Source organism: Pseudomonas sp. LAP_36 (assembly GCF_019456785.1).
GTDB lineage: Bacteria > Pseudomonadota > Gammaproteobacteria > Pseudomonadales > Pseudomonadaceae > Aquipseudomonas > Aquipseudomonas tritici.
The window spans coordinates 112,387-169,502 of the sequence record NZ_JAHZMS010000002.1 but is presented as its reverse complement, the minus strand read 5'-3'; the positions used below and the strand labels follow the sequence as shown (position 1 = coordinate 169,502).

At 58.5% G+C, this 57,116-nt stretch carries 53 protein-coding genes and 1 pseudogene (2 of these 54 only partly in view); 23 read left to right on the top strand and 31 right to left on the bottom strand.

Annotated features, from left to right (window positions below):
- Nucleotides 1-180, bottom strand: partial view of a VRR-NUC domain-containing protein gene (locus JBO08_RS06315; RefSeq protein ID WP_220074296.1) — the beginning only. 1,467 nt of this gene lie to the left of the window's left edge; only the first 180 of its 1,647 coding nucleotides appear in the window; the start codon lies at nt 178-180; its stop codon lies off the left edge, out of view.
- 186 nt (nt 181-366) lie between these two features.
- Between JBO08_RS06315 and JBO08_RS06310 the strand changes: the two genes are divergently transcribed.
- Complete coding sequence (locus JBO08_RS06310; protein ID WP_065880490.1) at nt 367-591, top strand: YgdI/YgdR family lipoprotein; 225 nt, start codon at nt 367-369, stop codon at nt 589-591.
- A 157-nt stretch (nt 592-748) separates the two neighbouring features.
- Here JBO08_RS06310 and JBO08_RS06305 read toward each other — a convergent pair whose 3' ends face one another.
- The 7 genes from JBO08_RS06305 to JBO08_RS06275 form a co-directional block, all read right to left on the bottom strand.
- Complete coding sequence (locus JBO08_RS06305; protein WP_065873139.1) at nt 749-2,083, bottom strand: TolC family outer membrane protein; 1,335 nt, start codon at nt 2,081-2,083, stop codon at nt 749-751.
- 2 nt (nt 2,084-2,085) lie between these two features.
- Nucleotides 2,086-3,399, bottom strand: coding sequence for an HlyD family type I secretion periplasmic adaptor subunit (locus tag JBO08_RS06300; RefSeq protein WP_065891002.1), 1,314 nt, complete (start codon nt 3,397-3,399; stop codon nt 2,086-2,088).
- The gene (locus JBO08_RS06295; RefSeq protein ID WP_065873141.1) at nt 3,396-5,147 is read right to left on the bottom strand and encodes a type I secretion system permease/ATPase; all 1,752 of its coding nucleotides are present in this window, start codon (nt 5,145-5,147) and stop codon (nt 3,396-3,398) included. The genes JBO08_RS06300 and JBO08_RS06295 overlap by 4 nt, the downstream gene beginning before the upstream one ends.
- A gap of 103 nt (nt 5,148-5,250) precedes the next feature.
- A complete protein-coding gene (locus JBO08_RS06290) occupies nt 5,251-5,619 on the bottom strand; it encodes an AprI/Inh family metalloprotease inhibitor (RefSeq protein ID WP_065873142.1) in 369 nt (122 codons plus the stop codon).
- A 49-nt stretch (nt 5,620-5,668) separates the two neighbouring features.
- Nucleotides 5,669-7,102, bottom strand: coding sequence for a serralysin family metalloprotease (locus JBO08_RS06285; protein ID WP_065873143.1), 1,434 nt, complete (start codon nt 7,100-7,102; stop codon nt 5,669-5,671).
- A gap of 366 nt (nt 7,103-7,468) precedes the next feature.
- Nucleotides 7,469-8,572 (bottom strand): P1 family peptidase, encoded by a 1,104-nt coding sequence (locus JBO08_RS06280; protein ID WP_065873144.1) that lies wholly within the window; start codon nt 8,570-8,572, stop codon nt 7,469-7,471.
- A gap of 9 nt (nt 8,573-8,581) precedes the next feature.
- Entirely contained in the window at nt 8,582-9,946 is a 1,365-nt protein-coding gene (locus JBO08_RS06275; protein ID WP_065873145.1) for an APC family permease, read from the bottom strand.
- Nucleotides 9,947-10,145: 199 nt separating this feature from the next.
- On the opposite strand from JBO08_RS06275, the gene JBO08_RS06270 reads away from it, so the two are divergent.
- Entirely contained in the window at nt 10,146-10,931 is a 786-nt protein-coding gene (locus tag JBO08_RS06270) for a helix-turn-helix transcriptional regulator (RefSeq protein ID WP_065873146.1), read from the top strand.
- Nucleotides 10,932-11,046: 115 nt separating this feature from the next.
- Here the strand turns inward: JBO08_RS06270 and JBO08_RS06265 are convergent, their stop codons facing one another.
- From JBO08_RS06265 to JBO08_RS06245, 5 genes are all read right to left on the bottom strand, one after another.
- Complete coding sequence (locus JBO08_RS06265; protein WP_065873147.1) at nt 11,047-11,505, bottom strand: REP-associated tyrosine transposase; 459 nt, start codon at nt 11,503-11,505, stop codon at nt 11,047-11,049.
- Nucleotides 11,506-11,595: 90 nt separating this feature from the next.
- On the bottom strand, nt 11,596-12,675 hold the full coding sequence (locus tag JBO08_RS06260; RefSeq protein WP_065873148.1) for a polyamine ABC transporter substrate-binding protein: 1,080 nt from the start codon (nt 12,673-12,675) through the stop codon (nt 11,596-11,598).
- A gap of 60 nt (nt 12,676-12,735) precedes the next feature.
- Entirely contained in the window at nt 12,736-13,077 is a 342-nt protein-coding gene (locus JBO08_RS06255; RefSeq protein ID WP_065873149.1) for a cupin domain-containing protein, read from the bottom strand.
- Between the two features lie 26 nt (nt 13,078-13,103).
- Complete coding sequence (locus JBO08_RS06250) at nt 13,104-14,510, bottom strand: FAD-binding oxidoreductase (RefSeq protein ID WP_065880482.1); 1,407 nt, start codon at nt 14,508-14,510, stop codon at nt 13,104-13,106.
- Between the two features lie 49 nt (nt 14,511-14,559).
- Nucleotides 14,560-15,369 carry an AraC family transcriptional regulator gene (locus JBO08_RS06245; RefSeq protein WP_065873151.1) on the bottom strand — a complete coding sequence of 270 codons (810 nt, stop codon included), beginning with the start codon at nt 15,367-15,369 and terminating at the stop codon, nt 14,560-14,562.
- Nucleotides 15,370-15,626: 257 nt separating this feature from the next.
- Between JBO08_RS06245 and JBO08_RS06240 the strand changes: the two genes are divergently transcribed.
- Nucleotides 15,627-15,899: a DUF1652 domain-containing protein gene (locus JBO08_RS06240; protein WP_049708382.1), complete on the top strand. Its 273-nt coding sequence runs from the start codon at nt 15,627-15,629 to the stop codon at nt 15,897-15,899.
- Nucleotides 15,900-15,968: 69 nt separating this feature from the next.
- On the opposite strand, the gene JBO08_RS06235 is transcribed toward JBO08_RS06240, so the two are convergent.
- Nucleotides 15,969-18,416, bottom strand: coding sequence for a UvrD-helicase domain-containing protein (locus JBO08_RS06235; protein ID WP_220074297.1), 2,448 nt, complete (start codon nt 18,414-18,416; stop codon nt 15,969-15,971).
- Nucleotides 18,417-18,635: 219 nt separating this feature from the next.
- Here JBO08_RS06235 and JBO08_RS06230 point away from each other — a divergent pair, with 219 nt between their 5' ends.
- Complete coding sequence (locus JBO08_RS06230) at nt 18,636-19,331, top strand: pirin family protein (RefSeq protein WP_065945984.1); 696 nt, start codon at nt 18,636-18,638, stop codon at nt 19,329-19,331.
- Nucleotides 19,332-19,440: 109 nt separating this feature from the next.
- On the opposite strand, the gene pgm is transcribed toward JBO08_RS06230, so the two are convergent.
- The 4 genes from pgm to JBO08_RS06210 all read right to left on the bottom strand — a co-directional run bounded on the left by pgm (nt 19,441) and on the right by JBO08_RS06210 (nt 25,745).
- Nucleotides 19,441-21,084, bottom strand: a complete 1,644-nt coding sequence (gene pgm, locus JBO08_RS06225; protein WP_065880479.1) for a phosphoglucomutase (alpha-D-glucose-1,6-bisphosphate-dependent) — start codon at nt 21,082-21,084, stop codon at nt 19,441-19,443.
- A gap of 105 nt (nt 21,085-21,189) precedes the next feature.
- On the bottom strand, nt 21,190-22,596 hold the full coding sequence (locus JBO08_RS06220) for a PLP-dependent aminotransferase family protein (RefSeq protein WP_065891010.1): 1,407 nt from the start codon (nt 22,594-22,596) through the stop codon (nt 21,190-21,192).
- On the bottom strand, nt 22,593-24,017 hold the full coding sequence (locus JBO08_RS06215) for a hypothetical protein (protein ID WP_220074298.1): 1,425 nt from the start codon (nt 24,015-24,017) through the stop codon (nt 22,593-22,595). Before JBO08_RS06215 ends, JBO08_RS06220 begins: the two co-directional genes overlap by 4 nt.
- 705 nt (nt 24,018-24,722) lie before the next feature.
- Complete coding sequence (locus JBO08_RS06210) at nt 24,723-25,745, bottom strand: zinc-dependent alcohol dehydrogenase family protein (protein WP_049708388.1); 1,023 nt, start codon at nt 25,743-25,745, stop codon at nt 24,723-24,725.
- Between the two features lie 247 nt (nt 25,746-25,992).
- Here JBO08_RS06210 and JBO08_RS06205 point away from each other — a divergent pair, with 247 nt between their 5' ends.
- From JBO08_RS06205 to JBO08_RS06165, 9 genes are all read left to right on the top strand, one after another.
- On the top strand, nt 25,993-26,907 hold the full coding sequence (locus JBO08_RS06205) for a LysR family transcriptional regulator (protein WP_065873157.1): 915 nt from the start codon (nt 25,993-25,995) through the stop codon (nt 26,905-26,907).
- A gap of 356 nt (nt 26,908-27,263) precedes the next feature.
- On the top strand, nt 27,264-27,563 hold the full coding sequence (gene hxsD / locus JBO08_RS06200; protein WP_154905878.1) for a His-Xaa-Ser system protein HxsD: 300 nt from the start codon (nt 27,264-27,266) through the stop codon (nt 27,561-27,563).
- A complete protein-coding gene (hxsB, locus tag JBO08_RS06195; protein WP_220074299.1) occupies nt 27,560-29,047 on the top strand; it encodes a His-Xaa-Ser system radical SAM maturase HxsB in 1,488 nt (495 codons plus the stop codon). Before hxsD ends, hxsB begins: the two co-directional genes overlap by 4 nt.
- Nucleotides 29,047-30,282 carry a His-Xaa-Ser system radical SAM maturase HxsC gene (hxsC, locus tag JBO08_RS06190; RefSeq protein WP_220074300.1) on the top strand — a complete coding sequence of 412 codons (1,236 nt, stop codon included), beginning with the start codon at nt 29,047-29,049 and terminating at the stop codon, nt 30,280-30,282. Before hxsB ends, hxsC begins: the two co-directional genes overlap by 1 nt.
- On the top strand, nt 30,279-30,887 hold the full coding sequence (gene hxsA / locus JBO08_RS06185) for a His-Xaa-Ser repeat protein HxsA (protein WP_220074301.1): 609 nt from the start codon (nt 30,279-30,281) through the stop codon (nt 30,885-30,887). The genes hxsC and hxsA overlap by 4 nt, the downstream gene beginning before the upstream one ends.
- Nucleotides 30,888-30,937: 50 nt before the next feature.
- A complete protein-coding gene (locus JBO08_RS06180; protein WP_220074302.1) occupies nt 30,938-31,351 on the top strand; it encodes a hypothetical protein in 414 nt (137 codons plus the stop codon).
- A gap of 216 nt (nt 31,352-31,567) precedes the next feature.
- Nucleotides 31,568-32,305, top strand: coding sequence for a thioesterase II family protein (locus JBO08_RS06175; RefSeq protein WP_220074303.1), 738 nt, complete (start codon nt 31,568-31,570; stop codon nt 32,303-32,305).
- Entirely contained in the window at nt 32,280-32,462 is a 183-nt protein-coding gene (locus JBO08_RS06170; protein ID WP_065880476.1) for a hypothetical protein, read from the top strand. The genes JBO08_RS06175 and JBO08_RS06170 overlap by 26 nt, the downstream gene beginning before the upstream one ends.
- A 33-nt stretch (nt 32,463-32,495) precedes the next feature.
- Complete coding sequence (locus JBO08_RS06165; RefSeq protein ID WP_220074304.1) at nt 32,496-32,948, top strand: hypothetical protein; 453 nt, start codon at nt 32,496-32,498, stop codon at nt 32,946-32,948.
- On the opposite strand, the gene JBO08_RS06160 is transcribed toward JBO08_RS06165, so the two are convergent.
- A complete protein-coding gene (locus JBO08_RS06160) occupies nt 32,938-34,026 on the bottom strand; it encodes a hypothetical protein (protein ID WP_065880475.1) in 1,089 nt (362 codons plus the stop codon). The genes JBO08_RS06165 and JBO08_RS06160 overlap by 11 nt on opposite strands.
- 191 nt (nt 34,027-34,217) lie before the next feature.
- Here JBO08_RS06160 and JBO08_RS06155 point away from each other — a divergent pair, with 191 nt between their 5' ends.
- Nucleotides 34,218-34,424, top strand: a complete 207-nt coding sequence (locus tag JBO08_RS06155) for a sigma-70 region 4 domain-containing protein (RefSeq protein ID WP_057010985.1) — start codon at nt 34,218-34,220, stop codon at nt 34,422-34,424.
- Nucleotides 34,425-34,509: 85 nt separating this feature from the next.
- Here JBO08_RS06155 and JBO08_RS06150 read toward each other — a convergent pair whose 3' ends face one another.
- The 3 genes from JBO08_RS06150 to JBO08_RS06140 are packed head-to-tail and all read right to left on the bottom strand — an operon-like array spanning nt 34,510 to nt 41,700.
- Nucleotides 34,510-35,532, bottom strand: a complete 1,023-nt coding sequence (locus tag JBO08_RS06150; protein WP_139114572.1) for a hypothetical protein — start codon at nt 35,530-35,532, stop codon at nt 34,510-34,512.
- On the bottom strand, nt 35,529-36,551 hold the full coding sequence (locus tag JBO08_RS06145; RefSeq protein ID WP_065873162.1) for a hypothetical protein: 1,023 nt from the start codon (nt 36,549-36,551) through the stop codon (nt 35,529-35,531). The genes JBO08_RS06150 and JBO08_RS06145 overlap by 4 nt, the downstream gene beginning before the upstream one ends.
- Complete coding sequence (locus JBO08_RS06140) at nt 36,544-41,700, bottom strand: AAA domain-containing protein (RefSeq protein WP_083213990.1); 5,157 nt, start codon at nt 41,698-41,700, stop codon at nt 36,544-36,546. Before JBO08_RS06140 ends, JBO08_RS06145 begins: the two co-directional genes overlap by 8 nt.
- 233 nt (nt 41,701-41,933) lie before the next feature.
- Here JBO08_RS06140 and JBO08_RS06135 point away from each other — a divergent pair, with 233 nt between their 5' ends.
- Nucleotides 41,934-42,251 (top strand): hypothetical protein, encoded by a 318-nt coding sequence (locus JBO08_RS06135; RefSeq protein WP_057010989.1) that lies wholly within the window; start codon nt 41,934-41,936, stop codon nt 42,249-42,251.
- Between the two features lie 9 nt (nt 42,252-42,260).
- Here JBO08_RS06135 and JBO08_RS06130 read toward each other — a convergent pair.
- Nucleotides 42,261-42,419: pseudogene (locus JBO08_RS06130) on the bottom strand (hypothetical protein); the annotation flags it as partial.
- Between the two features lie 146 nt (nt 42,420-42,565).
- Complete coding sequence (locus JBO08_RS06125) at nt 42,566-43,549, bottom strand: 5'-nucleotidase (RefSeq protein ID WP_065873165.1); 984 nt, start codon at nt 43,547-43,549, stop codon at nt 42,566-42,568.
- 302 nt (nt 43,550-43,851) lie between these two features.
- On the opposite strand from JBO08_RS06125, the gene JBO08_RS06120 reads away from it, so the two are divergent.
- The 4 genes from JBO08_RS06120 (at nt 43,852) to JBO08_RS06105 (ending at nt 46,979) form a co-directional block, all read left to right on the top strand.
- Nucleotides 43,852-44,142, top strand: coding sequence for a type II toxin-antitoxin system ParD family antitoxin (locus JBO08_RS06120; RefSeq protein ID WP_057010991.1), 291 nt, complete (start codon nt 43,852-43,854; stop codon nt 44,140-44,142).
- Nucleotides 44,143-44,144: 2 nt separating this feature from the next.
- Nucleotides 44,145-44,501 (top strand): type II toxin-antitoxin system RelE/ParE family toxin, encoded by a 357-nt coding sequence (locus tag JBO08_RS06115; protein WP_065873166.1) that lies wholly within the window; start codon nt 44,145-44,147, stop codon nt 44,499-44,501.
- Between the two features lie 676 nt (nt 44,502-45,177).
- On the top strand, nt 45,178-46,011 hold the full coding sequence (locus JBO08_RS06110) for an oxidoreductase (protein WP_065873167.1): 834 nt from the start codon (nt 45,178-45,180) through the stop codon (nt 46,009-46,011).
- A 26-nt stretch (nt 46,012-46,037) separates the two neighbouring features.
- Nucleotides 46,038-46,979: an AraC family transcriptional regulator gene (locus JBO08_RS06105; protein ID WP_220074305.1), complete on the top strand. Its 942-nt coding sequence runs from the start codon at nt 46,038-46,040 to the stop codon at nt 46,977-46,979.
- A 154-nt stretch (nt 46,980-47,133) separates the two neighbouring features.
- Here JBO08_RS06105 and JBO08_RS06100 read toward each other — a convergent pair whose 3' ends face one another.
- The 4 genes from JBO08_RS06100 to JBO08_RS06085 all read right to left on the bottom strand — a co-directional run bounded on the left by JBO08_RS06100 (nt 47,134) and on the right by JBO08_RS06085 (nt 50,547).
- On the bottom strand, nt 47,134-47,526 hold the full coding sequence (locus tag JBO08_RS06100; protein WP_056860328.1) for a RidA family protein: 393 nt from the start codon (nt 47,524-47,526) through the stop codon (nt 47,134-47,136).
- A 951-nt stretch (nt 47,527-48,477) separates the two neighbouring features.
- Nucleotides 48,478-49,248 (bottom strand): molybdopterin-dependent oxidoreductase, encoded by a 771-nt coding sequence (locus JBO08_RS06095; RefSeq protein ID WP_056859946.1) that lies wholly within the window; start codon nt 49,246-49,248, stop codon nt 48,478-48,480.
- Entirely contained in the window at nt 49,241-49,864 is a 624-nt protein-coding gene (locus JBO08_RS06090; protein ID WP_220074306.1) for a cytochrome b/b6 domain-containing protein, read from the bottom strand. Before JBO08_RS06090 ends, JBO08_RS06095 begins: the two co-directional genes overlap by 8 nt.
- A gap of 71 nt (nt 49,865-49,935) precedes the next feature.
- A complete protein-coding gene (locus tag JBO08_RS06085; protein WP_056859944.1) occupies nt 49,936-50,547 on the bottom strand; it encodes a hypothetical protein in 612 nt (203 codons plus the stop codon).
- 215 nt (nt 50,548-50,762) lie between these two features.
- Between JBO08_RS06085 and JBO08_RS06080 the strand changes: the two genes are divergently transcribed.
- Nucleotides 50,763-51,458 carry a heavy metal response regulator transcription factor gene (locus JBO08_RS06080; RefSeq protein WP_056859943.1) on the top strand — a complete coding sequence of 232 codons (696 nt, stop codon included), beginning with the start codon at nt 50,763-50,765 and terminating at the stop codon, nt 51,456-51,458.
- Complete coding sequence (locus JBO08_RS06075) at nt 51,431-52,825, top strand: heavy metal sensor histidine kinase (RefSeq protein WP_065873171.1); 1,395 nt, start codon at nt 51,431-51,433, stop codon at nt 52,823-52,825. Before JBO08_RS06080 ends, JBO08_RS06075 begins: the two co-directional genes overlap by 28 nt.
- A gap of 60 nt (nt 52,826-52,885) precedes the next feature.
- Here JBO08_RS06075 and JBO08_RS06070 read toward each other — a convergent pair whose 3' ends face one another.
- Together JBO08_RS06070 and JBO08_RS06065 are read right to left on the bottom strand one after the other, a co-directional pair.
- Nucleotides 52,886-53,392, bottom strand: a complete 507-nt coding sequence (locus JBO08_RS06070; protein WP_083207141.1) for a nuclear transport factor 2 family protein — start codon at nt 53,390-53,392, stop codon at nt 52,886-52,888.
- Between the two features lie 79 nt (nt 53,393-53,471).
- Nucleotides 53,472-54,230, bottom strand: a complete 759-nt coding sequence (locus tag JBO08_RS06065) for an SDR family oxidoreductase (RefSeq protein WP_056860326.1) — start codon at nt 54,228-54,230, stop codon at nt 53,472-53,474.
- Nucleotides 54,231-54,452: 222 nt separating this feature from the next.
- On the opposite strand from JBO08_RS06065, the gene JBO08_RS06060 reads away from it, so the two are divergent.
- The gene (locus tag JBO08_RS06060) at nt 54,453-55,910 is read left to right on the top strand and encodes an MFS transporter (protein ID WP_065873172.1); all 1,458 of its coding nucleotides are present in this window, start codon (nt 54,453-54,455) and stop codon (nt 55,908-55,910) included.
- Between the two features lies 1 nt (nt 55,911).
- Here the strand turns inward: JBO08_RS06060 and JBO08_RS06055 are convergent, their stop codons facing one another.
- Nucleotides 55,912-56,772, bottom strand: a complete 861-nt coding sequence (locus JBO08_RS06055; RefSeq protein WP_065873173.1) for a LysR family transcriptional regulator — start codon at nt 56,770-56,772, stop codon at nt 55,912-55,914.
- 119 nt (nt 56,773-56,891) lie between these two features.
- Between JBO08_RS06055 and JBO08_RS28085 the strand changes: the two genes are divergently transcribed.
- Nucleotides 56,892-57,116, top strand: partial view of an NAD(P)-binding domain-containing protein gene (locus tag JBO08_RS28085; RefSeq protein ID WP_256530503.1) — the start only. Its footprint extends 1,638 nt past the window's final position; only the first 225 of its 1,863 coding nucleotides appear in the window; its start codon is at nt 56,892-56,894; its stop codon lies beyond the right edge, outside the window.

Here is a 57,116-nt window from a genome sequence, read left to right as displayed (position 1 = left end):
ACCCTTGCGCATCACCATGCGCACCAACAACGCTTGGGAAGCCTGCGGCAACCTGTCAAATTGCTGAATGAAATGCTGTTCGTCCGCATCGAGCAGATCTGCATAGCGTTGCCCCAGCCAATGCAGGACCTGGCGGAAGTTATGCAGGTAATAGAGCGGGTCTTCGAGGGGATTGGCCATGGCGCACAGCGATCAAGTACTGGTTATGCATACAGAGTGCCGTCGCAGATGCCAGGTTGCAATCGGTAATAGATAAATGGCGCCTGCAACTTTTTGCATAAAAGTGATCAGATGGGTGAGTCGATGGCGTAACATTTGTCGCCCGCGGCCTCTGGCGTGGGACTTTTCAGGGTTAAGGTAAGGGTTATGAACATGAAGAATTTGAGTCTGCCACTGGTTGCACTCACTTTTCTGGTATTGGCCGGTTGCGCGACGCAAACCGTGGTGACGCTGCAAAATGGCACACAGTATTTGACCAGGGACACCCCAAAAACCAAGACTGCCGACGGCTTCTACGAATTCACCGACATCGCCGGCAAACGCATCCGTGTCAAAGCCGACGACGTAGCCACCGTGCGCAAAGAAGACTAGGCAACGCAGGTCAAATGTGGGAGCTGGCTTGCCTGCGATAGCGGTATCTCAGATACATAGCCGCTGCATGACACTCCGCCATCGCGGGCAAGCCCGCTCCCACAGTGGATTGCATTCCAGCTCCGGCTGATTTCCATCTCCCCCGACAAACCCCCAGCTACAACCGCGGCCCAAACGCCTCATCCACCTTCGCCAAATCCGTATCCCGCAGATTCCCCGCGTAATAATGCAACTTGGTCCAAGCCATCAAATAGTCATACCGCGCCTGCGCCAGGTCACGCCGAGTGCTGTACAGCTGCTGCTCAGCGTTTAGCGCATCCAGGTTGACTCGCTCCCCCCCAAGGATGCTCTGCTTGGTCGACACCACCAGCGCTTCGGCTGACACCAGCGCCTTCTGATACGCCCGCAACTTGCTCACCCCCGACAGGCACGCACTGAACTGGCGACGCAGCTCGATCAGGGTTTCGCGGGTCTTGCCCTCCAGTTCGTACTCGGCCTGCTCCATGGCGCGGCTGGCCTGGCGGGTGGACGCCGAGATACCGCCACCGGCATACAGCGGCAGGCTGACTTCGACGCCGATGGTGTTGGTGTCATAGCGTTGGTTGTAGGTATTGCCGCTGTCGGACTCCTGCTGGCGCGAACTGGCATACGCCGTGACCTTGGGCAAATGCCCGGCGCGGTTGCGCTCCACGTCGTAACGGGCCACTTCCAGGGCCTGGCGCTGGGACGCCAGTGTGGGGTTGTTGCTGATCGCCAGTTCATGCCAGGTGTCATAGTTGGCCGGGGTCAAGGTGAACGCGGCAAAGCCCTGGTTCAAAGGGGCCAGGTCATTGATGTTGACGCTTTGCACGCCGATCAATGCACCCAGCTCCCGCAAGGACGCGTCCTGTTCATCCATCGCCTGGATTTCTTCGGCGGTGGCCAGTTCGTAGCGCGACTCGGCTTCCAGAATATCCGTGCGAGTGCCCTCGCCCTGCTGGAACAGGTGCTGGTTTTGCTGGAACTGCTGCTCAAAGGCCTTCTTCTTGGCGCGGGCGATGTCGATCTGGTCCTGGGCAAACAGCGCCTCGGTGTAATACGTCAGCACCCGCACCAGCAGCGCCTGGCTCTTGTCGCGAAAACTTTCATCGGCAAACAGCGCCTGGGCCACGCCTTTGCGGTAGTTGGCGTAGGCCTCGTAGTCGAAAAGCGGCTGTTGCAGGCTGAAGGTAGAACCGTAGCTGTTGTAGTTGCGGTCGTCGTGATAATTGCCGCCGCGCCCGTCCGGCAAGGTGGCCTGGGAATTATTGCGACCCTTGTTGTAGTTGTACGACAGCTTGGGCAACAAGCCCGCACGGCCGATGGCGCGATTTTCCAGGCCAGCGTCACGCTCCTTGATAGCGCCGAGGAACACCGGGTCGTTACGCAAGGCCTGCTCGTACACATCGAACGGGCCCATCGCGGCCTGGGCATTGGCGCAGGTCAACAGCAAGGCGATAAACACAGCTTTCATGTCTATTCCTCGGTCAAGGCGGAGCCGGCGCGGTCGAGCAGCGGCTTGAACAGGTAATTGAGCAACGAGCGCTCGCCGGTACGCACGAACATCTCGGCGGGCATGCCTGGCTTGATCACCAACCCATGGAGTTTTTCCAGTGCCGCTTCGCTGACCGTGGTGCGCAGCACGTAATACGGCGCGCCGGTTTTTTCATCGAGCATCTGGTCGGCGGAGATCAGGCTCACCTCTCCCGGCACACGCGGTGTGCGGCTCTGGTTGAAAGCGGTGAACAGGATATCGACCGGCAGGTGCGTCCCCACTTTGTCCACCAGGTGCACCGGCAAGTGCCCTTCCACTTCCAGGCGGGTGTCCTGAGGCACGATCTCCAACAGGGTCTCGCCGGCGCGCACCACGGCACCGATGGTGTGCACGCTGAGGTTGACCGCGATGCCATCCGCCGGGGCGTTGATTTCGCTGTGTTGCAGGTCGAACCCGGCTGAGGTGAGTTGCTGTTCCAGGGTCAGGCTGCGCAGTTGTGCGTCGGCCAATTGGCTGCGCACTTCCTTCTGGTATTCCTCGCTGTGCTGCTGCAATTTCAGGCGCGATTCGAGGATGCCCTGCTCCACGCGGCCACTTTCGCCGGTGTTCTGCGCCAAGTCCTGTTGCACCTGGGACAACTGGCGCTGGTACTCCATCAGGCGGTTGCGCGGGATGTAACCGTTGTCGGCCAACGGTTGCAGGTTGCCGAGTTGGTCGCGCAGGGATTGGGCCTGCGCCGTCAGGTCGCTGCGGGCACGGCGCATGCCGTTCAGTTGCGCAGTGGCGCCTTCAATATTGGCGCGGATGCCGGCCTGTTCGCGGGCAAACGCTTCGCGACGGCTGCTGAACAATTGACGCTGGCCTTCCAGTACCAGCGCCAGGGCGGGGTCGGGATTGGCGCCCAGCTCGGCAGGAAAAGTAATGCGGGTTTGGTTGTCACGCTCGCTCTGCCAACGCGCCACGCTGGCCCAGGCCATGCGGTATTGGGCTTGCAGGGACTGCACGTCGGCCTGGTGCTGGGTCTGGTCGAGACGAAACAGTGGCTGGCCTTGTTTAACCGTTTCACCCTCCTTCACCAGAATCCGGCTGACTACACCAGGGCTGAGGGTTTGCACCGCTTTGCGCTTGCCGGATACCACCACCGTGCCCTGTACCGGAATGCCCTGGTCCAACGGGGCCAGGCTGGCCCACAGAAAAAATCCGCCCGCGCCGACTACCGTCAGCAACCAGCCCATCCGGGCGAAGAACCCGGCGTCGCGCTCTTTGAAACGCGGTTCAAAAGTGATGCTGCTCATGCGCCTGGATTCCTTCCGGCCTGGTACTGACGACTGAAACTGACGCCGGTTTTTTCCTTCGGTGCTTCCTGCTGACCCGACAACGCCCGCAGCACCTCCTGGCTCGGCCCGAACGCCTGCAAATGCCCTTCACTGAGCACCAGCAGTTTATCGGCCTGGGCCAGCGCCGAAGAGCGATGGGTCACCAGCACCACGCTGCTGCCCTGGGCTTTCATCTGCACGATGGCGCTGGCCAGGGCGGCTTCGCCGACGGTGTCGAGGTTGGAGTTGGGCTCATCCAGCACGATCAGACGCGGCCCGCCATATAGCGCGCGGGCCAGCGCCACCCGTTGTTTCTGGCCGCCGGACAGGCCGCCGCCGTTGTCGCCCAAAAGGGTGTCGTAGCCCTGGGGCAACCGCAGGATCAGTTCATGCACGCCCGCCTGCTGCGCGGCGCGCACCACTGATTCGGGATCAGCTTCGCGAAAGCGCGCGATGTTGTCGGCGATGCTGCCACTGAACAGTTCGATGTCCTGGGGCAAGTAGCCGATGTGCGGCCCCAGGTCGTCGCGGTCCCAGCGATGAATATCCGCGCCGTCCAGGCGCACGGTGCCGGCCAGCGTCGGCCATACCCCCACCAACACACGCGCCAGGGTGGATTTGCCAGAGCCCGACGCGCCGAGCACACCGAGCACTTCACCGGCGCCCAGGTTGAAACTGACCTGCTGCAAGGTCGCCACACGCTTTCCGGGCGGGCCCGCACTGACCTGTTCGAAACTGATTTGGCCGAGCGGCACCGGCAATTTCATCTGCTCGACTTCCGGAGGAAACTCGCGCAGCAACTCATCCAGCCGCTGGTAGGCCAGCTTGGCCGAACTCCATTGCTTCCACACCGCAATCAACTGGTCGATGGGGCTGAGTACCCGGCCCATCAGGATCGAACCGGCAATCATCATCCCGGCGGTCATATCCCCCCTGATCACCAGCAACGCGCCGAGCCCCAGCACCAGCGATTGCAGGCACAGGCGCAGGGATTTGCTCAACGACGTGACCACCGAACCGGTATCACTGGCCTTGTTCTGCAGGCCAAGGAACTGCGAATGCACCGCAAACCAGCGTTTGCGCAGCGCGCCGAGCATGCCCATGGCCTGAATGGTCTCGGTATTGTGCAAGTGGCTGGTGGCCAGTTGCGTGGATTGCTGGGAGTAACCGCTGGCCTCCCCCAACGGTTTTTTGGTGAGGTATTCATTCAGGCACGCCAAGCCTATCAGCAGCACGGCACCGGCGGTGGCCAACACGCCAAGCCACACATTGAACAGGAAGATCACGAACAGGTAGATGGGAAACCACGGCGCATCGAAAAATGCGAACAACGCAGGCCCCGTGATGAACTGACGAATATGGGTCAAATCGCCCAAGGATTGCCCGGCATGCCCCTGGCCGCGTTGCAGGTTGCGTTCAAACGCGGCCTTGTAGACGCGCAAGTTGAAACGCCGCTCCAGCTGGCTGCCGATGCGGATCACGATAAAACTACGGATCACTTCAAGCAGGCCAATAAACGCAAAGAAACCCACGACCATCAGCGTCAACATCACCAGGGTGGTTTCATTCTGGGAGGACAGCACGCGGTCATACACTTGCAGCATGTAAATCGACGGCACCAGCATCAACAGGTTAATCAATGCAGTGAAACAGCCAACACTGATCAAAATGCTCTTGTATTCACCCAGCGCCTTGAATAACGGCGCGACGGCATGGGACTTAGCCATGATTTCTGATCTTCCCTGAACCCAATTGCGCGCAAAAGTTGCCCTTGCCCCGACGCACAGGGTGGCCAACTAATAAAATCAAGTTATAAACTTATAACAACAACTAAGGTGTGCGTTGCAATACAACTTCCAGCCCGGTGGGCGTGCGACCTTTATATTCACCTTCTTTCTGGCGGTTCAGGTGGGTAATCCCGCTGCCCTCGGCGTTCATCAGCCAAATTCCGTCCGGTGTCGGCGACCAGCTCAGGGGCTTGTCGCCCAGCCATTGCTCGACACACGCCACGTCGCCACCCAAGGCATTGGCCTGCTCCAGCAGGTCCAGCGCGCACACCCGATCCTGCTGGTGCAACTGCCAATGGCCGGCCAACTGGGCGGTGGTAGGTAATACAAGACTGCTCGCCATTGCGTGGGCTCCTGCCGACACGAACATCACCTGCAACACGCAGGCGATCAATTTGAAAAAACGCTGCATCGCTGTGCTCCATCCGTAAAGCGCGACGCCGAGGCGCCGCGCCCGTGCATCACGCTACGATGTCGCTGACCGCTGCCTGGCCGACGGTGGTGACGAGGAAGTCCGCCACGCCGTGCCCGGAGAAGTCCACGGCCAAGGTGCCCAGGTTGGTGCCTGCGGCGTAGGTCAGCACAGCATCGCCGGCATGCCCGGTGAAGGCATTGACGAAGGTCAGGCCTGCACCCTTGGTGATGCCGGAGAGGTCGATCTTGTCCGAACCCGAGGCAAAGTCAAAGATCTTGTCCGCAGCCCCTGGCTTGGAGTCGGAACTGGCACCGAACACAAAGGTGTCGTTGCCGGCGCCGCCCCACAGCTGGTCCGCACCACCGCCACCGTAGATAAGGTCGTTGCCGGCCCCGCCCTTGATCACGTTGGCGGCGTTGTTACCGATGATCAGGTCGTTGCCCGCGCCACCGAAGGCGTTCTCGAGGGTCACGCCCTTGGCGATGGACACGTTGCCCACCAAACCACCCACGTCCGAGAACGAAGCCTCATTGAGGTTGATCTTCTGGTTCTGAGTGAAACCGGAGAAGTCCAGGGTGTCGTTGCCACCACCGTCCCACACCGAGAACACCAGCTTGTCGGCATTGGACGAAGCGCTGAGGAAATCACGCCCGGTGTTGGAGTTGAAGCCGTAGGTGGTGTCGCCGGCACGGGTGTTGTAGTTGGCGCCGTAGAGCTTCTGGATCGCGGCAATGTCGTCGATCAGCGGCCCGGACGCGTAAGCCTCGACGCCGCCTTTGCTGAAGTTCTGGTTAGTGTTGCTTTCGCTCCAGTAGCTCATCAGGCTGTAGCCGCGCGTGTCCTGTCCATAGGTCGCGTCGTTGTAGGTCGGGTTGCCATTCCCGGCGTTGTAGTCGCCAGGGTGAGCCAGGCCCAGGGTGTGGCCGATTTCGTGGGTCAGGGTTTGCCGGCCGTAGTTGTTCAGGTCCGGGGTCTTGTTGGGCGTGTAGCTGTTGTTGGTCAGGTACCACGAGGTGCCGTCGTAGCCTGCGCCGGTGCCGGGCAGGTAGGCGAAGGCCGCCGCGCCGTCCTGGCCGCTGCTGTAGTTGCCGAAGGTCATGTGGCCGTCACCGCCGGTGGCTTTCTCGGTGAAGGTGACATTGGCCACGTCCGCCCAGGACTGCATGGCCAGTGCGGCCTGTGCTTTCTGCTGGGTGTTGAACTGACTGAAGCCCGAGATGCCATGTTTGTTCATGGTGCTCGACGAGGCCGAGGTCAGGAAGGTGTAGGTCAGGTCGATCTTGCCGTTGCCGTCAAAGTCCCGGTACGCGGCGCCGTCGCGCAGCAGCTGGGTGGCTGCCTGGTCAACGGTGTAGGAGGGTTTGCCATTGACCGTGAGGTTGCCGCCACGGTCGTACAAATGGCTGAAGCTATCGATTTGCGAGTAAGCGGTGCTGGCTTGCGCCGCCGACACGATAGCCTTGTCTTTTACTTTTGACATAAACGTACTTCCTTGTTTGCAAGTGCATCAGTCTTTGATCGATAGGAACCCCGCGGGCGAGATCGTCCTATCACTCGCCTCTTTTGAAGGCGTCACGAAACTGACACAACTTGAAATCTTTCGTCTACATCTTTTCCAGCGTTAGAAATCAGCCTGCCTTCAACTCAACTAAGTTCAGTGCCGTGTTTATTGGACAGCCTTGGTTTTGTCCGACAAAAAACAGCGCGCAGTTATTTAAATATTAAATAGCGCTAACGCCGCGCAAGTTGAGCGGCGCTGTTAATTAATGGATCCACCATATTGCCAGGGTGTCATTGGCAACATTAAACAGCCATTACTTGCATTAATAACTGCGCTTGCCCCCTATTACCGGGACATACTCCACCCTGTCTCGCGTAGTACTGCCAGCAATGTATCGCCACTCAGGCCAGGCACCCGGACACCGTCATCAGTGACCATGTCCTCGCCGGCCAGGATCGCATTGACGATCGCCTCTTCCACCGCCTCTGCCGCCGCGCTGAACAGCGGCGAAATGTGGTCGTTGTTGACCATCTGCAGCGTGCTGCTGAACGGCAGGCCTTTGCGCCCGTAATCCGCCGCTGGCAAATCCCGGTTACCCGTGGAAAACGCCAGGAACAGGTCACCGCTGGAATCCTCGGTGCCGCCGCCGGTACGCGCAATGCCGATGGATGCGCGCTGCGCCAGTCGCTGGCATTGATGCGGCAACAGCGGCGCGTCGGTGGCCAGGATCACCACGATCGAGCCCATGCCCGGTGTGCCTTGCTGGGCAAACGGCGAGGAAATCTCCATTAGCTGGCGCCCCACCGGGTAGCCATCTACCCGCAGTTCCTGGCGTTTGCCATGGTTGGCCTGCACCAGCACGCCGACGGTCCAACCGCCCTGCTCCGCCGACAAACGTCGCGAGGCCGTGCCGATGCCGCCCTTGAATTCATGGCAGATCATTCCGGTGCCGCCGCCAACTGCACCTTCCTGCACTGGGCCGGTTTCGGCGTTGTCCACGGCTTCACGCACGTGCTCAGGGCCGACGTGCTGGCCCCAGATATCGTTGAGCAAGCCGTCATAGGTTTCCATTACTACCGGCATGCACCAGTACACCGCCGGGTCTGCCAGGCGCTCGCGCTCCAGGGCAATCAGGCTGTCGCGCACAATGCCAATGCTGTGGGTGTTGGTGATGGCCAGCGGCGTGGTCAACAGCCCCGCTTCGCTGATCCACTCAAGGCCAGTGGCATCACCATTGCCATTGAGCACGTGGTACCCGGCAAAGCACGGTTGCTGCCGTGCCTCCCCGGCGCGCGGCTGAATCACGCTGACGCCGGTACGCACGTGCTTGCCGTCGATACGCGTGTTGAGCGTGCTGTGGCCGACCCGAACCCCGGGCACATCGGTGATCGCGTTCCACTCACCGGGCGTGCCCAGCCCCAACGTGATGCCCAATTGACGTGCGCGCATAACCACTCCTTACAATTTCTGGAAGACCGGACTCGACCGGCCACTGATGCAATACAGAATCACCGACAGCGCCAGCAAGCCGATGATGATCATGATGTCGCGGATCGAGGCTGCCGCCACCAGGGTGACCAACAGATAGCCCGCACCCAGCACCGCGAGCAACGCCGGCAGCGGCCACAGCGGCATGCGATAAGGATGCTCGCGATCACGCAGCAGCACGCGGCTCGTCAACGCACTCAACGCCACCACCAGGTACACCAGCATGATCAGCAACACGCTGAAGGAGGTCAGGTCGGCCAGGTTGGAGCTGAAACTCAGCAGCGCCGACGGGATCGCCAGGAACAGCGTAGCCAACCAGGGCGAATCCCAGCGTGGGTGAATGCGCGTAAAGAGCTTGTTGATGCCTGGCGTCCACAGCGCATCGCGCCCGCTGCTAAACACCACGCGGCCGATCTGGATCACGATGGCGACAATCGCGTTGAACACCGACAGGAAGATCCCGGCGCTGACCAGGCGCGACAAGGTTTCATTGCCATGGCTGGTCAACAGGTAGCCGATGGGGTCTGGGCTGCTGATCATCTCACTGAGCGACGGCGCACCGATCAACAGTGCAGTGATTGGCACCAACTCGATGATCACCACCAGCCCCAGGGACCACAGCACCGCCTTGTGCACGCCCTTGCCGCCGCACTTCATGTCCTCGGCCAACAACACCGCCGGGCCGTAACCGTTGTAGGAAAACAGGCCGATGCCCACCGCGCCAATCACCAGGGCCCAGGGCGCCATGTGCAACACGCCGTTTTCGACGATTTGCGGCTGGAACAGCACGCTGGCCGGCTGTACGGGGTTACCGAAGCCAATCACCACGATCACCAGCAACGCCGCGATTTCCAACAGCAGGCAGGTGCCGGTGATCCAGGCATTCAGCTTGATATTGAGGATGCCCAGCGCGTAACTGCACACCACGATCACCAGGGCGACGGTTTGGGAATCGAACGTCGTACCCAGAGCGTTATTCAGGTAAGTCGCCGCGCCCGTGGCGAGCACCGGCGGGATAAACAGCAACATCACCAGCACGGTCAAGAACGTCGCATAGCCCGCCATGCCACCGAACACACGCTTGGCGTACACATATTCACCTCCAGCACTGTTGTGGGCGCGGCCCAGTTCGGCGTAGCAAAAGGCGAACATCAGCGCGAGCAACCCGGCCATCACAAACGCCAGGAACACGCCACTGCCGGCTTGCTGGATGGCAAAGGGCGCGATCACAAACACGGAACTGGCCGGGGTCACCGCAGATACGGTGATGGCGACCACATCGAAGACACTCAAGGTGGGTTTCAACACGCCGTCGGGCGCGGGGGAAGTGCTCATATCGTTATCCTCTGTCGTTGTTCTTGGTGTGAGGCAGAAACGAAAAATGATGTTTTTTCGGGATATCTTTCCCGTTGAATGATCACGAACATAAACATTGCGCTTATGTCAGCCAATTCCCCTATTGGCGTACTCCCCTTGACGACACCCGGCAAAAGCCGAACCCTTGGCCGATCTTTTGCTGGTGGGAGCCATTGATATGAGCCTGTTCCGGGAAGTCGGCATGCACGCAGGCCTGGGCCGCACTGTCGCGCACATCGGCACCGAACGCTTTTGGAAACAACTGGTGCTGTTGTTGCACCAGTGCCTGCCCTTCGATAACGCCCTGGCGATCTTCTATCCGCTGGATGGCGCACCCCAGGCCCTGGAGGAATACGACGCCCAGCCCAGCAGCAAACCGGCGTCGATGCTGGTGTACCTCAATGGTTTGTATCTGCTCGACCCGTTTTTCCAGGCCTGTCGCGAGGGGTATGCCAGCGGCGTGTACCGCCTGGAGGAAGTGGCGCCGGATCATTTTCGCCAGAGCGAATACTTCCTCAATTACTTCCACGACAACGTGCTGGAAGACGAGGTGCAGTTCATCCTGCAATTGCCGGGCGCGGGGACGTTATCGCTGTCGCTGGGCATGCAGCGGCCCTTCAGTTTTGAGGAAACCGGGCTGATGACGACAGTAGCGGCGTGGGTATTGCCGTTGATGCAACAGCACTGGCAACAAAGCAACCGGCGGGCGCCGGCGATGGACAGCCAGATCAAGGATGCATTGAGCCAATTTGGCTGCGGCGTGCTGTCAGACCGCGAACTGGAAATCGCCCGCCTGGTGCTGCGCGGGTTTTCCTCCAAGGCCATGGCCGAACGCCTGAAGATATCGCCGGACACGGTGAAGGTGCACCGTCGGCATTTGTACGCCAAGCTGGATATCTCGTCACAACCGGAGCTGTTTTCGTTGTTTATCCAGTCGTTGGGGCATGATTTGGAAAACCCTTAGCTGTCAGTGAGATCGGCGGTGCGGCCGACGCAGCCTCGCTTGCGCTCGACAGCTGCTACGACTACGGCCGAGCCCCGTAGCAGCTGTCGAGCGCAAGCGAGGCTGCGTGAGGCCATCACAGCCACCAAACATCCCAAAGCGGATAATCATGAACGCGTTTCACCAATCCCGCGCGAATCGGATTACACACCACGTAACGCGCAAAGTCTTTCAAGTCTTCCTCACGCCGAACGCCACGATCATGATAGCCCTTCTGCCATAGCCGACCTTTGCGGCCTAAGGCACGGTTAACCGTCAAACTGCTGCGCGATTTAATTCGGCACATGAGTTCCGACAACGTCTTGTCCTGAAGCTGAACAAGCCAATGAATATGGTCTGGCATCACTACAAATGCCAACGAATCCACCCACTCATCTTCATGTGCCTCGCGCAGTTGCCGTACCACTAGGCGCCCCAACCACCAATCATCGAAGATGGGCTCTCGCCGGTCCACCACGGCTGTCAGCAGGTACACGCCACCCTCCGCTGAAGCTCTGCCTAGGCGCAAACGTCCAGACCTGTTTGATATGAGCATTCCTTGCTCCCTGTTCAATCAAAGGAGTCAAGGAAGCTACAGGCAAAAACGACTTAACAGCGAACCCAAGGCGCGACCAAATATTACCAATCAGCGCCCGGTACGAATGGTGTTCCACACCCGCGTACGCACCCGGTCGATATTCAACGGCATCGCCTCCAGCGCAAACAACTTGCCCATCATGTCCGGGCTCGGGTACACCTTGGTATCCGCCTTGATCGCCGGGTCTACCAGGCTGTCTGCCGCGCTGTTGCCATTGGCGTAATGCACATAGTTGGTGATGCTGGCCATCACTTCCGGGCGCAGCAGGTAGTTCATGAACGCGTAACCGGCTTTTTCGTTCGGGGCATCGGCGGGCATGGCGACCATGTCGAACCAGATCGCGGCGCCTTCCTTTGGAATGTTGTAGCCGATATTCACGCCGTTCTTGGCTTCCTTGGCACGGCTTTCCGCCTGCAGGATGTCGCCGGAGAAGCCGACCGCCACGCAGATATCGCCGTTGGCCAGGTCGGCGGTGTATTTCGAGGAGTGGAAGTACGCCACATAAGGTCGCACTTTCATCAGCAGCGCTTCAGCCTTCTTGTAGTCTTCGGCTTTCTTGCTGTGGTGCGGCAAGCCCAAGTAATTGAGCGCGGCCGGCAACAGCTCCGGGCCGTTATCCAGAATCGCCACCCCGCATTTCTGCAGCTTGGCCATGTTTTCCGGCTTGAAGATCAAGTCCCAGGAATCGACCGGCGCGTTGTCGCCCAGCACGGCCTTGACCTTGTCGATGTTGTAGCCAATACCGGTGCTGCCCCATAGGTAAGGAAAGCCATGGGCGTTGCCCGGGTCGTTGTTTTCCACAGCCTTGAGCAACACCGGGTTAAGGTTTTTCCAGTTGGGCAACTGACTCTTGTCGAGCTTCTTCAACGCGCCGCCCTGGATCTGCCGGGCCATGAAGTGGTTGGACGGGAACACCACGTCGTAGCCGGATTTACCGGTCATCAACTTGCCGTCGAGGGTTTCGTTGCTGTCGTACACGTCGTAAGTGAAACCGATGCCGGTTTCTTTCTGGAAGTTCTTGGTGGTGTCCGGCGCGATGTAGTCCGACCAGTTGTAGATTTTCACCGTCTCGGCGGCCTGGCTGATAGAGGCCACCAACATCAAGGGCAACAGGGCAATGGCTTTCATGGTTCGATTTCCTGGCGGTTTTAGGGCTGTTGTTATGGCAGGCGATCAAGGATCAAAGCGTTACAGGATCAATACATAGGTCTTGCGCACGGTTTTCTGGATATCCCAGATGCCCGTGCTGTTGGCCGGCAACATCAGTGCATCACCAGCTTGTATGTGGACGATTTCACCGTTATCAGGGGTGAAGGTGCAGCGGCCCTGGATGAAGTGGCAAAACTCCTGGGATTTGATCTGTCGACGCCACACGCCTGGGGTGCATTCCCAGATGCCGGTTTCGACGCCATCGCTGCGCTCAACGCTCAGGGTCGAGGCCACGGCGATGGGCTCGCCCAAGGGCACGGCCACCGGTGACGAGTCCGGCAAGTGGGCGTTCAGCGTGTCTTTGAATTGAGTGATGCTCATGGGTTTTCCCGTGTGAGTGAAACGACTTAGTGCATGAAACCTTCCATGAACCCGGCCACGCCGGTGGCCAGCTTGCGGCGCCAAGGGGCGGTATTGGGGTTGGCCAGCACCTGGTCTTCATGGACGAAACTGCGAATGATCGCGTTATAACCCAACCAGCGGCAGGGCTCGGGCTCCCAGGGCTTGAGCGCATCCAGGCCGCGTTCGCGGATCACCCAGGGTTGGTGGACTAACGGAGTGTCCCGGCCCAGGATCAGGTCGGCCAACGTGCGGCCACCCAGGTTGGTAGCGCCGACGCCCTCCCCGCCATAACCGCCAGACAGCGCGATGCCGGTCTTGGGGTCACAGAGCATGTGCGGACGGAAGTTGCGCGACATACCCAGGTTGCCGCCCCAGGAATGGGTAATCCTTACGTTCTTGAGCTGTGGGAAAAGCTCACCGAACAGATAGCGACGCAGCTCCACTTCGCTGTCGGTCAAATCAAAGTCATGCCGCAGTTTGCCGGCGAATTGATAACCGCCCCGCGCGCCGAACACCAAGCGGTTATCCGCCGTGCGCTGTCCGTAGGTGACTTGGCGGCTGCTTTCGCCAAAGGCTTGGCCATGGCGCAGGCCGATTTCGTCCCAGGTACTGGCCGGCAACGGTTCAGTGGCGACGATCAGGCTTTGCACCGGCAATTGGTAACGGCCCAGTGGCGGCAAGGTCGTGGCATAACCTTCTACCGCTGGCACCACCCAGGCCGCCCGAACAGCCGCCTTGGCGGTGCGCAGGCTGCCGGACTGCCAGTGAGTGACCGGGCTGTTTTCGTAGATCGTCACGCCCATGCTTTCAACCACCCGCGCCAGGCCGCGCACCAGCTTCGCGGGGTTGATGGTCGCGACGTGAGGTGCATAGATACCGCCATAGGGCTTGGCGATGCGGATTTGCTCGGCCAGTTGTTGCGGGCTGAGCCAGCGGTAGTCGGCTTCGGTCAGGCCCTGGGCGTGAAGTTTGTCCAGGTAACGGCGCAGGCTGCCTTCCTGCTCGGGGTAACGCGCAGCGCAGTACAGGGCGCCGCCCTTGCGGTAGTCGCAGTCGATACCTTCACGCGCCAGCACCTGGGCCACTTCATCCGGGATGGCGTGTAACAGGTCAAAGGAGGCACGGCGCTGTTCGGGATCGAGGCCGGCCAACAAACGGTCTTCACCCAGCAGGTTGCCCATCAGCCAACCGCCATTGCGACCGGAGGCGCCGAACCCAGCGGTTTGCGCCTCGATGATAGCGATGTTCAGCTCGGGCGCCTGGCGTTTCAGGTAATACGCGGTCCACAGCCCGGTGTAACCGGCGCCGATAATGGCCACGTTGACGTCCAGGTCATGCGCCAGCGCCGGCCGCGCTTGCAGCGGGTCGTCCAACTGGTCCATCCATAAGCTGATAGTGCGCCATGCCGGCATGCCAGGTTCCCCTACCTCGTTTCGATAGGGTGGATCCTAGAGCGCGCTGTCAGGGGCTGTCTTGCGCGCGTGCACGCAGGGAAATTTGTTTGACGTAGGCTTTGGGCGACTGGCCCGTGTGCTGGCGGAACGCGCTGTAGAACGCCGACAGTGAGTTGAAACCGGCGGCAAATGCCAGGTCGTCGACCTTGATCGGCGGTACGGCCTTATCCAGCGCGGCCAGCAAATGCTGGAGCCTGGCCTGGTTGACGTAGCGGTAGAAGCTCTGCCCCAGCACTTGGTTCAGCAGGTAGGAAATCTGATTGCGGCTGTAGCCACACTCCTTGGCAACCCGTTGCAGGTCCAGCTCCGGGTCCAGGTAGGGTTGCTTGCGCTCAAAATAGTGCTGCAGGTCATTGGCCATGTGCCCCAATTGCTGCGGCGACAGGCCCAGACGGCTGACCGACGGCCGCGCGGCTTGGGCCGGCTGCTCATGCACCAGGGACGCGTACTCGTTAACCCGCCAGATCAATCCATCCCGTACGGTGATGGCCTCGCTGGTGCGAAACGACACCAGCCCCTGGCCGCCACGCAGGGTGATGCGGTACTGGATGAACGCGGTGTCACCCTCGGCGCGAATGCGGTCGGTATGCTCAATCGCCTCGTCAGCCTCGCGGGGCATGCTGGCTTGCAGGTATTCGCGTAATTCAGCGAAACCGACGACACGGTTCTGGAAAAAATCGTGGTACTGGATGTCCGGGTGGTAGTAGGACATCACGCCCTCCAGATCCCGATGGCGCCAACACAGGTGGTGGCGCGTCACCAGTTCACGTGTGACCTGGGATTGCTGGGTGTCATCGTCAGCAGCGATGTCAGGCATGGCAGGCTCGGCGGCGGGTAAACCGTGGAGAGTGCCGAATTTCGCTGGGGCCTTCAATGGTCAATTGGAACTTCTGACTAGTGGCCTTTCGCCTACTTTCAAGCAGGACATGACCCACATCAACCGAATGGAAAACAACTGCCGAACGGGACCAAAAAAGTCACCTTGCGATTGCGAACGAATGCTATTTTTAGTGCTTCGACGCCATGACCAGTGAAGGTCCTGGCCCCCCTGCCACGAGCTAAAGGAAGCGCTCAATGAACAAGGTGGGCAATATGAACAAAGTGACGTTCCCCAACGCCTGCCAGCTGATGCGCTGGCATTTTCATCCGATGGGCTTTGAGGGCAGCATGGACGCGCCCGGCAGCATGATCGTCCGCCTGTTCGACCGCGCCAGCGGCGAGACGCTGATTGCCATCGCCGGAATCCCTTGTGCAACGGTGATGAATGCGGCGGATGTGGAGCGGATTATTGAAGCGGTGGAGGATGAGCTGGAGTCGTTTGTGCCGCCGCAGTCATTGCGGGCCTGACCCACCTCTATCGGACATTGAATTACCCATGTGGGAGCGGGCTTGCTCCCACATTTAGTCCGGTGTGTCTCAGCTGCGTTGATCGTCAAAAAACGCTTTCTTGCCATCCACCCGCTCCGATGCCTTCGGCATATTCACCGCCTGTGCTTCGGGCTTTTCCACATACCAATAGCAGTGGCTCACCGCCCGGGTAATGCCCACGTAGGCCAAGCGCAGCACCTCGTCTTTTTGCGCATTGTCATACGGCTCACTATCACCGTCCTTACCCAGGCCCGCCATGCGGTACACCTGGTTCTTGTAAGGCGAGCTCGTGACATGCTGGCAATCACCAAGCAGAAATACCGCATCAGCCTGCAAGCCTTTGGCACTGTGATAGGTCAGTTGCTTTAACCTGCGCATCGGCGGCGGCAAGCTAGAATCCACATTAATTACAGACTGAATATGCTCTTGAATCAACAGCTTATCGCTACTTTTTCGATACAGCATCAACACTGACTCACCCTTCTGGTAGTGCTCCAGCAACAGCCGCCCCAATGCCGCGTCGTCCCGTTCCAGCACCTTGACCGGCACCAACGCCTTGGGCGCGCCACTGGCCTTGGCCTTCTTGCCGGGGATCGCCGGCGCGGCACGCACAATATGCTCGGCCGCGTCGATGATGTGTTGATGACTGCGGTAGTTCTCGCCCAGCATCACGCGGGTGGTGGCCGGTGAAGGGAATTCGTTGTTGAACGCCATAAAGTATTTTGGCGAACTCCCGCGCCAACCGTAGATTGACTGCCAATCATCCCCCACGCACAGCAGCGATGAACGCTGGGCGCCACGCCCGACGTGCATGGCCGGGCCACGGCTGCGGATCTCGCGCAGGCTGGCGCGGATCCACGAGACAATTTGCGGCGAAACGTCCTGGAACTCATCGATCATCAAATGCGACAAGGGCCGCAACAGCGTGTCGCTGAGCAGCTTGAGGTTTTCCGGCGTATTTTCGCCAAACAGCGAGAACATGCGGTTGTAGGTCATGATCGGTGGCGACTGGTCCAGCAGGTGATCTTCCAGGGCTTTCCAGAAGATGCTCAGGGCTTCGAAGAAAAAGCGGTCCGGGTCATCCTTGGCGAAGCTCATCTTCCCAACCGCAGTCGGTACGTCCAGGCCAAGGTTCTCGATAAACCCGGCAGCCATCACGAAACTGTCCAGCAACGGCGCCGAAGCCAATTCACCTTTAACCTTGTAATCAAAACCTGGCCCTGCCGTGGCATCACCGGCCAAGCTGCTTAAAAGACGCCTTGATGATTCATAACTATCAAGCCATATCAAAGGCTTACGGCAGAAAGCTTGAAAAAGGGTGCGCTTTACGGCCCATTCTGCGCGTAGCGACAGCTTTGCGTTGGGCCGGCTGATCTGGGCGTTTTCCCGTGAATCAAAGCCCAGCACCACCCAGGCGTCCAGCTCGCGGATATAGCCATGGCAGTGAAATTGCGCGCCGTTAATCTCCACAGGCTGCCGATTGGGCTCAATGCCTTTGATCGGCCAGGCGCCCGCACGGAACCACAGGTCCTCGATCGCATCGCAGAGTTCTTCATCGCGCTTGGCCGCCAACTCGGTCACGGCCATGCGCTTTTGCACATCCGGATGATCCCGCTCCAACGCTTTGAGCTGCAGCCCGTGGCGCGCGAGTGGCGCAATCAGCTCACGAAAACGCGCGTGCTGCCCGTGCAGCCGGTGATAGCAGGCATTCATCTGCTGGCGCTGGGCTTCGTTGATACGCAGGTCGAAGGGGTTGCCGTCAGCGTCTTCAACGCCCGAGTTCAGGTTCTCGAACGCTTGCAGGCGCTCAAAGCCCGGCAAGCTGCGCACCATCGGCAGGATGCGCGAGTGAAAGGTGCGCACCACGGCCTGAGCTTCTTTCATACCAAGGGGTTGGCCCCACAGGCTAAGAATTTCCATGAGCTTGTTGATGAAGTCTTTGCGTGACTCGCGGGTGAAGGTCACCACCGTCATTGAGCTCAGCTCAAAGCCTAGGTAATAGGTGAGCAGCAAAATACGCAGTACCAAGGAGGTGGATTTGCCGGCACCGGCACCGGCAATCACCGAGGTAGACGGTGTATCGCTGAAAATCATCTTCCATTGCGCGGCGCTGGGCTGGGCGTGAGCCGGCAGCAATCGCGCAACATCCGCTTTGATGCGCTTTTTCAACTCGGCGGTGAGTGGCAGGCGCCAATCATCAAACAGAGTGTCATCAACTCCCGGCGCACGGTGCTCGTCCGGGCGGAAGTCGCGAATCAGCAGCACTTGCCGACCTTCCTCAAGGCCGTCAGCCTTGCCCTCGCGATAGCCATATTCCACACCCGCTTCATGCCCGCTGCGAAAACCGTCGGCCTGACCGTGCAGCCATGAAAACCGGTGCTGGGCGCGCAGGCGAGTCAGACCATGGCCAAACAGGCGCGCGGCCAGGCGCTTCAACCAAGGCATTTCAGCCAGAGGGCGCAGTTCGGGGGGCAAATCAGGCGGTTGTTGCGACACGCGGACTCCTGCGGTGAACAAGGTGTTTACATAGGGCCCCATGGTCGCCGGAATCGACGTTCAGTTCCAGCCAATTGCTTTGCAGTCATGCAGTTAGGCGATGAACTGAAAGTCAAAACGCCACTAACCAATCAAGTAAATAGATAGGAATCAGGCATTTTTTACGCTTTTTATCGATCATGGGCTGCAGGATCATAAGCGCATCCACAGGAGACGATCATGCTTGAACTTCGACCTTTCACTTCCTTGGGCGGCGCCCACCACGGCTGGCTTGACGCTCATCACCACTTTTCATTTGCCGAGTACCACGACCCCAACCGCATGCACTGGGGCAACCTGCGCGTTTGGAACGACGACATCATCGCGCCGGGGACCGGGTTCCCGCAGCACCCACACCGCGATATGGAAATCATCACCTATGTGCGTGAAGGTGCGATCAGCCATGCCGACAACCTCGGCAACAAAGGCCGCACCGAAGCGGGAGATGTACAGGTCATGAGTGCAGGCACCGGGATCGCTCACAGCGAGTACAACCTGGAAGATACGCCGACCCAGATTTTCCAGATCTGGATTATCCCGAATGAAGCCGGATTGCCGCCTTCCTGGGGAGCCAAGCCGTTTCCGAAAGATGATCGCGAAGGATTTGTAACACTGGCCAGTGGCAAGGCAGGCGATAGCGAAAGCCTGCGGATCCGGGCGGATGCGCGGCTGGTTGCGGCAAATCTGAAGGCTGGGGAAAGTGCTGAGTACCGGCTGGACAGCGGTCGACGGGCTTATCTGGTGCCTGCGACCGGCGTGATTGAAGTCAATGGCTTGCGTGCGCAAGCTCGAGACGGCATTGCGGTAGAGGATGAGCAGGTGTTGCGGGTGACTGCGATTGAAGACAGCGAAATTGTCTTGGTCGACCTGGCCTGACGCTGTCCCAATAGCGGGCTTGCTCGCGAATGCGGAGTGTCAGTCGCCAATGTGCTGACTGATCTACCGCATTCGCGAGCAAGCCCGCTCCCACACTGGTTTTGGGGTGTTACTGAGAAATGGCGCCGTCTACCAACACCTGCGCTTCTTCCACCAATTGCTTGAGGTGATCTTCGCCAATAAAGCTCTCGGCGTAGATCTTGTAAATGTCCTCAGTACCCGATGGCCGTGCAGCAAACCAGCCGTTTTCGGTCATCACCTTCAAGCCGCCGATCGCCTGGTTGTTACCCGGTGCGTGGCTAAGGATCTGCTGGATGCTTTCCCCGGCCAATTCAGTGGACGTCACTTGGTCCGGTGACAGCTTGCCGAGCAAGGCTTTCTGCGCCGGCGTGGCCTTGGCATCCACGCGAATCGCAAATGGCTCGCCCAGGGCGTCGGTCAGGCCGCGGTAGATCTGGCTTGGGTCCTGGCCTTTGCGCGAGGTCATCTCCGCTGCCAGCAGCGCCGGGATCAAACCGTCTTTGTCAGTGCTCCATACGCTGCCATCCTTGCGCAGGAACGAGGCGCCGGCGCTTTCTTCGCCGCCAAAGCCCAACGAACCGTCGAACAGTCCATCGGCAAACCACTTGAAGCCGACCGGCACTTCGTACAGGCGACGGCCAATACGTCCAGCCACGCGATCAATCAGGCCGCTGCTGACTACGGTCTTGCCCACGGCGGCGTCAGCGCGCCAGTCAGGACGGTTCTGGAACAGGTAATCGATGGACACTGCCAGGTAATTGTTCGGTGCCAACAGGCCACCGGACGGCGTGACGATGCCGTGGCGGTCGTGGTCCGGGTCGCAGGCGAAGGCCACGTCAAAGCGATCCTTGAGACCGATCAGGCCCTGCATCGCGTAGCTGGAGGACGGGTCCATGCGGATCTGACCGTCCCAGTCAACGCTCATGAAGCGGAACGTCGAGTCGACTTCCGTGTTCACCACGTCCAGGTTCAGGCGGTAGTGCTCGGCAATCGCCGACCAGTAGCGCACCCCTGCTCCGCCCAGCGGGTCCACACCCAGGCGCAGATCGACGCTGCGGATGGCGTCCATGTCGATCACATTGACCAGGTCAGCCACATAGCTGTTGAGGTAATCATGGCGATGGGTGGTGTCGGCCTTGAGCGCCTGTGCATGGGTGATGCGCTTGACCCCGGCCAGTTTGTTGGCCAACAGTTCATTGGCCTTGGCTTCGATCCACTTGGTGACGTGCGTATCTGCCGGGCCGCCGTTGGGTGGGTTGTACTTATAGCCGCCACTCTGCGGCGGGTTGTGCGACGGCGTGATGACAATGCCGTCGGCCAGGCCGCTGGTGCGGCCACGGTTGTAGCAGATGATCGCGTGGGAAATTGCCGGGGTCGGCGTGTACTCATCGCCTTCGGCCAGCATCACGTGCACGCCATTGGCAGCCAGCACTTCCAGCGCGCTGGCACCGGCGGGCGTGGACAGCGCGTGGGTGTCGAGGCCGACAAACAGTGGACCGTTGATGCCCTGGGCTTCACGATACAGGCAGATGGCTTGGCTGATGGCGAGCACATGCCATTCGTTGAAGCTCAATTCGAATGAGCTGCCCCGGTGCCCGGAGGTACCAAAAGCCACACGTTGGGTGGAGATTGCTGCATCAGGCTGGCCGGTGTAATAGGCCGTGACCAGTCGCGGGATATCCACCAGCAACTGGGCTGGCGCCGGCTTGCCCGCAAAAGGACTGATTGTCATGCATAAACCTCGGAAAGAAGAATTTGGAAAAAATGGCAGTTTACTGAGAGTTGGACTGCTGCGCGACGTTATCGATCCTACAACAGTAAGAGAAACTTCACGCGATCATCCGGTCTGCGCCTGATGCAGTGCTTCGCTTATAGCAGCCAGGGCGATATCCAGGTCGGGTTGCCCGTGAAAGGCGTAGCTCAGGCGCAGGTTCTGTTGATGCAGGCCACTGACACTAAACAGCTCGCCGGGTGCAATCACTATCTGCTGGGCGAGCAGGCGCTGGAACACCTGGCGCATATCCACGGGCTTTGTGGCGCCCAACCAAAACGTCGCCCCGGCAGTCGGCGCGCGGTAGGCCACTTGGTCCCCCAGATGCTGATCCAGGCGGTGACGCATTTCCTCTGCCTGCTGGCGTAACTGCAGGTGCAGTGTGCGCAGGTGCTGGTCGATGCGCCCGCTTTGATAAAGGCGGGCAATCGCTCGCTGGCGAATCGACGACAACCGAAAGGAACGCAGCAGGAACTGGCGCTGCAATTCACTGCTCATGCGCCGAGACAGCAGATAACCATAAGGGGCTTCCGACCCAAGGACTTTCTCGAAAGAGGAAAACACCATCAGTCGCTCGGGGTTCACCAGTTCGCGCAAGGCTGCCTGCGGTTCTGTGAACCCCAATTCGCCATAGGTGTCGTTTTCCAATAGCCAGCAACCGTACTGATCGAGCATTTGCGCAACGGCCAGGCGGTCCTGGGTCGGCATAGCCACACCTGCCGGCAGGCTGACGGCCGACGACAGCAACACCAGGTGCACCGGCTCATCGCACAACAATTGGTCAAGAGTCACCAGGTCCAGGCGCCCCTGCAGCGTCCAGGGCAACTCGATAATACGTACCCCGGCATCTTGGAGCAGGCGCAAGACCAGCCAGTCGCAGGGTGATTCCACAATTACCGTCGTCCCCCTCAGGCCCAAGACTTCGACAAGGATGTCCAGCACACCGCGCAGGTCGGCGCCGATGTAGACGTCATCGGCATGCCAACAGCGAGTGGGCGAAGAGGTATAACGCGCCGCCAGCGCTGCGCGCAGTTCCCAGACACCGCAGGGCTGGGCCCAGGGTTGCAGATGTTGCGGGTAGTGGCGCACCAACTCCCGCTCCAGGCGCAACAGGTTGCTATCCAGTGACACCAGCAACGCAGGTTCATCGCCACTGAGCACCACCATGCCCGGGCGGCGCGCCGCTGCGTAAAGCCGATCGAGCAGGTCGCCAGCCGCCCACGCCAGCGGGTTTGCCGACATAGGCCAGGCGTAATAGCCCGACTTGGCCACCGAATAGACCCTGCCCTCCTTCTCAAGCAGCGAGTACGCGTACTGGACCGTCGAGATCGACACGTTCAGCCGCCCCGCCAATTGCCGAAGGGACGGCAGCTTTACCCGCGCGTCAGTACTGACGTCGTTGATCAGGTTGATCATGTAGCGGTAAACCGCCTGATACGCGAAATCCGCCCGCCGTTCGCCGCGCAGTATCATTGCCCGGACAATTGACAGGCCTGCGCGCTGTCATGGGCCGTGGCACCCGCACTGCGCAATTTGCCGCCCGCATTGACCAACGGACGTTTGCGATAGAGCTGCTGCAGCAAGGGCATTGGCAAGCCGCTGGTGTCAGTGATCCATTGTTGCAACATCTCAGCGGACGGCTTGCCCTGCAGGACCTTGTGCAGCTCGGGCAAAGCAACCAGCATGCCCGGATGGCACTGGCGCAAATAGCCTTCCAGGCGTTCACCATGATGGATAAACGGCGAGAACAGCAGGCAAATCAATTGAGTCTCGTCCAGACCGAAGAACTGCTGGGCGTGGGTGCTCGCCTGGCTGCGCCCTTCACGGGTCCCCGCCTGCGTGAGTAACTCTTCGGGCATGTGCATGCGCCTCAAAAAGTGTCCTGCCTGTTGGATAAAGCCTTGCACCCCTTCTTCATAGTCCATATCTCGCAGGCATTGAGCCTGCAACCCGCGCAGATGGGCCATCAGCAGCGGGATGGAATAGCTTGGATGGCTGAAATGAAACCCCAGTGGATCAGGGGCAAAGGCCATGAACTCGGTGAGCATGGGCGAGGATGAGAGGTCTACGTTGTCCAGCAAATCGGCAACGCCGATGTAGGACAGGTTACGGTGGCCGGTCTTGCTGGGGTTGTCACTGGCGACATAATGCTCCCCGTATGCATCACGGTAATAACCGGTACTCCATTCATCCATACGTGCGAACAGCGCGGTAAGCGACGACGGCCAGGCCTCAGGCATCGCCATCCCAGCGCCCACAGCCGTGTTCTTGAGCCAGGCAATAAACTGACTCTGCTTGCGCGGGGAGTCCCCGCTGACCAGTGCGTGTACCCCGCCATTCCAAGAGGTAACGCGCTGGTAAAAATCCCCCAACGCCAGGTAAGTGTCACTGCACACCGTGGCGCGGCAGTCACCGGAACTCAGATGGCCGACAATCAACCTGTTGCGCTGGCTGCTTTCTCGCCCAACGACAGAGGCGGGTCGCAGGTGGTTGAAGGGCAATACTTCCTCACGATCCACCATCAGTAGATCAACCCGTGGATCATCGTGCAGAAACAGGCGGCCATAGCCTTGATTGAGGCTGTCGAGCCTGCCCTCGGTCATGCCAGCATGCCGCAGCGTCGCAACCCGCAAGTGAAAGGTATGCGGGGCGCGGCCAGCGATCTTCAACTGCGCGGCACGCAACAACGCCAAGGTGTAGCTGCTCACTTCGCCACCACCATGCGCCACCAGCACCTTGTAACCTCCCACTTGCTCCATGCCGCCGGCTGCCACGACGATTCGCTGGACCAGCAATTGGAGTGCCGTGCGTTCTGCGCGAGTAAAGTGCCCGATCAAACGCTGCAGAACTTGCTGGTAAACATAGTTCATAGCCTGTTCGTGGATAGTGCTCATCGTTTTACTACCTGAGTTGAAATATTAGTTTCAAGCAACTGCTGACAGTGTTTGCTCGACCGATTGCGCATGTAAGAAATTCGCGCAGAGCCTTGTGCGCCGATGACTAGACACTATCACCGCGCAACACAACGACACGAATGTCCAAGGGCAAAGCCAAAAGCCCTGCAAGCGCGCAAACCTCTGGATCTATTGGTCCAAAACAAATCCGATCACAGTCCTAGGAACTTTCCGACAAACTCTTACACACCGTTAACCGACTATTAAAAGAAGTGTCCGACACGCGCACCCACCAACTTTCCCACTCATGGGCACGAAACTTTTCATGAGCGCACCTATTTCCTTCAGGCCACGCGAACGCCGCGACATTAGTTTCAGATGCTCGCAACAGTAGTGTCAGATATTCAATCATTGCTCAGTCCTTGAGATGAAAGTGAAGACGCAATTATCAATGCTGGAATAATGATTAATAGATACAGAACCCTGGCGAAAACCAGTGCAGATGAGCAACGGCCAGCGCATAAATCACGCGCGCACAAAGACGCCGCACTGGAATTCAGGGCGGCGTCAGCGAAAAAGTCAGGATTCAGGGGTTAAAGTGCCAGCCAGGCACCTGAAGCGGGGTACAGTTTAAGCCCTGTCAAATGGCGCATTTGCCCCATGCGCCAGGTGCCAGGAAGACTCGTTTGAGAACCTTCCTACGTACTAAACAGCCTCAACCTGCAACGCAACACGCTCGCGGCACGGGCATTCGTCCATATATCGGTGCGCTTCCACGAACTGATTGAACGGAAACACGGTGGTTTTCAACGGCACCAGCACGCGGTCAGCTGTCAGTTGGTTGATATCGCGCAACGCCCGTTGCAAGGCTACGTGGTCCTGAATGATGCCCAGCTCCGGTTTGCCAGTGAAGTTACCGATGCAGTGCACAAAAAACTGAATGTTCTTCTGGAACGCCGCACACGCCGGGAAGGGCGTCTGGTTACCGCCCTGCAAGCCATACAGCACCAGGCTGCCACGCGGTGCCAGTACGTCACCGAGCAAGGACATCTGCGGGCCACCCAAACCGTCGAACACCACGTCGACACCGCGGTTGTCGGTGAACTTGTTGATTTGCATCAGCAGGTCTTGCTCTTCGGTGACGATGACCTTTTCCGCACCGAGCGACAGCAGATACTCACGCTCCGCGCTGTCCTTGGTGGCGGCAATCACCCGCACACCCAGGGCCTTGCCCAGCTGTACAAAGGACGGACCGGCGCAGTGGCTGGCGTCAGTCACCAGGGCAAATTGCCCGGGCTTGACCCGTGCCAAGTCCACGTAAGCGAAGTAGGCGATCAACAGCGGCGTGTAATGCACGCTCGCTTCAATAGGGCTCAAGACATCCGGGTACCGGGTCAGGGCAGAACGGGGCAGGACGATCTGCTCGCCATACACCGGGTAGTCATTGGGGCTCTCGGCCGGAAAACTGGCCACTTTATCGCCCACTGCCAAGTCATCCACGCCATCGCCTACGGCGACGACCACCCCGGCCATTTCATGACCAAGACCGGACGGTAATCTTGCATGGGAAGACGCCAGGTTCTGGCGCCACAAAATGTCATACCAGCTGATGCCAATCGCTTCGACACGCACCTGCACTTCGCCCGGTGCGGGCTGCGCGGCTGCATGCTCTTCGCATTTGAGCACCTCGGCCGGACCAAACTTGTGAAAACGGATCGTGCGGGACATCGCAAACCTCGTCAAAGTAACCTCTAATGCCATGAACTTTATCTGGGCTTTACGGGTAAGACCACCGGTCGCCATTAATAGTCGACATGTCTGTCATTGATTCCGCGTCTGAGGAATAGACCTCAGCTCTTGTAAGAAAACTCAATTTTCCTGTGCAGAGTAACAGCCTTTCCCCGTAAGATTCGTGCTGGCCATTGTTGTTATATGCCCGCTCTCGTCAAGTCAGCTGACTCTTCCAGGACACAAGATGAACCGTAACGACCTGCGTCGTGTCGACCTTAACCTCTTGATCGTATTCGAAACCTTGATGCATGAGCGCAGTGTGACCCGCGCCGCCGAGAAACTGTTCCTCGGCCAGCCAGCCATCAGCGCGGCGTTGTCACGCCTGCGCGGGCTGTTTGATGACCCGTTGTTCGTGCGCACCGGCCGCAGCATGGAACCGTCGGCCCGGGCGGTAGAAATCTTCGCCCTGCTCTCCCCGGCGCTGGACTCGATTTCCACCGCGGTCAGCCGCGCCGCTGAATTCGACCCGGCCACCAGCACCGCGGTATTCCGCATCGGCCTGTCCGACGACGTCGAGTTCGCCCTGCTGCCCCAACTGCTCAAACGCCTGCGCGCCGAGTCACCCGGTATCGTGCTGGTCGTGCGTCGCGTCAATTACATCCTGATGCCCGGCCTGCTGGCCTCCGGCGAAATCTCCATCGGTGTCAGCTACACCGCGGACTTGCCGGCCAACGCCAAGCGCAAAGTGCTGCGCCGCAGCCTGCCAAAACTGCTGCGCGCCGACAGCGTGCCGGGCTCGCTGAGCCTGGACGACTTCTGCGCCCGCCCCCACGCGCTGGTGTCATTTGCCGGCGACTTGAGCGGGTTCATTGATGAAGAACTGGAAAAACTCGACCGCAAACGCCACGTGGTATTGGCCGTACCGCAATTCAACGGCCTGGGCACCTTGCTCGCGGGCACGGACATCCTCGCGACCGTGCCGGACTACGCGGCCGAGGCGTTGACCTCGGCGGGTGGGTTGCGTGCGGAAGATCCGCCATTGCCCGTGCGCAGCTTTGAGTTGCATATGGCGTGGCGTGGATCACAGGATAATGACCCGGGCGAGCGCTGGTTGCGGTCGCGGATTCAGATGTTTTTTGGGGACCCTGAGAGTCTCTAGCCGCCGCCGGATAGGCTGTTCGGCTGATCATTTCTGCCTTTCCACAAACCATGGAGCTCCATTCACTTCCAGTGGATTGCTACATTGGGGGCATATTTGAGGGCATGCTTTGGATGGTTTGAAAAGGATGCCCCCAGTCTAAGGCTAAGCAGGCTATTGATGAGGGTAGCTCCGACCGGACTCTCCGCGAGTCGCTATACCGCAGCGGAACGGTGAACATGCAGCCGATGAACATTTGACTGATTCTCCGCCATCAGCTGGACAGATGCGTGCAAATATAAAAAATTATGATGGCACAATGCCTCGGAAACCATCAATATCCACACGTTCCCAACGGATTTGAAGGAGCGGTTCCGATGACATGGCCAGTCACGCTGAAGCTCGACAGCGCAGCCTACCCTCTAAGCGTGGTGCAACGTGCCGCTTACTCCCTGGCCGACACCGTCGCGATCCAGGTCGGTATCGAAGCCAGCCAGATCAGCCTCACGGCCTTCCTCGCTGAAACAAGGCTGACGCTTTCCCCGGAGCAGGCAAACTCGCTGATCCTCCAGCACCTGAACGACTTCGCCCTGCGCGACCACATCAACCGCGAAACAACGGGGTTGCGTGAAGTTCTGGCCCGAGCCGCGCTCGCTGGATGTGGAATTTCGCAGTGACACTGATTGCAACCGACGCCAAGCACTACCGCTTGCTGCCTTTCCGATTTATGCGCATGATCACGGGGCATGACCGTGACATTCTGCTCACTTCCGATACGGGTGAGTACATGCACGTGAACAACGAGCAGTTACGAGCCCTCAGTTACTTCGACGTTCAAGCGGGTACGCCTTTTTACAAGGACCTGCTGGCTCGCCACTTTATCTACGAACCAGGCCGTCACGACCCATTCCCGGAAATGGCGGCGCAGTATTGCAGCCGCAAGGACTTCCTCTTCCAGGGCCCTGCACTGCACTTGTTCGTGGTTACATTGCGCTGCAACCACACCTGCCAGTACTGCCAGGTATCGCGGGCCCCTCTAGGTGGATCCGGCCACGACCTGTCGGAAGCAGATGCACAGGCTGCGGTCGATCGCCTGTTCGAATCCAACGCCCCCGCCCTGACCGTGGAGTTTCAGGGTGGTGAACCGCTTCTGGCCTTCGAGCGCGTCCGTCAGATTGTCGGATGGGTAGTTGAACGGAACGTGGTCGAACAACGGGATATCCAGTTCGTCATCACCACCACGCTGCACCACCTGACGGACGAAATACTCAACTTCGCAGAACAGCATCGCATCCAGTTTTCGACCTCACTCGATGGGCCAGCGCCCTTACATAATGCCAACCGCCCTACCCCGTCACGGAACTCCTACGAACGCACGGTAAAAGGTATCCAGTGGGTACGTGAGCGCCTTGGCCATGATGCAGTTTCCGCACTGACCACGCTGACTTCAAGAAGCCTCGAACAACCTGAAGCGATCATTGATGAGTATGTAAGCCAGGGCTTCTCCAGCATCTCGCTTCGGCCTCTGAGCCCTTATGGGTTTGCCACCAAGAGTGCCCATCGACTTGATTATCCGATTGAGCGATACCTGGCCTTCTACAAGAAGGCACTGGACTATTTGCTGCGTATCAACCAACAGGGCGTGTACCTGTCGGAGAGTTACACGAGCCTGCTGCTGAAGAACATCCTCACGCCCTTCTCCTCCGGCTATGTGGACCTGCGCTCCCCTGCTGGCGCAGGCACTGCGGCGTTGGTTTACAACTATGACGGTTATGTCTATCCCTCGGACGAAGCCCGAATGTTGCTGGAGATGGATGAAGACGGCTTGAGGCTCGGCACCGTACAGCAACCCTTGTCTGAACTACTGGCATCGCCCGTCATGGAGGCATTGCTTGCCAGTGGTGTTGCGGAGGCACTGCCGGGCTGCTCGGACTGCGCACTGGTCCCCTACTGCGGCGCAGACCCCATCGAACACTATGCGCGCCAAGGCGACCCAATCGGACACCGGGTGTTCAGCAGCTTCTGCAAGAAGAACATGGGACTGCTGAAGCATTTATTCGGCCTGCTTCGCGATGGCGACGACAACGCGCAGAGGGTGCTGTTGTCCTGGTTGAACAGACGCTCCTACAGCGATGTTCGGTTCCCGGGTTACAGGGGCTGATGGCGATGCTGCGCAAAGATACCCATTTCGAAATCCATCACCTGAATGAGCCAAAGCTGCTCAAGGTCATCACCCTGGATGAGTTTATCGAACAAGGCCTGGCTGTATGTGCCGGAAACGCTAAGGTCGGTGAGCTGCTGCTTTGGCTGCCAAACCAAGAACGGCTACGGAGCCCGAACCTGCTTTCATTGCCCGTGGGTGGATTCCTGACCCCAGAGCCATTGATTGGCGACTTCGACAGCGAGCGGCTACACCTGCACACACCCAAAGATGCGGATGTCGTGCAGCCTGGCGATGTCATTGCCATCACACCAGGCAACGCTTTGGTGCGAGTGCTCTATCGACGAGGCTCGGACAGCAACCTGCTGTTCATGACCGATCGTTGCAACAGCCTCTGCCTGATGTGCTCGCAGCCGCCCAAAGATATCGATGACCGTTGGCACATCGAGGAAAACCTTCGGCTGATCGACCTGATGGACCCGGGCGAGGAAAACCTGGGCATCAGCGGCGGCGAGCCAACACTCTATCGCGACGGCCTACTCGAAACTCTGGCCAAGTGCAAAGCCGTTTTGCCGCAGAAATCCATTCATGTGCTCAGCAATGGGCGCCTGTTCAAAGATCCGAGCTGGATCCAAGCACTCTCTACTATCTGCCACCCTCAGTTGAGCTGGGGTATTCCGCTGTATGCCGACAATGCCGAAGACCATGACCATGTGGTGCAGGCCCCAGGTGCTTTCAGCGAAACCCTCCAGGGGCTTTATAACTTAGCCCGCGCCGACCAGATCATAGAGATACGCGTGGTACTCAATCGCCTGACCACGCCACGCTTGCCCGAGCTGGCCCACTACGTGTTCAGGAACCTGCCCTTCGTGCGCCATGTTGCACTGATGGGTATCGAAAGTACCGGCCTGGCCAGGAAGCACTATGAAGAACTGTGGATCGACCCGCTGGACTATCAGGAGTCGTTGAGCCAGGCGGTGTATTTCCTGTTCAACCGCGGGGTGCCGGTTTCGATCTACAACTTGCCCCTGTGCCTGATCCCGGCCCACCTCTCGCGTTTCGCCCGTCAGAGCATCTCGGACTGGAAGAATCTGTTCATCGATACCTGTCAGCAATGCGCTGCCGTCAAACACTGCTCCGGCTTTTTCAAATCCCACACCGACCGCTGGCAGAGCCGCGGCGTACAACAACTATCGACCGAGGCCTTTAGCGCCTATGCAAGGAGTGCACAGTGAAATTGCTCGACCGCTGGAAAGTCCTGATCAGTGGGATCAGCTTGCTGCCAATGGCAGGTACCACCCTGGCACAGGCGGGCCATCTGTCGCTCGCCGATGCGAACTGGCAATCCAACGACAAGCTACAGCCCCCGGTATTTGCCGATACGCTCAATGCGCCAGACACCGTCAACATCTATGCGGCACATCGCTCGCACAGCTCTCACCGGTCCCACAGTTCGCATAGTTCTCACTACAGCGGTTCGGGTGGCTATAGCGCACCTCGCTACTACAGCCCACCCGCTACCAGCACCCGAAGCTACAGCGCGCCGAGTGCTTCGAGCAGCACCCCAAGTAGCAACAGTCTTTATCAGTCGTCTGGCACTACCAGCGGGACAAGTTCGAGCACTTCTAAGAGCCGCGCGACCAATGAGCAGAAAAGCAACCTGGTCACCCGTGTGCAGACCGCGCTGATGGTGCGCCAGTATTACCAAGGCACCATTGATGGGGTGATGGGCAAGACGACACGTGGTGCGTTGATGGCCTTTCAGATGGACAGTGGGCTGACCGTGAATGGCCGGATGGATACTCCATCGCTGAATGCGTTGGGTATCAAGATTCCATAAGTCGCTTCAGGTTAAAGCTAGGGTCCGTTCAGCAACGAAGGAATTATCCCATGCAGCACATAATTCAAGTCGACAACACTCTCTGGGCATTGATCAGCCGCCTGCAAAGCAAGGAACTGCAAACACCGTCGCGTACCGCCCGTTTCCGTATCACGACCGTTGATGCAAATCGCGTTGTGATTGAGACCGGATCGGAAGACTCGCAGTTGGTGCTGACTCGAGCAGCTTTCCAGCAAACGTTGGACTACCTCGCCGGAAACAATCATTTCGGCCAAGCGCAAGCGGTGGAAATCAGCTCCAACCATACGTACGAAAAAGCCGGCCCACTGTGCCAGGCGGCTCGTTACCGCGCGGATGGCAAGCCGGGGCGTACCAACATCACCTACATTCTGCCGATTCTGGAGCAGTGCCGAGCAGTAGGCATCCGGTCCATCACCCCAAACAGCACTTGGCTGCTGCCCTGAGCCGAGTTATAGGCCCCCCTTTTGAGGCCTAAATTTGGTCGACCTAAGATAACAGCCATAGTTGGTTAACAGGCTATGTAAACAGCCTGATTGAAGACCCAGCCATTGAGCGCAGTTGTGGATTAACCTCTGATCCAAGACAGACCAGCGGGCTATTGCAACACATCCCTCTGGCGGGCGGCACCTGCCAGCGTGTGGCAACGGCTGGATGCGGCCTTGAAGACACTGGGCAAACCTGAACTGCGCGAAGAGTTGGAATGGTACCTGGCGACTCCGGACTCTTCGCTGTTCGATGCCTTGGAAAACGGTGCCGCTGACTACCGCATTTATCAGTGGCGCAAAGGCCCGGTACAGGGCTTGGTCGAGCCGACGGTGGCGCACGGCCTGGTCGAGCGCTCCAAGCGCCTGGATGCGGCATTTGCCGGCCAAGCGCCCGACCACGAACGCTGGTTCACGCTGGAGCAGCCGGACGCCGCACGCGGCTATCAGGTGTTCGCCCTGCCCTACTCTGGTGGCGGCGCTTCGGTGTATCGCCAATGGCAACTGCCTGGGCCTTGGAAGCTGTGCCCGGTGCAATTGCCAGGGCGCGAAAGCCGCATCGCCGAGCCCGGCATTCAGGATATGACGCAACTGGTGCTCCAGCTCGTCGACGCGATCCGGCCCTACACCGACAAACCCTGGGCACTGCTGGGTTGCAGCCTGGGATGCAAAGTCGCCTTCGAAGTGGCGCGGGCCTTGGTCAGCGAGGGGCGCCACGCGCAGTTGCTATTCCTGATGGCATGCCCGGCGCCGAGTTTGCCGATCCAGCGCAAAGTGTCGGACTACAGCGAGGAGGATTTCGCCCTCGAAGTCCGACACCTGGGCGGCACGCGACAGTGCCTTGTCGGAAGGCTACTGCGTAGCAGCCGATACGACCCTGGCGGTGCCGATGGTGATGATTGCCGCCAGCGATGATCACCTGGTCACGGTGGAAGCCGCGCGCCGCTGGAAACGGCACGCAGCAGCCGGTTTCGACTGGCGCCTGGTGGACGGCGGGCACTTTTTCCTGCGTCAGCAACGCACGCAGCTATTGGGCTGGCTGTCTGAAGCCCTGCAACACCCGCCGCGCTGAATAAGCCTTTAATTACCTGGATCGACATTAGCCATGCCGTTGGGTATACACCCTTTTACCGTTCACGACATCAGCCGCTTTCCACTCTGCATCGTGCGCAACGACGTGGTCGTACCGGGCTACGGTGCACAGTGGCAAGCCGAAATCGAGGCCGTCATGGCCCATGGCGTACCCTTTGTGTTGATCTACCTGGAACCTGGGGACGACGAGGCCCACGCCGACCGCAAGCTGCGCAGCCTGTGGTTGAAGACGCACAAGGAGGCCTTTGGCCATTTGTGTATCAGCTTGATCAGCGTGCTTGCCGATGAGGCGCGTCGTGCGCATTTCGATGCCATGGGCAGATTGGCGAACAAGCCTCTGGCATTCGTTATGAAACCGCGGCGACGCAGGCCGAGGGCGAAGCGCTGGCACAACGGCGTATCGCCCAATACGGCGCTGCCTAGCTCAACGCGACCGGGTTCCGGCGACGGAACCCTCAATCGCTAAAGCGTTGAAAAATCCAAGGCAATTGCTCGGGTTGGTAGCCGTTGATCTTTTCTCCCACTGATATAAGCGCATTGTTGACGCTGCGTGGGGTAGTGCCCATTCCAGGTAGTTTTTCCGCCGTAACTCGGCAGGCCTGCGCTTTGCTGAGTCCCTGGTCATGGTGAAGATCCCAGGCGAATAGCCCTCGAATCAACGGCGCAACGCTGGTGAGTGTCTTGAACAATTTATGCGCCTGTACAGGCTCGAATAAGTCGACAAAATCCGTGGTCGGCGACGGTTCGTCGAGCAAGCGTTGCAGTCTGGCGTAATCGCCTTTTGCACGGGCATCCGCTAAACGCCGTGCCCGAATCATTCCTCTGCCGGAATAAGCGGCGTTCACGATTTCCCTTCTGGATGGCGCTGGAGTTTCGGAGTCAAACACCACAATTACACTATCGGTGACCCGTTTGCCGTTGATGATCACTTCATCCATGTCAGTGGTGAAGCTCCTGACACTGCGATTGGAAACAGGGATGGGAGACTGCCCGGGGCGGTTATAGAACGTATGGACCTCAATCATCCGTGGCGGCTCATGGTCCTCGTCCATTCGGCTCTGCTTGCCATGGTATGAGAACTTTCCGGTGGTGATACCCATTTCCTCACGCCCGGCTGAAGAGTTGATGAATACCCACCAACCCCACATCAGCTCAAGTTCGTTTTCTACGGCTAGGTCGGCAAGTCGGAAGCCCCGCGTGAACTGCAACCTTGACCAAACTTCATCAATCTGGCTTTCGAAGCGATTCATCGTGTCCCGCAACAACTGAGCCTGGTGTTCGTCATCAGCCTCATCAGCCGGGTCGTACTGCCACTGAAACGCGTCCAAAAGGACCGCAGCCCCCCTTATGCCTTCGATGGGCTCATCCATCACTTGGCCGGGTGTATCGATGGCCTGGGCTATTTGATCATGCAATTGAACAAGCATCAGGTGTGCATCCCCGGTTACCAAACGCTCTTTGCGCTTAGCGAGCTCAATCCAGAACAGTTTGTCCCACTTGTCCTTTGTCTCGACTTCGTCATCCGTGTATTCGTCTGTTCGCATAAATCACACCATGCTGGGTGCTACCCAGGTTGGGATGGCCGATAAGCAGCAGAGTGAATAACCTGCAACCGGCTAGCTCACTCAGACTCCAAATCCGGGGTTTACAAGGGGCTTGCATACAGAAGGAGCGGCCCAAGCCACGCCTTCTCCTCCCACCATCAACATGACGCGAGTCGAATACAGAGGTCCCTATGTTTGGTTTTTTCTCAGGCATCCAGAAAGAAATAAATCGCGGCTTTTACGGCCAGCTTGCCCGGCGTGACCAAGACGCTTTCTTGCAACATCTCTATGACAAAGGCTACTCAGTCCCGGAGATCAGCAAAGAAATGGCGGTCACGGCACCCAACATTTACAACCGCATCACCGCGCATCGCGGGCGCGGCCCACAAACCAATTGAGCCTGCCTGGCCGACCAGGTGAAACCACGGGCTTGGGCCTCGAAAGCAAGCCCGTATCCCGCGCGCTTGCGCCTTAACGCCTCAATCAGGCCCGGCAAATGATTGGGCGCAGCCAAGCATCGCGGTTTCTGGTGCGCAACCACAGGTGGACCTGCGCGTGATCGGCGTGTTGTGGCTCGGCATCGACGGCAATCAGGCAGTTCCCGGCATCAATCGATTTACCCATCAAAATATCGCGTTTGATCAGGACCGTGTCACCATCCCCCGGTAGTTCGTAGCAACCGTCGAGGGTCGACACGAACCACTGGCGCTGGAACCGGGTGATGCCCAGAGGCTCACCGGGTACTTGTGCAATGGTGCGGGTCACATCACCCGCAACGCTGACGACCGAACCGCCCGCCGCAATGGCCCACAATTCCCCTCTCGGACCTTCGACACCGGCAATCATATTGATGAACGCGCCGGCCTCAGTCGGCCATGGTCCATCAATTCGCTGCCAGGTCCCGCCCACCGGCCGACGCAGGATCAGGCCCGCATACCCCAGCGCGTATATTGCGTCTTGCGTCTGGACAATGTTGTTGACACCACCCAGCGTTCCGACAATGTGATCGTCGTGTTCAAGGCGAGCAACATCGCCCGATGTCCAACGATACAACCGGCGGCTGAACGTACCGATCAACAAGCCATCGCTCGCCCAACACAGGCATTCAGCAAGCTCGACGTTCTGGCCATCCGTGGCCACATAACCCAGTGTGCGGGAGTACCACTCATCGCGCGCGTTGAGCTGTGGATGGGGCGTAACCTGCCGCCATCCAGCCACCTGTCCAAGGACGGTGTTGGTGATCAGTTCATCTTCGCTAGTGATCGCCCAGACTTGGCCGTCGCTATCATTGACGATGGCCTGGATGGCATCTGGCACCCAAACCTGTGGTTGCAGGCGTAAATGCTCACCGTCCAGTTCCCCCCTGATAATCCAGGACGATGTATGACCGCTTTCGTCCGACACGTGCACGGCAAACCAGGGCACACCGGCGGCCATTGTCAGGTCGGCAAGCTGGTAGCGCCGGACGCCATGGGCGGGTGTTGATGGGTTTATGTTGTCGCTCATGTCACAGGCACCGGTTGTTGGGTCACTGTAGAAGGTACGTCGTAGAACAAAGGCAACTCCCTGTCCATGGGCCAGCCGACCGCCGTGTAGAACTCTCGCGCCTCAATCAGGAGCACCATGGCGACAGCGCGGCCGACACTTTTGCGTTCATTCCACGTCATGAACCCTGCCTGCGCCAAGGCAAAACCTTTGACGTTGAAACGTTTGAATTCATCCGAGTTGGCAAGGCCACTGTTCCTGACGGCCACATCCACACCCAGATCCGCGGTGGTATAGACATGGGTCATCCACTCAAGCACATGCTCCAGGTACTCGCCAGTCGTTGGGTTTTTCGCGAGCAGTGTCGGATTGCCGCGCAGCCGTTTGCGTGTGTGTTTCTGGGCGTCCGTCACAAATTTATGCTGCGATCCTCTGTTCTGTGAATCCTGCATAAACGTCGCGTAGCTCTGGTCAAGGCTGAAAGACTGCCCCCTGTGCAGTGACCCTCGCAGTGCCTTGTCGGGGATCAAGTGATCGGCATCGTAGCCACGGTAGATATTCAACACCTGGGCGTTGGCCGCGGACTTGACCTGGGAAATGATTTTGTAGCCGCCCGCCAAGGTGGGCATGCGTAGCAGTTCACGCATCGCTTGCTTGGTGCTGGCATCGAGCGCGTCGGTTCGCCAGTCGAGCCCATTGATTTTATTGGCCCGCGCGACCGTGGCTTCGATTTCCACACGCAGCACGTCTGCCTGTAGCGGGTAGGCCGCTTCAATGACGCTGGGCCGCAGGTCCGATACGCTGTACGCCGGGTTGGACAGGATTCTGGAAATCACCTCGCGCGCTTCACGCTCACTCAGTGTGTGCCCATCAGTACGCGGGTAGGTAATGCCCGCGACGTCGAATGAATCAACGAACGTGTGCTGTTGCGCTTGGTGCGCAGCGACGAACGCTGCCTGGGCAACTGCGTCCGAGGGGTCGCGCAATGCGGCCTCATAGGCGTTTCGCATCAGGGTCATGGCGGCAAAACTGCTATTCATCGGCAGTGCCCTCCGCGCGCGCGTTCGACGTATTGCCACGTACGAGATCATCGATGTGCTTGCCGAATGTCGAGGGCCTACCGTGTCCACGCGCTTGCATCCACGCCAATAAATGATCGACTGTCGGCTCAAGCAGCGAGCGGGTGCGTATGCCGTGGTCTTGCACTATCACTTGCAAGCGAGGGCTTTGCTCATCGAGCACTGCCTCCATCTCTGCCGACGCCCAATTGCGCGTGTGCTGGTGCAGGCCATCGGGGTCCAGCGTAAACCAGCCTGGGTAGCTGCCCGGCTTGCCTGTTATCACCTCGACACCAATTTCAACCTGCCGGACAGCCGGTTTACCCGGCCACGTCAGGGTGTAAATCCGGCGTACAGTCTGAAACTGTCCATCTCGCAGGGAAGAGGCCAACATCAGTTTGGAGATCAGGTCGTAAAGTTGCCGCTGCCTCGGGGTAAGCGCGGCCATCTTGGGGTTGTCGGCCTCCAGGCTGATGTCCAGAGGCACCAGTGCTCCGTGGGCACCGCTGCGGCCGCCGTCCGAAACCGGGTGGGTTTGCGCACCAGGCGCGGGATCATCGTCGTGCTGCTCGGCCTCAGCGGGTGAAGGCGAACCGGCAGGCGCGCCCCACGTATTCAGCTCGACGGCGGGCTGCAGGGAAAACAGCGCGACCTCAGCGCCTTGCGCATCGACCGTTGGTGCATGGGGGCCCGCAACCGGCTGCGCGCCGCACTGATCATCAAACTGCGCCGCCCAGGTGTGCACGAACGCAAGGTAGTCCGCCTCCCCTGCATCCGGCAATTGGGACAGGTGAGTCAGCGCATCGTCGAAGGCCATCAACAACGCATTGGCGCTGATTGTGTTCAGCCAAGGGTTGTTCAGCACCTTATCTGCCTGGCGCCGTCCGGACTCGGTCAGGAACAGGCGCCCCTGCGCATCCAATGCAGCCCAACCATTGTCGTTCGGTGCTGACTCGGGCTCGTCCTGCCCCTCGCGCATCTCATACAGTTTTTGCAACGTGCTCATGGTGCTCGACGGCATCCAGCCAAATCGCCTGAACGCCTCTTGCAGGACCAGGTTAGTGCCCAGGCTTTGAGCAGGTGCCAGCAGCAAGTCCTCATGCTCGAGCAGGCAAGGTGTCGGTGAAACCACCGCGTCGCTCAGTTGGTCGATCAAGGTGTGAACGCTCTCTGTGCGGTCACTGCCCCACGCGCGCCAGGCTTCGCTGCCGCGCCGCACCATCAAGCGAGCCGGCACGAGGGTATCGTTCACTTTCAGGCTTATCGCGACACCCAACCGTTTACCGGGTAACCCCGGGGAGTCACCATGGCCCGCCAGTACCCTGAGCAAGGGCCCCTTGACCCGTCCGCCCCCGACAATACCGTGACGCATGTAGACCGAGCCGATGAGGTTGTCCAGCACCCGCTGGGCAATGGCTCCATATGCCAAGCCCATATTCAAGGCCCGGCAAGCGCTGCCAGCTCGCTCGTCGGCGGTAGCGCCCTCGACCTGTACACACCGACCCTCCTCAAATGATCGGGCCATTTCGAGGGTGGTCAATGCATGAAACCTTACCCGACGCACCCTCTGGATATGCATGAACCACGGTGCTTCCTTGAGTACCTGGATCATGTGCCAGGCGATAGCTTCGCCTTGGGCATCATCGTCCGTCCCCAACACCAGCTCAGTGCATTGCAGTAAACGGCTGCCGGTATTGCGTAGGGACGCCGCCAGGTCACTGCCTTCGCGCTCGCTCAATTGCCAGTGCGGTTTGAACCCATCACGCCAACTGATCGCACCGGGGCCTGGGAGGTCACGAATATGACCGCCACAGCCGAACACCTGAGTACCGCCAGGTACCAGTTCTTGAATGATTTTCGCCTTGTGCAAGGATTCGACAACCATCAGCGTGGCGGGACCGAGCTTGCACGCTGGCACCCGCGGGGCGCAGGTGAGCCGCTCATGCTCTGGCTCACGCACACCGGCCAAGCATCGTCCTACCACAGCCGAAGGCAAATCGTTGTTCGGGTCCATCGCCTGCTGGGAAAAAAACAGATCGGAATGGCCAAACATAATGAAGCTTTTCTGCGCACGACTGATCGCTACGTTGAGCAGGCGCCCATCGTCACGATCGATAAACACCCGCTCACGATGATTGGTATCGGTTCGACGGCTGGCGCGGCTTTCCCGATTCACGGCACTGAACAACACCACAGGTTTCTCCGCCCCTTGAAGGGTATGAACCGTGCCGATGGTCAAACGCTCACTCAGGTCAGCGTCATCAGGGTCGAGTTCTTCGCGCACCCGACGCTTTATCGCTTCGACCTGGCCTCGAAAGGGCGTGACGACCGCGACAAGTTTTTCCAACCCTATCGGCTGCTCCGGGTGGCCTTCGACCCTGGCGACCCACTTCGCCAGACGCGGTCCGTGCTCTTTAAGCCAGTCCACGATGGCCTTGGCTTCTCCAGGGTTGGACCATGAGTCGCCTTTGCAGGGCTCATCGTTCGGGCCACCGGTCTGATAGAACCCGAGCGGCGGTAGCGGGAACGTTGCCTTCATGCGTTTGCGCAACTGCATTTCAGCTTCGCCCTCGAGCAAGGGCAACTCGGCATCCGCGAACAGCCCTGCCAGCGGGTTGGGCACTTTGGGTTCCAACTCTTTGCTGAGCAACCCGCCCTCGGCATCACGGTCGTGATCGTGGTACAGCAAATCGATACACACATTGATGATCGACTCTGCACAACGGTAGTGCTCCCGCAGGAGCAGTCCGTCCCGTAGCCGTCCGTCCGGCATGGCCTCGGCAAACGATGCCCCGGTTCCGGCAAGCTTCATGATTGAACCCGTGGCGGAGTCCGCGCCACGCACGAGCAAGGCGCCCAAAGACGACGGATCGGCCCAACGGTCCTGCACCTGGCGCGCGTCGACCTCGGGTGTTACCGAAGACACGGGGGAGAGCTGCTTCATATCGCCGACCACCACGGCTTTTTTAGCCAGGCTAAGCACCGGCACACCCAGCTCCGGCGCAGCTTGCCCCGCCTCATCGATAATCAGCAAATCCAGGAACGCGAACAGCGGCCTACGGCCCTCTCCCAGTAACCGTGGGGCGCTATGCAAGGTGGCGACAATGCACGGAAACAGCATGGCTGCGTGCCTGAGTGCGTTCTTTCGGCTGCCAGGCTCGGGGGTTGCGATCACACTGGCCAGCCAACGCGTCTCCCAGTAACGCGCGGCCAACTGGAAAATAATCGGCCGCCACACCACGTCCAGCAATTTCTGCTGCTGCGCCTGGCGCGCCTCGGGGGTTGCGGCCACACGCAAATCCGCGAGGATGTCGATGGCCCAGGAAGATGCCCATGCCTCACTGGGAAAGCGCGCAGCCAGTTCACCGGGCTCGATCAACGCGTCGATGTCAGCCTGGCGCTCGATTGCTGAGGCCAACCCACTGCGCAATACCTGGCTCAGCGTATTCAAGTGCTCGCAGAGGGTCGACGCCGTAGGCGTTGTCGAAGCACTCTTCTGCATGAGATAGATAAAACGCGTGGCATCACTGACCTGATGTTTCTGCTCAACGCTAAACAAAGCATTGAACAACTCTGGCAGCTCGCGGAAGGCATCTTCAAAGTGCCGCGCCAAAGCAAGGGCTGCCGCAACACCGTCTTCGTTCGATTGCTTGAGGCTGGAGGACCCGACGCCCAAGATGCGCAACTGCTTTTGCCGGATCTCAAGCGTGGTGAACTTGCTGCGATGGGTTTTTCCCTTGGCCTTGGACGGTGCGCTGGCGGTGAAACCCAATAGTGGCTTGCCCGTAGGGTCCAACCAACGACGTGCCAGGGCATGCTTCCTGCCTACGGCACCATTGAACGTGCCCATCACATTCTCGACACTCTGGTTGGTCGCCCCGCACACAAACGTGACGGGGCAATGTTCGCGGTTATCGTAAGCCGCCAACACCCATTGGTTGGCGATCATCGCACGCAGCATGGCCGTCTTCCCGGTGCCCGGCGGCCCACTGACCGCAACCACCCCGACCTGCTCACCCAACCGGCCGAGGGCGTGCAATGCGCGGCGCTGCGATTCGTTCAAGGGGTCTGCGCCGCGATTGACGTCTGGCTTGTCGAGGTGTGTGGCCTTATCGACCATGGCCACGTGCCGGATCGTCACCTGCGGCGCTGCCATGCCGCCTGCCTGGACAGCCGAACGGTGTCGTCCGGCGCCTATGAGCTGCTCCAGTGCGCCGATGGACGGCGCATTGGGGATCGCTTCATACACGTTGGCGAGCGCACGTGTTGCATAGCCAGGCTGTCGCGGCACCGCAACCCATTGCCCCGTGATCGGGGCCATTCCCGTCTCAACCCCATCCGCTTGAACGCGGGCGAACAAGGCAAAACAGGCGTCGACATAACCGCTCAAATTGGCGCTTTGGCTCAACGTCGCGAGAAATAGCTTGAGCTCGTCGCGATAGCAATCGAAGTGGCCAATGGCCGGCGGCAGGTCGTTGGCCGCCATCAATGGCTGCGGTTCAAGCCATTGGCGGACCACACGCGGCCGGCAATCGTTGGGGTCGCGTGGTAGGCATATTTGGTTTTTGTCGTTCAGGTCGAAAGGAAACCAGAACGCGATATTCAGCCGGTCGGGCTTGAGGCGTTTTTTTTTCGCGCCCGGCGCAGGCTTTTTATCCGGGTCGGGCCACGTGACCTGGACCTCATCGCTTGATGAGGTGGTTTGATGGAACACCAGCGCCATGGGAATACGCGGATCGTCATCCGGCTCGTCCGCCTCCTGCGCCCCCTCTGCGTCGTCCTCTGAGGCCTCAAGCGCCTGCGCTTGCTGTTTTCGCCGGGCCTCTGCGGCACGCTCAGTGAGAATGCCCAGTGCCAGCGCCCGACGCTTGCCGAAACCGAGATTGAAGTTGGGCCAGGCCAGCCCCGCGAAATTTGTCACCGGGATGCGGACATCGGTGGCTTGCAGGCCACCCAAGTCATCGGCAATCAGCGCTCTGTGCCAGTAGTCCAGCACATTCACGGGCAAACTCCCGACGGGTCCTGCCTGAGGGTCCACCTCCATCGAGTGCAGAACCTGTTCCTTGGAAACCGCTACAGCAGCAAAATCCTTGCGCAACCGCTTGCTCAAGTCCATGAGACGCCTAAACATTTCTTACACCCTATAAATCCGAACGGCATACGAAGAATGGCTCGTAGCGGCCAACAATGACGGCCCATTGCCTTGGTCGCTGCAATTCAAACCGGGCACGCATAGTTAACGAGTGGCCTGTTCAATGCTATACAACTCGTGTTCAGGTCAAACGCACCGTCAACCACCCGAGACTTTCCCCGCCCATGCACGGACGCCCCCTCCTCATCGCCCTATTCCTCACCGGTACTGCCATGGCCGCAGAACCCTCCCGCTACACCTACGACGAAGCCCCCACCGATGGCTTCATGTACGCCGTGCGCTATCAGCAAGCCAAACTGGCCTGTGGTTCGCTGCCCGAAGATCTCGAGGCGGACTATGCTAAAGCGATGCGGCTGACTGGCGAGGCCAGCCCTGCGTTTAAAGCTAGCTATGCACAGCGCTTGGCAACCCAGCCAAAGTGGAGCAAACCGGCGTCGCCTGAAGAACAGGCGCTTGCGTGCGAACAAAGCCAGCACACCTTGCGCGTAACGGTGCAGCTCGCCCGGCAATGGTTTCCCGGTGGCTGGTAGCCACGTGTTTTAACCCATTGATCGGCCCATTGATCGGCATAGGTATCTACACAACGATTGGACCTGACCAATCCAGCGGCGCAGAGCCGTAGGCCCAACGTCCATAGATGCACAGACGTCGGGAACTGAGCAGCTATCAAGAACCATGCTTGCAGCACGTTGCTTGAACTCGCGGGTGTAGGTCTATCGCTCTTGCATGGAACCTCCTGATTGGGCGAATCATATCGCCCTTAAGAGGTGTCCGGGATCATTAGGCCAGTTCAAGCACAGAACCGATACGAATTCCTGTGGTACTACGCGCTCAAGCCACCGTGTTACATCACCTGCTGGACCTGATCCGCTTCAGGCTCTAGCGCATCCACAGTAGCGACATGGTTGGTGATGCCGAAAGGAATGTGCACGGATGGAGCAACTGCGCTAGTCGATTTAAGGTGCCCTGATTGGTCATCGAAAAAGATGTGTGGTTTCAATACACCTAAAATTTTTCCTTTCTCGATGCCGCCTAGGAAGAATGCGTCATTGGCCATGACACCCCAACTCTTGAGTGTATTCATCGCACGCTCATGAGACGGAGCATTGCGGGCTGTGACGATCGAGACGCGTATGCGGTTTTCGTATTCAGGATTGAGCTTTTTGTGCTTCTCCTCGACCGACTGGATTTTGGATATCCGCACCATGAATTCCTTCAGCGGCCCAGGGTTATGGGGCTGCATGACATTCTTCACTTCGTGCGCATGGAATTCAGACAATCCAGAGGCCTGCATGATTGTTTCGGACTCATCGCCAGCGAGCACGCCGTCAAAGTCGAATGCGATGCGTAGGGTTTTATCAGTTTCGTCGTCTTCAAATTTTGAATCGAGAACCTGGCCAGCCGGGTACCCGGCCCTGATAGCCGCTTCCACGTCTTTTTTGTCACCCGACAAAAATAAAGCGATATTCAGTGCTGGTATATATTCATAAGGAGATTTTCCCTGCATGAAAATCGCCCTTGTCATCCCAAGCCCGTAGTGCTCGATAGTCTTCAGTACGCGCAGCCCAGTGTCGGGATCATTGCGCGAAAGAAGTATCACCTCGACGAGCGGATCCGTAGGATCGACGCTCAGGTCATTCACTGACAGTAAACGCTTGATGAAGGGGAACGCTATCCCCTTAGGAAGCGGGACGTGCAGATTGTTTTGCTGAAACTTGCGGTATTCCTCCTCCCCCTGACTCTGAAACACTGCGTCCGATGCCAGCAAATCAAACACAGCGCTGGAAGCGACGCCGATCACTAGGCGATTTTCTAACTCGTAGGGCATTGGAACCTCTCTTGATGCCTCTAAACGCAAATATTGATGGGCATCGAACATGCCGATCGATTTCAGGGCGGATCGAGAAGCACACATCGCGCGCCTCCTCCCACGCACAGTCAGGCATATCAATCTTCAAATCAATCTGCCGGTTGCTTTCATTATGGGAGGATCACTTTGAACCTTGCTGATTGGCGCCAAGTCAGCCGTCACCTGATCGCCGGATGTCGGCCCCAGGCTATTCTCCAGAGCGAAATTGGCATAATATGCCAACATCAAAAGTACCTGTCTGCATAGAACTGGAGCTAGTTATGGCGACGCGAAACGTTGTGCTCACCCCTCACCAGGACCAGGTTATCCATGACTTGGTGCAGTCCGGCCGTTATCAGAATGCCAGCGAAGTGATGCGAGAAGGTTTACGTTTATTGGAGCAGCGCGTCGCCGAAGACACCGCCAAAATTGAGGCACTGCGTCAGGCGACCTCGATCGGTATCATGGATCTTGAGCACGGGCGCTTTACTCAGGTGAACGAGGGTGATCTGGAGCACTACCTCGAGAGCTTGAGCCTGGAGGCAACCCTCCCTGCGAGAGAGAAACACTGAGTATGCCGCAGTATCGGATCTCCAACCCGGCTCGTGCCGACATTGTTGACATCCTCAGGCTCTCCCAGACGCAGTTCGGCGATCAAGCACGCCAGCGCTACCAGGCGCTGATCCTCGCGGCGCTGCAAGCGCTTGCCGACACGCCTTATCGCATTGGCAGCCACGACCGCGATGAACTTGCACCGGGCCTTCGCAGCTATCACCTCATTTATTCACGCCAGCAGGCCAAACACACCCATGGAACGGTCAAAAGCCCACGCCATATAGTGTTCTATCGTGTGACAAACGACGACGTGATCGAGGTCGTCAGACTCCTTCATGACGCCATGGAAGTGCAGTTGCACTTGCCTAACGACTGATCAGCGACCTGGCCCAACGGCTTAACTGGCCGGGAATAGCGAAGTCCGTCGGAGATCGCCATTTGCGATCACTCGCACACTCGGTATGAATGGGGGCAAAAGTGGGGGCAAACAAAAGTGTTATCGACCTGAAAACATTGTCCCAGAGCCTAGTCAAAATGTTTTTTGGCGCCCCTGAGAGCCTTTAGGCTTCGTCTGGCAGGCTGTTTAGCTGAGCATTTCTGGCTTTTCATGGGCATGGAGATCCATTCATTTGCAAGCCCGCCAGTCCCGTTGCCTCACCGAAATCGCCATCAATTTATTCTGGCCCAGCAAATACAACCGCGCCCCGTCAATAAATGGTTCAGGCACCTGATGTTCGATCTGTTCGGCGATTAACTGCGCGCGCAGCCTTTACTGCCAATGCGAAAACCTTGGAGCGCAGGTGCGACACCTTCGGCCAGACCGCATGCACATCAGCGTTACCGAAAAACGACTTGCGACACGAAGCAGACATTAGAGCAGGTAAATAAGCCCGTCGTTTTTCTTCCTTTGGCCTCGTTTTTTGCCAGCAGATTTCAAGTTGCTCACCGAGCACTCCGATAGAATCAGGCAATACTAAAATCGAATCAGGCACAGTTCCCAACCACTCTCCGCCCTAGCATAGCCTGACCTTATATATTCAGGAGTGCGCCCCATGCGTGCAGAAAAAACCATTTTTATCACGGGCGTTAGTAGCGGCTTTGGCCAGGCCCTGGCTAAGGAAGCTCTCGCTCAGGGCCATCGAGTGATCGGCACTGTTCGCAGCGAATCCTCTCTGGCAACGTTCCAAACGCTCTTGCCTGAGAGAGCCCATGGCGTGGTGCTGGACGTTACCCACTTTAATGCCATCGACGCCGTCGTCGTCGCTGTTGAGGATCAGTATGGCCCAGTGGATGTGCTGGTTAACAACGCGGGTTATGGCCACGAAGGGGTTTTCGAGGAGTCGTCGTTGGAGGAAATGCGCCGTCAGTTCGACGTCAATGTATTCGGCGCGGTGGCGATGACCAAGGCGTTTGTGCCCTTTTTTCGCCAGCGACGGGCGGGGCATATCCTCAATATCACGTCCATGGGTGGTTATATCACCATGCCAGGTATTGCTTACTACTGCGGTAGCAAATTTGCCCTGGAGGGCATCTCTGATACGTTGAACAAGGAACTTGCACCCTTCAATATTTTTGTAACGGCCGTGGCGCCGGGGTCTTTCCGAACGGACTGGGCAGGTCGTTCGATGCAGCGTACGCCGCGCAGCATCAGTGACTACGATGCGACCTTCGACCCGGTGCGAAAAGCCCGTGAGGAAAAAAGCGGCCTTCAACTGGGCGACCCGCAGAAAGCCGCACGCGCCATGATGACTATTATCAACAGCCCTAACCCGCCGGCTCAACTGCTGCTGGGCAGTGACGCCCTGGCTCTGGTGCGTGACAAGCTGCACCGGACGGCGGAGAGTATTGAGCAATGGGAAGCGCTTAGCTGTTCCACGGATGGCTGAGCATAACAGTGGAGAACGGGCAATCGATGCCGAAACCCAAGAACCTGAGCACTGCGCGTATGGTGCAGTTGATGGACCAGCTTGCACCGCTGGAGGGTTACAACCTGAGTCCGCTGGATGATGTGCGTTTTCTGCGTTCCAACCGGCCGCTGACGCGCACGCCGGTTTTATATGAACCGGGCATTGTCATCCTCTGTCAGGGGCAGAAACGCGGCTATCTGGGTGATGAAGTTTACATCTATGACGCCCAGCATTATCTGGTGGTGTCAGTGCCAGTGCCTTTTACAATGGAGACCGACGCTAGCGAGGCGGAGCCAATGCTGGCGGTGTACATACGTCTGGATTTCAATCTGGCCGGCGAGCTGATTCAGCAGGTAGATGAGGTATGGAACATCCGCGTGGCTCAGCCTATGGGTATGTACGCCTCGCCCATGGACGAACCGCTGCGCCAGTCGACCCTGCGTTTTCTGGAAGTCATGGGCGACTGCGCCGACGCGCAAATCCTCGGACCAGCAATGTTGCGCGAACTCTACTACCGCATCCTCACTGGCGAACAAGGCGGTACCCTACGCGCGGCTATCGCCCAGCAGGGTCAGTTCGGCAAGGTGACGCGCGCCATTCACAAAATCCACCGCTGTTACCACGAGCATCTGGATGTAGAAATCCTCGCCCAGGAAGCGCAGATGAGCGTGCCTAACTTTCATCTGCATTTTCGCAAGGTGACCGATTCCTCGCCTATGCAGTACCTCAAGTCGACGCGGTTGCATCAAGCGCGATTACTGATGCTGCGTAACGACCTGACAGCGGCCAAGTCGGCATTTCTGGTGGGTTATGAAAGTGCTTCGCAATTTAGCCGCGATTTCAAGCGCCTCTTCGGACGCACGCCAATAGCGGAGGTGGCGGGGATGAAGCAGGCTTATGCGTTGCCGGCACCGACAACCCCGTCGCCCTTCGTGTCATCACACTGAGCTTCAAACAATCCTGTCTTGCCCGTCGCCAGTAGGCGTGGGAACGTGCGGATGGCGTGCCTGCCGACACAACGGGCGAGTGAAGTGTCACATCTGCTGCCGCATAGATAAACACCCATCCAGGATTTGTATATTCAGGTGCCTATCAGAAAAGTTATCGTTCTACGGCGATACATTTGATCTCCACGAGAAGGCCGGGGCGAGCCAGTTCACCGACACCTATGCATGTCCATGCACAAGTACTCCGAGGAAAGACTTTATCCTTCACTCGTCTAAAAATTGGCATGTGGCGGTGCATATCGACGTGATAAGTTGTCATTTCGACGACATCTTCAAATTCGCACCCGCCGGCTTCCAAGACGAGCCGGAGATTGTCCCAAGCTGCCAAAAACTGCTGCTCTGGGTCTTCGATAACTGATAATTCCGGCGTCCGGCCTACCTGACCAGCGCAGTAAAGAGTCTTTCCTACCTTTACAGCTGGTGCATAACCAGCATGCTCGCAGAGCAATCTCATGCCATCTGGAACAATGATCTGACGATCAGTCATGGTTGTGGAGCCCAAAATATAAACGGATACGAAAGCTAACTCACGTGCCAGAACGGCGTCCAATCGGGTCACTGGGACTCAGCCTCATAAAACCGCATTCGCCACTCTAGAAACCCCGGCCAGTAAGCGAACGACAGACCACTAATAAATAAAGACGCGCATTGGCGTAGCTGCTTTCTCGATAGAAATACTAGCCCCGCGGCGAAAGAGCTATCGAGATCCGCCCGTTTAACGCCCTTACTCTGAAATTGACTTGTCGAGAAGGTGGCTCTCGACTGAAGAGGACTTGCGACGGCGAAAAATCCGTACGCCAGGCGACCGTAGCGGTGCTCTAACAATCTCAATCGGTAACCAGGTGAGGGTTATCGGGGAAAGAGCCACTGCGGTAGCGAACGCATTCAATCCCTCTTTGCAGATCACATCAGAAGAGAATTCGCTTTCCTCGCCATTGAAAGTACACACGATTCGCTCATCAAAGGACTTTGAGTAGGGCCGTCTACCCTCCTCATTTCCGCAGGTGTGTTTGATAATCTCACTGCTATCCAGAATGTTTCGATCAGGGAAGTTGAAGTCCGCAATATCCAAGCCACTGGCTCGCGTACCTGGCACTGATCGGCCCGGTCTGCTGAAAGAACCGTCGGCGTTCCTTCGCCATGGCAACAATTGAAGCAGCGCTCGCATCTCCGGCCGGCATGACAGGTTTGTGGTCGATTCCGATAACAGATGAGCGCGGGTTGTATCCGGCTCCTGCACAGGTGATCTGGACTGAGCCTGCAATTGGGATTGGAAATCTGCACTATGGGTCGTTGCCCGCTTCTTGTTTTCTGAAGTCGGTAACACTGATGAAGCTGGCGGTACCGCAGATATATAGGTCATGGGGACGCCTCATATCAGGTCTGGTGTCATGAGTCTCGCCAGCATTCCTGGCGTGGCTGTTCAGTTTTTGCGCTATCAGATCCCGCTGAACCAGTTGTATCCCTGGTCTTCCCAATACCCGCCCGGGTTGTCGTTGCTCACGAAAATCTCGACAACATGCTTGGGGTTTTTGAAGCCCAATTTGGTGGGTACTCGAACCCGCAGCGGATAGCCGTACTCGGGCGGCAACGCGACATCAGCGTAATCCAGCGCCAGCAGTGTCTGTGGGTGCAAGGCCGTCGGCATGTCCAGACTGGAGTAATAGCGATCAGCACATTTGAAACCGACGAATTTCGCTGTGGTATCGGCACCGATGTGTTCCAGAAAGGTTTTGAGCGGTACACCTCCCCATTGTCCTATGGCGCTCCAACCTTCAACACAGATCAAACGGGTGATATCGCTACGTTGCGGCAGTTTGCGCAAGCTTTCGAGTGTCCATGGAGCCTTGTCCCTGACCCGACCGGAGACGGCGAGCGAGTAACTGGCGAGGTCCACTTCAGGGATATCGTCCTGGCCATAGAATGCGTTGAACGGAAATGGCGTAGTGATCTGCGCGCGGGTGAAGGTCGGCGCCAGTTTCTGTCCGCTGAACAGCCATGCCTGGACCCTATCGTTCCAGCGCGACATGGCCCAAAGGACCTTGTCAACCTGATCGCCGTCCTGCAGGTTGCAGCCGGTCAGCATCGACATCGCACCCACGGTCAAGCCGGCACGAAGGAAATGCCGGCGCTGGATATTCTCCAACTCAAGCTGTTGCGCAGGTTCAAGCCTGACGCGCTGAACAGTTCCTTTTCTGGATTCAGTCATGGCCATTTCTCCTGATATCAAGCGACCGCACCCCACCTGAAATCATTGGCAGCAGGGTTTTGGGTACCAGCATTACCAACCCAAGATGAATCACGACGAATGCAGCAATTACCGCCATCGCCGCAAAATGTACGTAGCGAGCGACGTCATAGCCGCCCAGTAGCGCGACCAGCTCTAGAAGTTGAATGGGTTTCCAGATCGCCACACCCGAAATGACGACGAGTGCGCCTGCTGCCAGCACCATCCAGTACATCAGGCGCTGCACAGCGTTATAGACACCCTTTTCATGCACGAGCCGGAAGCGCAAAGCGTCCGTAAAATCACGCTTCAATGCGACAAGCCCAATGGGCAGCAACTCACGTTTGAAATGGCGACTGACGACGCCATACAGCACATAGATTGCGCCGTTGATCAGCAGCAGCCACATGAATGCAAAGTGCCAGGCCAGCGCCCCACCCAACCACCCGCCCACGGTTACCGACACTGGAAACCTGAAGCCGAACAGTGGCGAGGCGTTGTAAATGGCCCAACCGCTCATGAACATGCAGACCATGCAGGCGGCGTTGAGCCAGTGGGTGAGGCGAACCGGCCAGGGATGAAGCTTTTTCTGTCTCACGTGTTTCCCCCTCGAAACCAGCCATGTAGCGGAGCGTTGCCAAGCGGCAGCGCCCCTGCCTTTTCAGGTGATTACATCGGTGGCTGGAAGCCATCCTTGCCAACTGCAATGCCGCGCGCGGTGGTTCCATCTGCGGCGGGGAACACGACAATTTTCGTACCTTTGACCAGTTCATCGGCTTTGCCTGGCTCGACGTAGGCAATTGGCACATCGTCCGGTACGACGATTTGTTTCTCGCCACCCTTGTAGTTGACGGTCAATGTGCGGCCGTCAGCTTTGGACAGTTTCCCCACGGTACCGTTGGTCATGGTGCCTGTGCTGCCATCCGCGTTCTGCCAGCCATAATGACCTTCGCCGCTGCCCTTCAGGCTGGCGTCAAAAACCGTCACCTCCAGCGCCTTCAATGTTCCGTTGGCCTGCGGGATGGCCGCCGAGCCAATGAAGCTGTCGGATTTGATCGATTCGATATTGGCCTTCGATACCCGGTTGATACCGGTCTTGTCAGTCAGTCCGATAGTCTGCTGGGCGCCGGAGCGGACAGTGAATGTCAGCGTATTGTTGCTGACGCTTTCCACCGTGCCACGCAGCGGTTTGATCACCGGCATGTCAGCCGCGGTAGCAATGACGGCAGCACTGAGCATCAACAAACCGAATGTGGTAGACAAGGCGTTTTTTAGTTGCATGGTGACGATTCCTCATGGGGTGATGTGCCGCCATCCTCGACCGCAGACCGGGACGTCACGATGACCGCCGAATGACATTTTTGTCATTCGTCAGCCCTGCCCATGAATGACAGAAATGTAACCGACTGCGCCCGCTCATCCCGTTACACTGCACAGCCGAGATACCGATGTCGCGGGCTGAATCCTGTCATGAAGAGACCCGAGCGCGCCTCACGATGCATATCCTGCTGATCGAAGATGACACCAAAACAGGTGAGTACCTCAAAAAGGGGCTCGGCGAGTCCGGTTACAACGTCGACTGGACCCAGCACGGCGCCGACGGCCTGCACATGGCCTTGCATACGACCTACGATCTGATCGTGCTGGACGTGATGTTGCCCGGGATTGACGGGTTTCAGATCATCGAGCTTTTGCGCGCCAGACAAGACGTCCCCGTGCTGTTCCTGACCGCGCGCGACCAGTTGCAGGACCGCATTCGCGGCCTGGAACTGGGCGCCGATGACTACTTGGTCAAACCTTTTTCGTTTACTGAACTGCTGTTACGCATCCGCACCATCTTGCGTCGCGGTGTCGTGCGCGAAGCCGACCATTTCCACCTCGCCGACCTCGAGCTGGATCTGGTCCGGCGCCGCGTTACACGCCAGCAGCAGGTGATCGTGCTGACCAACAAGGAGTTCGCCCTGCTGCATCTGTTTCTGCGCCGGGCAGGCGATGTGCTGTCCAGGACACAGATCGCTTCGGAAGTCTGGGACATGAATTTTGACAGCGATACCAACGTGGTGGACGTAGCGGTCAAGCGCCTGCGCAGCAAGGTCGATCAGCCCTACCCTATCAAGCTGATCCATACCATTCGCGGTATCGGCTATGTCTGCGAGGTGAGGCCATGCGGTCCCGACGCCAACCCTCTCTGACCCTGCGATCGACCGTGGCGTTTTCCATGGTAGCGATGCTGGCCGTGGCCGGTGCAGGCGTTTATCTGTATCAGACGATGAAAGCCTCGGTATTGGTGTACAGCGATCATGCGGTCATGGGCCGCCTGGAACATTTTCGCAAGCTGCTGCACTACGAACTCGCCATCGAAAAGCTGCGCGACAGCCCGCAGATTTTCAAGAACATGCTCGACAGCGAAGACGACATCTTCATCATTGAAGAGCCCGGACAGCAACCGGTAATCCAGGTAAATCCACTGAACGTCACGTTGCCTGAACTGCCCGTGATCGGCCAGGATACAAAGCTGAGCGTCAGTGACCTGCGTAGCGGCGTGACCGACTCGGGAACAATGCTGCGCGCCGCCTCCGTCGTCACGACGTCGGGGGGACGTGAAGTGCGCCTGACCGCCGCGCACCTCATGGGCAAGGAAATGGCTATGCTCGCGGCGTATCGCGAACGTATCTACCTGGCCGTTGCCCTTGCGTTTCTGGCCACCGCGTTGCTGGGTTACCTGGTACTGCGTCGAGGGCTGCGTCCGTTACGCAAGATGGCCGCGCATGCGGCAGCGATAACACCCGAGCGTCTGCACAGCCGTATGGACAGCTCCGATACGCCGGTTGAACTGCAACAGCTGAGTGACGCCTATAACGCGATGCTCGATCGTCTTGCCCGGGGTTATCAACGATTGACGCAATTTTCCGCTGACCTTGCCCATGAAATCCGCACGCCGGTGGGGTCGCTGATGGGGCATTGCCAGGTCGCCCTTCGCCAGCGCCGCAGCGAGGATGACTATCAGGCACTGATCGCTTCGAACCTTGAAGAGCTCGAACGGATCTCGCGCATCGTCGAAAGCATTCTGTTCCTTGCGCGCGCCGATGAAGCGCACGCACTGGTGGAGCGCCAGCAACTATCGCTGCATGACGAATCGCAGCGCATTGCCGACTATTTTGAAGGCTTGGCTGAAGAGCGGCGAATGACCGTACAGATAACAGGCGATGGAAACGTGCTCGCTGACCCTTTGCTGCTGCGCAGAGCCTTGAGCAACCTGGTGGCAAACGCCGTTCGCTATGCCTACGAGGGCACCGAGATTCAGATCCGGGTGATGGAAACCCCCGGCGGAGCCCGCATTGAAGTGGAGAACCAAGGGCCTGTGCTGAGTGACGAAACCGTGGGCAAACTCTTCGACCGCTTTTACCGCGGCGATGCGTCTCGCCACCAGAACTCTGACTCCTACGGCCTTGGCCTCGCCATCGTCGTGGCAATCATGCAACTGCATGAAGGTCACGTGCGTGTCGAACAGCCAAAGCCCGGGGTTATCTGTTTTTCGCTGTCATTCCCTGGAGCTTGAACGACGTCGGCGGACAGTGCTTGTCGTTCGCTGCCCCCAACTGAAACTCATGCGCGCAGGTCAACTGTCTGAGGGCTTGCCCAGGCTCTGGTGCTCGACCGGCGCATACTTTTCTTCGCCAGCAACGGGTACCCAGTCCTTCAAAGGTGTAAGAAAGTGCAGTTCAAAACGACGTGACAAGAACGCCCATCTTCCGTCCCGACGTTCAAACCTGTCGTGGTACAGCCCGCTGACTTGCACCGGGCCTTTTTCAATGTCGTGAAACAGGCAATCCGCAGCCACCGTACCCACCGCGCTGTCACCCTTAATATCGATCAGCGGGTTGGCCATCCAGTGATGCATATGTGGCATCTGGCGCCAGCTGTTTTGCGCCATCGCGAGGATTTCGTCACGGTTTCCGGCTTGGCCAAAACCCGGTAGATCCAGTGCTGATTCTTCGTGCCAGATACCGCTCAGGAGCGAGGCGTCGATGCGGTCGAAGGCATTGGCGTAGGCGTTTATCAGCGACTCGATGGCGGCGCGACTTTCCAGGGCGTCCAGTCGGGCGGTCAGTTGTTCCATGTTCATGATGGGGTTTCCTGCTGAGGCTTCGCATAAGCGACGAAGGCAGCCCTCCGCGAGGGCTGCGCTACGGTTGAGCACGTGTTCAGATCTGCGACAGGCCGCCGTCGACCATCAGCTCCACACCGTTGACATATTTCGCATCGGCAGATGCAAGGAACAGCGCCGACGAGGCGATTTCTTCAGGTTGGGCCATATACCCCAGCGGAGTGATCTGCTCGACGTGTTGGCGCAGCGCGGCAATGTCGCTCTCGCTCATCTTCAAGCCGTTATCCATCAGAGGCGTGCGGGTGAAGCCAGGGCTCAGGACATTCGCTCGAATCTTGCGACCTTTGAGTTCGTTGGCCCAAGTCCTGGCGAAGGACCGTACTGCGGCCTTGGATGCGTTGTAGAGGCTCAGTCCTTCCATCCCATTGCTGGAACAGATAGAGGCCGTCAACACGATCGACGCACCGTTTTTCAACAATGGCATCAACGTTTGAACGGTAAAAAAAACCCCCTTCACGTTAATGTCGAACATGTTGAAATAAGCCGCCTCGGTGGTCTCGCCCAGCGGGTTCTTTTCGCAAATACCCGCGTTGGCAAACACTGAGTCCAGCTGATCGTCGCGCGCCTCAATTGTAGCTTTGAGTTTATCGAGATCAGCCTGGCTGGCGACATCGGAAATGACCGCTACGACTCTGTCGCCTAGCTTCGCCACCGCCGCCTCTAGCGTGGCTGCAGAACGACCCGTGATGTAAACACGCTTGGCTCCCTCGGCAATCAAACCTTGCGCAATTGCAAACCCGATCCCTGTGGATGCCCCGGTGACGACTGCAACCTGATTAGCGAATTTGCCTGACATATCTGACTCCTCAGTCTCGATTATGTGGCTCGACTGGAACCACAGTGCGGCCATTTTGAGAGGAGTCAGGGGCTGAGCGGCACTGCCATAAATGAACATTGGCCGTTCATTTATGTGAGGCGTAAGGGAAGGTTTGATCGTTTAGATTGGAGTCAGCTGATTCAGAGCATGACCTGCAATCGAGAATATTCTGGAACCGAAGGGTTCCAGGAAGGAGACCTTATGCCTAAGACAAAAGTCGCCCCCCCGGAACCGCGGCGTTGGTTGATGTTCACCATCTTGTTGGTCGGTGCATTTTTACCGCCGCTGGATTTTTTCATCGTCAACGTAGCGCTGCCTTCAATTCAGCAATCGCTAGGCACGGCCTCCTCCGCCGAACAGTTGATCATCTCCTCGTATGCGGCGCTTTATGCCGTGACACTGATTACCGGTGGACGGCTGGGTGACATCTATGGCCGCATGAGAATGTTCTTCGTTGGTCTGGTTGGCTTTGCCGTTGCCTCACTGATCTGCGGTGTAGCCGAGTCACCCTGGGTGTTGATCGCCGGACGTTCGCTGCAAGGCGTGACGGCAGCCATCATGGCACCTCAGGCACTCGCATCAGTGCAGGCGATATTCCCCGACTCCGAAAAGCCCTTGGCACTGAGCCTGTATGGCGCGGTCTTTGGTCTGGCTTCGGTAGTCGGCCAGGCACTTGGCGGAATATTGATATCGCTCAACCTGATGAACCTGGGCTGGCGGGCGATATTTCTGGTGAATTTACCGATTTCGTTACTGGTCATCCTTGTCGCCATTCCAGTGGTCAAGGAAACCCACGCACCACAGACAAGCAAGCTGGATCTGGGCGGAACGCTATTGTCGATGGTGACGCTTGCGGCTCTGATCATTCCTCTGATCGAGGGGCGTGAATCGGGTTGGCCTTTGTGGGCCTGGCTGTCGCTTGCAGCGGTGCCGCTGCTGGCCTGGCTGTTCTGGCGCTACGAAGCCCGCCTGCATCAAGCGCAAGGTGCTCCGTTGCTGAATCCTGCCGCACTGCGCGCGCCCGGTCTTGCCCGGGCACTGCTCGTCGCCCTCACCTTTTACGCGATCGGCGTGTTTTTCCTGCTGCTTTCCATTTATCTACAGGGAGCGCTGCACACGAGCCCACTCAATGCAGGCCTCGTCTTCCTTCCTTTCGGCGCGGGATTTTTGCTGGGACCGCTTTCCACCCCTCAGTTCAGGCGTTTTCTGGGGGCATACGTCAATCCCGTCGGAATGGGGCTTGAAGTGTTGGGATTTGTGCTCTTGGCCTGGCTCGTGGCGCACACGCCGATGTCCGCCAGCCCCGCTGCGCTGCCCCTTGCCGTCATTCTGTTTCTGATCGGTTTCGGACAAGGATTAGCCCTTCCGACATTGATGCGCATGATCACAGGACGTGTGGCACCCGCATACTCCGGCATGATTGCAGGCATTACCAGCTCCACCCTGCAAATCAGCACGTCACTGAGCGTGGCAATAATAGGCGGCATTTTCTACACCCTTCTAGGCACGGATACGGACGCGGCTGCCATCACCCACGCTTTCACCGTCTCCATACTCTGCATCGCAGCATGCCTGGCGGTAGGCGCGGGATTGAGCCTTACCCTGACGCGCCAACCTGCTACTGATCCGCAAACGGCGGCCATGCACCCAGCAGAGTGAGTCAACCGCATGCCTGATTGCCGATCATGATGGAAGCAAGATCGGCAAGAGCACGAAGGCTGTCCATCTGGCGCATGTCCTGGTGGTAGCCCATCCATATGTCGCGACCCGGTGGCGGCTCGTGCGGATCAATCAACCGCAGCGCCGTTAATTGGTCACCCAAGGCGCGGGGCAATACGGCAACGCCCTGCCCCTGCGTGCACATTTGCGCCTGGACTGTGCGGCTGCTACTGGTGAACACGGTACGCGCCAGAGGGTAACGCTGCTGCAGCCACTGCACATCGGGATAATGAGACTGGGCAACACTCATGGTAATCAAACCAACCCCCTCGCCCTGTGGCTCGGGATCAGCAGATCCGACGGCCGTGTATAACCCATAGCTCAGGGAGATCAGCTTGCGGTGAACAATATCGGGTTCGGTGAAAGGGACGATTCGAAACGCGATATCGGCGTCGCGACGAGCCAGGTCAAACAATCGATGCCCGGCGATAACCTCAGGCACAATCAGAGGGTAACGTCGCCCCAGTTCACTGAGGACGGGGGCCAGCACATAACAGGCAAACCAGTCAGCGCAAGAAATGCGCAACACACCTTCTGGCTGGGCGCTGTCGCCCGCCAGGCGCCTTTCGATGGCCAACGCACTCTGCTCCATTTCCTGCGCTAGGCTGAGCAGCTTCTCTCCGCTGTCGGTCAGTACCAAACCTTGGGTGGTACGCAGGAAAATGGGCTGGCCACTGGACTGCTCAAGCACCTGCAAGCGCCGCCCCACGGTCGGATGGCTAACACCCAACAGCTTGGCGGCAGCGCCCAATGACCCACTGCGGGCAATCGCGAGAAAGATCCGCACATCACTCCAGTCCATACTCTACCCCGTACAAAAATGAACAGTGAGAGTGCAGTAATGGCAGTGCCGTAGCAATCCCAGGCTCGACATACTTCTCTGCATACACCTTCGTCGAAACACCAACCGAGGGACTGCAAATGAAGATTGGCTTTATCGGTGTGGGAAGCATGACCAGAGCGATCATTCCGTTGCTCATCCGGGCCGGCCATCACGTATCGGCATGGAACCGTAGTCACGCTGCGATTATGGATCTCGAAGGAGTAAGCGTTCTCGAATCCCCGTCCTCGGCCTTTCAGCAAGAGGTCGTCATCAGCCTGCTGGCCGATGATGCCGCCGTCAGGGAAGTGCTGCTGTCCAGCGCT

What these genes read in the sequence shown, in the direction of transcription:
- JBO08_RS06310 (WP_065880490.1), top strand. Translation starts at nt 367, where the DNA reads ATGAACATGAAGAATTTGAGTCTGCCACTGGTTGCACTCACTTTTCTG.
- JBO08_RS06135 (WP_057010989.1), top strand. Translation starts at nt 41,934, where the DNA reads ATGGCCGCAGAACCCTCCCGCTACACCTACGACGAAGCCCCCACCGAT.
- JBO08_RS06295 (WP_065873141.1), bottom strand. Translation starts at nt 5,147, where the DNA reads ATGGCTAAGTCCCATGCCGTCGCGCCGTTATTCAAGGCGCTGGGTGAA.
- JBO08_RS06110 (WP_065873167.1), top strand. Translation starts at nt 45,178, where the DNA reads ATGCGTGCAGAAAAAACCATTTTTATCACGGGCGTTAGTAGCGGCTTT.
- JBO08_RS06285 (WP_065873143.1), bottom strand. Translation starts at nt 7,102, where the DNA reads ATGTCAAAAGTAAAAGACAAGGCTATCGTGTCGGCGGCGCAAGCCAGC.
- JBO08_RS06260 (WP_065873148.1), bottom strand. Translation starts at nt 12,675, where the DNA reads ATGAAAGCCATTGCCCTGTTGCCCTTGATGTTGGTGGCCTCTATCAGC.
- JBO08_RS06270 (WP_065873146.1), top strand. Translation starts at nt 10,146, where the DNA reads ATGAGCCTGTTCCGGGAAGTCGGCATGCACGCAGGCCTGGGCCGCACT.
- JBO08_RS06140 (WP_083213990.1), bottom strand. Translation starts at nt 41,700, where the DNA reads ATGTTTAGGCGTCTCATGGACTTGAGCAAGCGGTTGCGCAAGGATTTT.
- JBO08_RS06145 (WP_065873162.1), bottom strand. Translation starts at nt 36,551, where the DNA reads ATGAATAGCAGTTTTGCCGCCATGACCCTGATGCGAAACGCCTATGAG.
- JBO08_RS06065 (WP_056860326.1), bottom strand. Translation starts at nt 54,230, where the DNA reads ATGTCAGGCAAATTCGCTAATCAGGTTGCAGTCGTCACCGGGGCATCC.
- JBO08_RS06125 (WP_065873165.1), bottom strand. Translation starts at nt 43,549, where the DNA reads ATGCCCTACGAGTTAGAAAATCGCCTAGTGATCGGCGTCGCTTCCAGC.
- JBO08_RS06095 (WP_056859946.1), bottom strand. Translation starts at nt 49,248, where the DNA reads ATGACTGAATCCAGAAAAGGAACTGTTCAGCGCGTCAGGCTTGAACCT.
- hxsC (WP_220074300.1), top strand. Translation starts at nt 29,047, where the DNA reads ATGGCGATGCTGCGCAAAGATACCCATTTCGAAATCCATCACCTGAAT.
- JBO08_RS06220 (WP_065891010.1), bottom strand. Translation starts at nt 22,596, where the DNA reads ATGATACTGCGCGGCGAACGGCGGGCGGATTTCGCGTATCAGGCGGTT.
- JBO08_RS06305 (WP_065873139.1), bottom strand. Translation starts at nt 2,083, where the DNA reads ATGAAAGCTGTGTTTATCGCCTTGCTGTTGACCTGCGCCAATGCCCAG.
- JBO08_RS06150 (WP_139114572.1), bottom strand. Translation starts at nt 35,532, where the DNA reads ATGAGCGACAACATAAACCCATCAACACCCGCCCATGGCGTCCGGCGC.
- JBO08_RS06255 (WP_065873149.1), bottom strand. Translation starts at nt 13,077, where the DNA reads ATGAGCATCACTCAATTCAAAGACACGCTGAACGCCCACTTGCCGGAC.
- JBO08_RS06060 (WP_065873172.1), top strand. Translation starts at nt 54,453, where the DNA reads ATGCCTAAGACAAAAGTCGCCCCCCCGGAACCGCGGCGTTGGTTGATG.
- JBO08_RS06105 (WP_220074305.1), top strand. Translation starts at nt 46,038, where the DNA reads ATGCCGAAACCCAAGAACCTGAGCACTGCGCGTATGGTGCAGTTGATG.
- JBO08_RS06100 (WP_056860328.1), bottom strand. Translation starts at nt 47,526, where the DNA reads ATGACTGATCGTCAGATCATTGTTCCAGATGGCATGAGATTGCTCTGC.
- JBO08_RS06180 (WP_220074302.1), top strand. Translation starts at nt 30,938, where the DNA reads ATGCAGCACATAATTCAAGTCGACAACACTCTCTGGGCATTGATCAGC.
- JBO08_RS06165 (WP_220074304.1), top strand. Translation starts at nt 32,496, where the DNA reads ATGCCGTTGGGTATACACCCTTTTACCGTTCACGACATCAGCCGCTTT.
- JBO08_RS06120 (WP_057010991.1), top strand. Translation starts at nt 43,852, where the DNA reads ATGGCGACGCGAAACGTTGTGCTCACCCCTCACCAGGACCAGGTTATC.
- JBO08_RS06080 (WP_056859943.1), top strand. Translation starts at nt 50,763, where the DNA reads ATGCATATCCTGCTGATCGAAGATGACACCAAAACAGGTGAGTACCTC.
- JBO08_RS06170 (WP_065880476.1), top strand. Translation starts at nt 32,280, where the DNA reads ATGGTGATGATTGCCGCCAGCGATGATCACCTGGTCACGGTGGAAGCC.
- JBO08_RS06155 (WP_057010985.1), top strand. Translation starts at nt 34,218, where the DNA reads ATGTTTGGTTTTTTCTCAGGCATCCAGAAAGAAATAAATCGCGGCTTT.
- JBO08_RS06240 (WP_049708382.1), top strand. Translation starts at nt 15,627, where the DNA reads ATGAACAAGGTGGGCAATATGAACAAAGTGACGTTCCCCAACGCCTGC.
- pgm (WP_065880479.1), bottom strand. Translation starts at nt 21,084, where the DNA reads ATGACAATCAGTCCTTTTGCGGGCAAGCCGGCGCCAGCCCAGTTGCTG.
- JBO08_RS06205 (WP_065873157.1), top strand. Translation starts at nt 25,993, where the DNA reads ATGAACCGTAACGACCTGCGTCGTGTCGACCTTAACCTCTTGATCGTA.
- JBO08_RS06245 (WP_065873151.1), bottom strand. Translation starts at nt 15,369, where the DNA reads ATGCCTGACATCGCTGCTGACGATGACACCCAGCAATCCCAGGTCACA.
- JBO08_RS06115 (WP_065873166.1), top strand. Translation starts at nt 44,145, where the DNA reads ATGCCGCAGTATCGGATCTCCAACCCGGCTCGTGCCGACATTGTTGAC.
- JBO08_RS06230 (WP_065945984.1), top strand. Translation starts at nt 18,636, where the DNA reads ATGCTTGAACTTCGACCTTTCACTTCCTTGGGCGGCGCCCACCACGGC.
- JBO08_RS06070 (WP_083207141.1), bottom strand. Translation starts at nt 53,392, where the DNA reads ATGAACATGGAACAACTGACCGCCCGACTGGACGCCCTGGAAAGTCGC.
- JBO08_RS06160 (WP_065880475.1), bottom strand. Translation starts at nt 34,026, where the DNA reads ATGCGAACAGACGAATACACGGATGACGAAGTCGAGACAAAGGACAAG.
- JBO08_RS06250 (WP_065880482.1), bottom strand. Translation starts at nt 14,510, where the DNA reads ATGCCGGCATGGCGCACTATCAGCTTATGGATGGACCAGTTGGACGAC.
- JBO08_RS06055 (WP_065873173.1), bottom strand. Translation starts at nt 56,772, where the DNA reads ATGGACTGGAGTGATGTGCGGATCTTTCTCGCGATTGCCCGCAGTGGG.
- JBO08_RS06280 (WP_065873144.1), bottom strand. Translation starts at nt 8,572, where the DNA reads ATGCGCGCACGTCAATTGGGCATCACGTTGGGGCTGGGCACGCCCGGT.
- JBO08_RS06075 (WP_065873171.1), top strand. Translation starts at nt 51,431, where the DNA reads ATGCGGTCCCGACGCCAACCCTCTCTGACCCTGCGATCGACCGTGGCG.
- JBO08_RS06210 (WP_049708388.1), bottom strand. Translation starts at nt 25,745, where the DNA reads ATGTCCCGCACGATCCGTTTTCACAAGTTTGGTCCGGCCGAGGTGCTC.
- JBO08_RS06300 (WP_065891002.1), bottom strand. Translation starts at nt 3,399, where the DNA reads ATGAGCAGCATCACTTTTGAACCGCGTTTCAAAGAGCGCGACGCCGGG.
- JBO08_RS06085 (WP_056859944.1), bottom strand. Translation starts at nt 50,547, where the DNA reads ATGCAACTAAAAAACGCCTTGTCTACCACATTCGGTTTGTTGATGCTC.
- JBO08_RS06215 (WP_220074298.1), bottom strand. Translation starts at nt 24,017, where the DNA reads ATGAGCACTATCCACGAACAGGCTATGAACTATGTTTACCAGCAAGTT.
- JBO08_RS06290 (WP_065873142.1), bottom strand. Translation starts at nt 5,619, where the DNA reads ATGCAGCGTTTTTTCAAATTGATCGCCTGCGTGTTGCAGGTGATGTTC.
- hxsD (WP_154905878.1), top strand. Translation starts at nt 27,264, where the DNA reads ATGACATGGCCAGTCACGCTGAAGCTCGACAGCGCAGCCTACCCTCTA.
- JBO08_RS06265 (WP_065873147.1), bottom strand. Translation starts at nt 11,505, where the DNA reads ATGCTCATATCAAACAGGTCTGGACGTTTGCGCCTAGGCAGAGCTTCA.
- JBO08_RS06275 (WP_065873145.1), bottom strand. Translation starts at nt 9,946, where the DNA reads ATGAGCACTTCCCCCGCGCCCGACGGCGTGTTGAAACCCACCTTGAGT.